The sequence below is a fragment of the Gemmiger formicilis genome (assembly GCF_024462815.1).
In the GTDB taxonomy this organism is placed as follows: domain Bacteria; phylum Bacillota; class Clostridia; order Oscillospirales; family Ruminococcaceae; genus Gemmiger.
In genome coordinates this window covers 1-55,852 of sequence record NZ_JANGCG010000006.1, presented here as the reverse complement: position 1 = coordinate 55,852, position 55,852 = coordinate 1, and the positions used below count along the sequence as shown (strand labels likewise).

At 60.7% G+C, this 55,852-nt stretch carries 54 protein-coding genes and 1 tRNA gene (1 of these 55 cut by a window edge); 15 read left to right on the top strand and 40 right to left on the bottom strand.

Features of this window, described 5'->3' with window-relative positions:
• On the bottom strand, positions 1-171 hold the 5' portion of the coding sequence (gene acpP / locus NE623_RS06860) for an acyl carrier protein (protein WP_078784576.1). Its footprint begins 66 nt before the window's first position; only the first 171 of its 237 coding nucleotides appear in the window; it begins with the start codon at positions 169-171; its stop codon lies beyond the left edge, outside the window.
• 121 nt (positions 172-292) lie between these two features.
• On the opposite strand from acpP, the gene dapF reads away from it, so the two are divergent.
• Positions 293-1,171, top strand: coding sequence for a diaminopimelate epimerase (gene dapF, locus NE623_RS06855; RefSeq protein ID WP_256271535.1), 879 nt, complete (start codon positions 293-295; stop codon positions 1,169-1,171).
• 53 nt (positions 1,172-1,224) lie between these two features.
• Positions 1,225-1,608, top strand: coding sequence for a metal-dependent transcriptional regulator (locus NE623_RS06850; protein ID WP_256271534.1), 384 nt, complete (start codon positions 1,225-1,227; stop codon positions 1,606-1,608).
• Between the two features lie 53 nt (positions 1,609-1,661).
• Here the strand turns inward: NE623_RS06850 and NE623_RS06845 are convergent, their stop codons facing one another.
• Both NE623_RS06845 and gap read right to left on the bottom strand, forming a co-directional pair.
• Entirely contained in the window at positions 1,662-2,849 is a 1,188-nt protein-coding gene (locus NE623_RS06845) for a DUF6709 family protein (RefSeq protein ID WP_256271533.1), read from the bottom strand.
• 209 nt (positions 2,850-3,058) lie between these two features.
• Positions 3,059-4,087 carry a type I glyceraldehyde-3-phosphate dehydrogenase gene (gene gap / locus NE623_RS06840; RefSeq protein ID WP_256271532.1) on the bottom strand — a complete coding sequence of 343 codons (1,029 nt, stop codon included), beginning with the start codon at positions 4,085-4,087 and terminating at the stop codon, positions 3,059-3,061.
• A gap of 231 nt (positions 4,088-4,318) precedes the next feature.
• On the opposite strand from gap, the gene NE623_RS06835 reads away from it, so the two are divergent.
• Entirely contained in the window at positions 4,319-4,891 is a 573-nt protein-coding gene (locus tag NE623_RS06835) for a hypothetical protein (protein WP_256271531.1), read from the top strand.
• Positions 4,892-5,147: 256 nt separating this feature from the next.
• Here the strand turns inward: NE623_RS06835 and NE623_RS06830 are convergent, their stop codons facing one another.
• Complete coding sequence (locus tag NE623_RS06830) at positions 5,148-5,975, bottom strand: hypothetical protein (protein ID WP_256271530.1); 828 nt, start codon at positions 5,973-5,975, stop codon at positions 5,148-5,150.
• A 111-nt stretch (positions 5,976-6,086) separates the two neighbouring features.
• Between NE623_RS06830 and NE623_RS06825 the strand changes: the two genes are divergently transcribed.
• Entirely contained in the window at positions 6,087-7,085 is a 999-nt protein-coding gene (locus tag NE623_RS06825) for a SpoIID/LytB domain-containing protein (RefSeq protein WP_256271529.1), read from the top strand.
• Between the two features lie 180 nt (positions 7,086-7,265).
• Here NE623_RS06825 and NE623_RS06820 read toward each other — a convergent pair whose 3' ends face one another.
• From NE623_RS06820 to NE623_RS06810, 3 genes are read right to left on the bottom strand one after another with little or no spacing between them, the layout of a single operon-like run.
• Complete coding sequence (locus NE623_RS06820; protein WP_256271528.1) at positions 7,266-7,622, bottom strand: DUF6897 domain-containing protein; 357 nt, start codon at positions 7,620-7,622, stop codon at positions 7,266-7,268.
• Between the two features lie 25 nt (positions 7,623-7,647).
• Positions 7,648-8,439: a DUF3169 family protein gene (locus NE623_RS06815; protein WP_256271527.1), complete on the bottom strand. Its 792-nt coding sequence runs from the start codon at positions 8,437-8,439 to the stop codon at positions 7,648-7,650.
• Complete coding sequence (locus NE623_RS06810) at positions 8,429-8,647, bottom strand: helix-turn-helix transcriptional regulator (RefSeq protein WP_046433092.1); 219 nt, start codon at positions 8,645-8,647, stop codon at positions 8,429-8,431. Before NE623_RS06810 ends, NE623_RS06815 begins: the two co-directional genes overlap by 11 nt.
• A gap of 81 nt (positions 8,648-8,728) precedes the next feature.
• Between NE623_RS06810 and NE623_RS14875 the strand changes: the two genes are divergently transcribed.
• Positions 8,729-8,974: a hypothetical protein gene (locus NE623_RS14875; RefSeq protein ID WP_370866709.1), complete on the top strand. Its 246-nt coding sequence runs from the start codon at positions 8,729-8,731 to the stop codon at positions 8,972-8,974.
• Between the two features lie 133 nt (positions 8,975-9,107).
• On the opposite strand, the gene NE623_RS06800 is transcribed toward NE623_RS14875, so the two are convergent.
• From NE623_RS06800 to NE623_RS06785, 4 genes are all read right to left on the bottom strand, one after another.
• Positions 9,108-10,277 (bottom strand): DUF4179 domain-containing protein, encoded by a 1,170-nt coding sequence (locus tag NE623_RS06800; RefSeq protein ID WP_256271526.1) that lies wholly within the window; start codon positions 10,275-10,277, stop codon positions 9,108-9,110.
• Positions 10,270-10,824 carry a sigma-70 family RNA polymerase sigma factor gene (locus NE623_RS06795; RefSeq protein WP_256271525.1) on the bottom strand — a complete coding sequence of 185 codons (555 nt, stop codon included), beginning with the start codon at positions 10,822-10,824 and terminating at the stop codon, positions 10,270-10,272. Before NE623_RS06795 ends, NE623_RS06800 begins: the two co-directional genes overlap by 8 nt.
• Positions 10,825-11,011: 187 nt before the next feature.
• On the bottom strand, positions 11,012-12,445 hold the full coding sequence (locus NE623_RS06790; RefSeq protein WP_256271524.1) for a sensor histidine kinase: 1,434 nt from the start codon (positions 12,443-12,445) through the stop codon (positions 11,012-11,014).
• Positions 12,442-13,131, bottom strand: a complete 690-nt coding sequence (locus NE623_RS06785; protein ID WP_256271523.1) for a response regulator transcription factor — start codon at positions 13,129-13,131, stop codon at positions 12,442-12,444. The genes NE623_RS06790 and NE623_RS06785 overlap by 4 nt, the downstream gene beginning before the upstream one ends.
• Before the next feature lie 238 nt (positions 13,132-13,369).
• Here NE623_RS06785 and ychF point away from each other — a divergent pair, with 238 nt between their 5' ends.
• Both ychF and NE623_RS06775 read left to right on the top strand, forming a co-directional pair.
• On the top strand, positions 13,370-14,500 hold the full coding sequence (gene ychF / locus NE623_RS06780) for a redox-regulated ATPase YchF (protein WP_256271522.1): 1,131 nt from the start codon (positions 13,370-13,372) through the stop codon (positions 14,498-14,500).
• 18 nt (positions 14,501-14,518) lie between these two features.
• Positions 14,519-15,202 (top strand): 5'-methylthioadenosine/adenosylhomocysteine nucleosidase, encoded by a 684-nt coding sequence (locus tag NE623_RS06775; RefSeq protein ID WP_256271521.1) that lies wholly within the window; start codon positions 14,519-14,521, stop codon positions 15,200-15,202.
• Positions 15,203-15,273: 71 nt separating this feature from the next.
• On the opposite strand, the gene NE623_RS06770 is transcribed toward NE623_RS06775, so the two are convergent.
• The 6 genes from NE623_RS06770 to NE623_RS06745 form a co-directional block, all read right to left on the bottom strand.
• The gene (locus NE623_RS06770; protein WP_256271520.1) at positions 15,274-15,993 is read right to left on the bottom strand and encodes an ABC transporter ATP-binding protein; all 720 of its coding nucleotides are present in this window, start codon (positions 15,991-15,993) and stop codon (positions 15,274-15,276) included.
• Positions 15,990-17,405, bottom strand: coding sequence for a hypothetical protein (locus NE623_RS06765; RefSeq protein ID WP_256271519.1), 1,416 nt, complete (start codon positions 17,403-17,405; stop codon positions 15,990-15,992). Before NE623_RS06765 ends, NE623_RS06770 begins: the two co-directional genes overlap by 4 nt.
• Positions 17,406-17,422: 17 nt before the next feature.
• The gene (locus NE623_RS06760; protein ID WP_256271518.1) at positions 17,423-18,193 is read right to left on the bottom strand and encodes a hypothetical protein; all 771 of its coding nucleotides are present in this window, start codon (positions 18,191-18,193) and stop codon (positions 17,423-17,425) included.
• A 73-nt stretch (positions 18,194-18,266) separates the two neighbouring features.
• On the bottom strand, positions 18,267-18,644 hold the full coding sequence (locus NE623_RS06755; RefSeq protein ID WP_256271517.1) for a GntR family transcriptional regulator: 378 nt from the start codon (positions 18,642-18,644) through the stop codon (positions 18,267-18,269).
• 181 nt (positions 18,645-18,825) lie between these two features.
• Complete coding sequence (locus tag NE623_RS06750) at positions 18,826-20,013, bottom strand: DEAD/DEAH box helicase (protein WP_256271516.1); 1,188 nt, start codon at positions 20,011-20,013, stop codon at positions 18,826-18,828.
• Positions 20,014-20,109: 96 nt separating this feature from the next.
• A complete protein-coding gene (locus NE623_RS06745; protein WP_256271515.1) occupies positions 20,110-20,697 on the bottom strand; it encodes an RICIN domain-containing protein in 588 nt (195 codons plus the stop codon).
• Between the two features lie 253 nt (positions 20,698-20,950).
• Here NE623_RS06745 and NE623_RS06740 point away from each other — a divergent pair, with 253 nt between their 5' ends.
• The gene (locus NE623_RS06740; protein WP_256271514.1) at positions 20,951-21,352 is read left to right on the top strand and encodes a methylglyoxal synthase; all 402 of its coding nucleotides are present in this window, start codon (positions 20,951-20,953) and stop codon (positions 21,350-21,352) included.
• Between the two features lie 220 nt (positions 21,353-21,572).
• Here NE623_RS06740 and NE623_RS06735 read toward each other — a convergent pair whose 3' ends face one another.
• From NE623_RS06735 to NE623_RS06725, 3 genes are read right to left on the bottom strand one after another with little or no spacing between them, the layout of a single operon-like run.
• On the bottom strand, positions 21,573-22,127 hold the full coding sequence (locus NE623_RS06735; RefSeq protein WP_256271513.1) for a DJ-1 family glyoxalase III: 555 nt from the start codon (positions 22,125-22,127) through the stop codon (positions 21,573-21,575).
• A 15-nt stretch (positions 22,128-22,142) separates the two neighbouring features.
• Entirely contained in the window at positions 22,143-22,502 is a 360-nt protein-coding gene (locus NE623_RS06730; RefSeq protein ID WP_256271512.1) for a hypothetical protein, read from the bottom strand.
• Between the two features lie 3 nt (positions 22,503-22,505).
• Positions 22,506-23,261 carry an alpha/beta hydrolase gene (locus tag NE623_RS06725; protein WP_256276140.1) on the bottom strand — a complete coding sequence of 252 codons (756 nt, stop codon included), beginning with the start codon at positions 23,259-23,261 and terminating at the stop codon, positions 22,506-22,508.
• A 204-nt stretch (positions 23,262-23,465) separates the two neighbouring features.
• Between NE623_RS06725 and NE623_RS06720 the strand changes: the two genes are divergently transcribed.
• Complete coding sequence (locus tag NE623_RS06720; protein WP_256271510.1) at positions 23,466-24,506, top strand: PTS transporter subunit IIC; 1,041 nt, start codon at positions 23,466-23,468, stop codon at positions 24,504-24,506.
• A 169-nt stretch (positions 24,507-24,675) separates the two neighbouring features.
• Here the strand turns inward: NE623_RS06720 and NE623_RS06715 are convergent, their stop codons facing one another.
• The 4 genes from NE623_RS06715 to NE623_RS06700 form a co-directional block, all read right to left on the bottom strand.
• The gene (locus NE623_RS06715) at positions 24,676-25,107 is read right to left on the bottom strand and encodes a hypothetical protein (RefSeq protein ID WP_256271509.1); all 432 of its coding nucleotides are present in this window, start codon (positions 25,105-25,107) and stop codon (positions 24,676-24,678) included.
• Between the two features lie 72 nt (positions 25,108-25,179).
• Positions 25,180-25,971, bottom strand: a complete 792-nt coding sequence (locus tag NE623_RS06710; RefSeq protein WP_256271508.1) for a GGDEF domain-containing protein — start codon at positions 25,969-25,971, stop codon at positions 25,180-25,182.
• Positions 25,972-26,120: 149 nt separating this feature from the next.
• The gene (malQ, locus tag NE623_RS06705) at positions 26,121-27,638 is read right to left on the bottom strand and encodes a 4-alpha-glucanotransferase (RefSeq protein WP_256271507.1); all 1,518 of its coding nucleotides are present in this window, start codon (positions 27,636-27,638) and stop codon (positions 26,121-26,123) included.
• 52 nt (positions 27,639-27,690) lie between these two features.
• Positions 27,691-28,941 (bottom strand): hypothetical protein, encoded by a 1,251-nt coding sequence (locus NE623_RS06700; protein WP_256271506.1) that lies wholly within the window; start codon positions 28,939-28,941, stop codon positions 27,691-27,693.
• Positions 28,942-29,108: 167 nt separating this feature from the next.
• Here NE623_RS06700 and NE623_RS06695 point away from each other — a divergent pair, with 167 nt between their 5' ends.
• From NE623_RS06695 to NE623_RS06685, 3 genes are all read left to right on the top strand, one after another.
• On the top strand, positions 29,109-30,227 hold the full coding sequence (locus NE623_RS06695; RefSeq protein WP_256271505.1) for an alanyl-tRNA editing protein: 1,119 nt from the start codon (positions 29,109-29,111) through the stop codon (positions 30,225-30,227).
• A gap of 78 nt (positions 30,228-30,305) precedes the next feature.
• On the top strand, positions 30,306-31,040 hold the full coding sequence (trmB, locus tag NE623_RS06690) for a tRNA (guanosine(46)-N7)-methyltransferase TrmB (protein ID WP_256271504.1): 735 nt from the start codon (positions 30,306-30,308) through the stop codon (positions 31,038-31,040).
• On the top strand, positions 31,027-31,971 hold the full coding sequence (locus tag NE623_RS06685; protein ID WP_256271503.1) for a putative ABC transporter permease: 945 nt from the start codon (positions 31,027-31,029) through the stop codon (positions 31,969-31,971). Before trmB ends, NE623_RS06685 begins: the two co-directional genes overlap by 14 nt.
• A 111-nt stretch (positions 31,972-32,082) precedes the next feature.
• Here NE623_RS06685 and NE623_RS06680 read toward each other — a convergent pair whose 3' ends face one another.
• From NE623_RS06680 to NE623_RS06640, 9 genes are all read right to left on the bottom strand, one after another.
• Entirely contained in the window at positions 32,083-32,916 is an 834-nt protein-coding gene (locus NE623_RS06680; protein WP_256271502.1) for an ABC transporter permease, read from the bottom strand.
• Positions 32,904-34,421 carry an FHA domain-containing protein gene (locus NE623_RS06675; RefSeq protein ID WP_256271501.1) on the bottom strand — a complete coding sequence of 506 codons (1,518 nt, stop codon included), beginning with the start codon at positions 34,419-34,421 and terminating at the stop codon, positions 32,904-32,906. Before NE623_RS06675 ends, NE623_RS06680 begins: the two co-directional genes overlap by 13 nt.
• Positions 34,422-34,433: 12 nt before the next feature.
• A complete protein-coding gene (locus tag NE623_RS06670; RefSeq protein ID WP_256271500.1) occupies positions 34,434-34,922 on the bottom strand; it encodes a hypothetical protein in 489 nt (162 codons plus the stop codon).
• A 12-nt stretch (positions 34,923-34,934) separates the two neighbouring features.
• Positions 34,935-36,656, bottom strand: a complete 1,722-nt coding sequence (locus NE623_RS06665; protein WP_256271499.1) for an FHA domain-containing protein — start codon at positions 36,654-36,656, stop codon at positions 34,935-34,937.
• Positions 36,657-36,668: 12 nt separating this feature from the next.
• Positions 36,669-38,012 (bottom strand): hypothetical protein, encoded by a 1,344-nt coding sequence (locus NE623_RS06660; RefSeq protein WP_256271498.1) that lies wholly within the window; start codon positions 38,010-38,012, stop codon positions 36,669-36,671.
• 140 nt (positions 38,013-38,152) lie between these two features.
• Entirely contained in the window at positions 38,153-39,151 is a 999-nt protein-coding gene (locus NE623_RS06655) for a GGGtGRT protein (protein WP_078783606.1), read from the bottom strand.
• Positions 39,152-39,171: 20 nt separating this feature from the next.
• Entirely contained in the window at positions 39,172-39,873 is a 702-nt protein-coding gene (locus NE623_RS06650) for an iron-sulfur cluster assembly scaffold protein (RefSeq protein ID WP_078783638.1), read from the bottom strand.
• A 256-nt stretch (positions 39,874-40,129) separates the two neighbouring features.
• On the bottom strand, positions 40,130-41,794 hold the full coding sequence (locus tag NE623_RS06645; RefSeq protein ID WP_256271497.1) for an O-antigen ligase family protein: 1,665 nt from the start codon (positions 41,792-41,794) through the stop codon (positions 40,130-40,132).
• A gap of 60 nt (positions 41,795-41,854) precedes the next feature.
• Entirely contained in the window at positions 41,855-43,018 is a 1,164-nt protein-coding gene (locus tag NE623_RS06640) for an MFS transporter (protein ID WP_256271496.1), read from the bottom strand.
• Positions 43,019-43,121: 103 nt separating this feature from the next.
• Here NE623_RS06640 and hisS point away from each other — a divergent pair, with 103 nt between their 5' ends.
• Complete coding sequence (hisS, locus tag NE623_RS06635; RefSeq protein ID WP_256271495.1) at positions 43,122-44,369, top strand: histidine--tRNA ligase; 1,248 nt, start codon at positions 43,122-43,124, stop codon at positions 44,367-44,369.
• A 162-nt stretch (positions 44,370-44,531) separates the two neighbouring features.
• Entirely contained in the window at positions 44,532-45,488 is a 957-nt protein-coding gene (locus tag NE623_RS06630) for a DUF4349 domain-containing protein (RefSeq protein WP_256271494.1), read from the top strand.
• 163 nt (positions 45,489-45,651) lie between these two features.
• On the opposite strand, the gene aspS is transcribed toward NE623_RS06630, so the two are convergent.
• Entirely contained in the window at positions 45,652-47,433 is a 1,782-nt protein-coding gene (gene aspS, locus NE623_RS06625; protein ID WP_256271493.1) for an aspartate--tRNA ligase, read from the bottom strand.
• Positions 47,434-47,616: 183 nt separating this feature from the next.
• Between aspS and NE623_RS06620 the strand changes: the two genes are divergently transcribed.
• Positions 47,617-47,692, top strand: a tRNA-Lys gene (locus tag NE623_RS06620).
• Positions 47,693-47,927: 235 nt separating this feature from the next.
• Here the strand turns inward: NE623_RS06620 and NE623_RS06615 are convergent.
• From NE623_RS06615 to NE623_RS06590, 6 genes are all read right to left on the bottom strand, one after another.
• The gene (locus NE623_RS06615) at positions 47,928-48,203 is read right to left on the bottom strand and encodes a hypothetical protein (protein WP_256271492.1); all 276 of its coding nucleotides are present in this window, start codon (positions 48,201-48,203) and stop codon (positions 47,928-47,930) included.
• On the bottom strand, positions 48,200-49,219 hold the full coding sequence (locus tag NE623_RS06610) for an ABC transporter ATP-binding protein (protein WP_256271491.1): 1,020 nt from the start codon (positions 49,217-49,219) through the stop codon (positions 48,200-48,202). The genes NE623_RS06615 and NE623_RS06610 overlap by 4 nt, the downstream gene beginning before the upstream one ends.
• Positions 49,220-49,222: 3 nt before the next feature.
• On the bottom strand, positions 49,223-50,242 hold the full coding sequence (locus NE623_RS06605; protein ID WP_367268944.1) for an ABC transporter ATP-binding protein: 1,020 nt from the start codon (positions 50,240-50,242) through the stop codon (positions 49,223-49,225).
• A gap of 154 nt (positions 50,243-50,396) precedes the next feature.
• Positions 50,397-51,938 (bottom strand): ABC transporter permease, encoded by a 1,542-nt coding sequence (locus NE623_RS06600; protein ID WP_256271489.1) that lies wholly within the window; start codon positions 51,936-51,938, stop codon positions 50,397-50,399.
• A 20-nt stretch (positions 51,939-51,958) separates the two neighbouring features.
• Complete coding sequence (locus NE623_RS06595) at positions 51,959-52,945, bottom strand: ABC transporter permease (RefSeq protein ID WP_256271488.1); 987 nt, start codon at positions 52,943-52,945, stop codon at positions 51,959-51,961.
• Between the two features lie 192 nt (positions 52,946-53,137).
• Complete coding sequence (locus NE623_RS06590; protein WP_256271487.1) at positions 53,138-55,417, bottom strand: ABC transporter substrate-binding protein; 2,280 nt, start codon at positions 55,415-55,417, stop codon at positions 53,138-53,140.
• Positions 55,418-55,852 lie beyond the last annotated feature (435 nt).

The following is a 55,852-nucleotide window of genomic DNA, read 5'->3' as shown; positions in this document are numbered from 1 at the left end:
GGGAATCTCGACGCCGAACTCATCGGAGAGGGTGGTAATCATATCAATAACATCCAGGCTGTCTGCGCCGAAATCGTTGACGATATCGCTGTCTGGGGTGATTTTTTCAGGCTCAACCTCAAGCTGGTCGGCCAGATAGTCACGGATGCGGCTAAAAACTTCGGAATCCATACTTTAACTCCTTTTTATACACAGATATACATTTAATATATAGCGTATCTGCGGCCCAATGTCAAGGGGGTAAGTGTTAATTTTCCTGCAAAGTGCATACAGTGGCTGGGGAGGTGGGCAAGTGAAGCTGAATTTTACCAAAATGCAGGGTGCGGGCAACGATTATATCTACGTGGACTGCCGCGCCAGCGGCCTGCCGCCGGATGCCGCCGCGTGGGCGGTGCAGCTTTCGCGGCGGCACTATTCGGTGGGCGCGGACGGCGTGATTTACCTCTGTCCCCCACTGCTGCCGGGCGGTGACGCGGCCATGCGGATGTTCAACTCGGACGGCAGCGAGGGCGCCATGTGCGGCAACGGCGTGCGCTGCGCGGCGGAATTTCTGTACACGCACGGCCTGCGGCGGGACTGCCTGCATATTGACACAGCCCGCGCCGGGCAGCGCACCGTGCGTCGGGTCGGGGACGGTCTGTGGCAGGTCGAGATGGGCCGCTTTTCCGCCGCCGGGGCGGATGTGGGCGCGGTGGGGCTGGGCGGCGCGCCGCTGCTGGATGTGCCCTTGTGCGCGGGCGGGCGCAGCTGGCGGGTCAACTGTCTGGCCGTCGGCAACCCGCACTGCGTGATTTTTACGCAGGGCGCACCGCCCGCCGGGCCGGAGCTGGCGGCCTATGGCCGTGCGCTGGAGCACCACCCTGCCTTTCCCGGCGGCATCAATGTCGAGTTTGTTCAGCAGGTCAGCCCCACCGGGCTGGCCGTCACCGTGTGGGAGCGCGGCAGCGGGGCCACGCTGGCCTGCGGCACCGGGGCCTGTGCCTGCGCTGCAGCCGCCGTGCTGACCGGGCGCTGCGCCCGCAGCGTGCCGATTCTGGTGCAAATGCCGGGCGGCACGCTGGAGGTGCAGGTGCTGCGGGATGACACCCTGCTGCTGACCGGCGATGCCGCCGCAACATTTAGCGGAACGGCATTGATTCAGCCTTGCAAAGCGCCGCCGGGTGTGGTATGATAGAGGCAATAACAAGTTGAACAAACTTTCAACCCGGAAGGTGGGCTGCATCTATGAACATTCACGAATCCGCAGAGGACTATCTCGAAAAAATCCTGATGCTGCAGGAGCAAAAGGGCTCTGTGCGCTCGATTGACATTGCTGTGGCAATGGGCTTTTCCAAGCCGAGCGTCAGCGTTGCTATGAAAAATCTGCGCGAGAACGGCTATATTTCGATGGACCCGGATGGCTACATCAAGCTGGAGGCCCCCGGCATGGAGATTGCCCAGCGCATCTATGGCCGCCACCGCAAGCTGACCGCGTTTTTTGTGGCCCTCGGCGTTGACCCCGACATTGCCGCCAAAGACGCCTGCAAGGTCGAGCACGATTTGAGCGAGGAGACCTACAGCAAGATGATTGCGTTTGCGGAGAAAGCCGAAAAAAAAGCGCAGAAGTAAATTTTGCCCAAAAATTGCCCGATGGCATCAAGTGCCACCGGGCAATTTTTACTTTAGGTATACAGCGGCTTGCTCTCCGGCTCGCCTGTCACCCCTGCCTGGGCCTCGGCGGGCTGGGCCGGGGCAGCTGGGGCATGGCGGGCAGTGATAACCGCCTGATGGAACGCCGCCGGGTTGGCGTGATACTTGCCCTCAATGTCCTGGTCGTAGCCGATCAGCGCATCTGGGTAGGTGCGGGCCATCTGCTGCAAAATTTCCTGCGCTTCGTCCTCATTACGGACGTAGATATCGTGGCAGGCACTTTTCTCCTTCGCGCCGAAAACGCGCACCATCAGCTCTTTGTTCACGGTCAGGATGCCGTAAGCCTTGTGGCGCACTGTGTACTGGTAGGCCCAGACCACGTCGTCACCGGCCAGCACCCAGGAATCGCCGCCCTTGTCGTACATCAGCCAGCTGCGGCTCATGCGGACCTTGCCATCCTGCATCGTGTCCTCGTAGAAGCGGTCGAGGGCCTGCTCGGTGGCCTGCGGGTCGTCCGAAGCCTTGATGTAGTTGCGAATCTGCTTCTGGAAGCCGCCGGTCAGGGAATGAACCACGAACCAGATTGCCAGCACCACCAGCAGAACGCCGATGACACCCATAAAGCCATACACAAACGTGTCCTGGCCGTCGATTTCGCCGTCGGTCAGCACCAGCGGAAGGGCTGTGCAGTCGTCAAACAGACCGATATCATCATAGCTAAAACCGGCGTCAATGAAGTAATCTTCCCACAGCTGCCGGGTCTCATCATCCATGGGCTGCAGCGTGCCGCGCACCGACACGTAGGAGCCGTCCCACTCATAACTGCCGTCCTCGTCGTCGATAAGCCGCTCGGTATCGGCAACGACCGCCTCGGCGTCGCTGATTTTGGGCTTGGGCACTTCCACACCGATGTAGACAGTGGCGTCGGGGGTGTTGACCGGCATGATGTACTCGCGGGCGCTGACCTTGTCCGTCCCGCCGCTCTCGCTCACGACGGTCTCGGCATAGTAGTCAATCAGGGTGTCAATGTCCGCTTCGAGATACTGTCCTTGCAGGGAAAGGACGTCATGGTCATCCAGCGGTGCGAAATGGGTCGGCCCAGCAATCATTTTTGCAATTCCGGGCCCGAACACCACGCCGATGAAAATGGCCGCCACAGCCAGGACGATGATGGCCCACAGCTTGCCGACCAGAGTTTTCTGCTTCAGGGATTGCAGCATAGATACTTTCCTCCATTCTTTTTGTTAGGGTTCACAATAAGTGTAACAGTTTGTTCATATATTGTCAACCGGTTGCGCACATTTGCTCAAAACTTCTTTGGGTGCTGCTTCCTAAAGCCGGTCATATACGACGCACAAAACCGCCCCTTCCGGTTTGACCCGGAAGGGGCGGTTTCAGCTATTCAATTCGCAATTAAGCTACTCGCAGATTACAGCTCAGCGAAGTACTTAATGGTGCGAACCATCTGAGAGGTGTAGGAGTTCTCGTTGTCGTACCAAGAAACGACCTGAACCTGATAGGTGTCGTCGTCGATCTTAGCGACCATGGTCTGGGTAGCATCGAACAGGGAGCCGTAACGCATACCGATGACATCGGAGGAGACAATGGGATCCTCGTTGTAGCCGAAGCTCTCGGAAGCGGCAGCCTTCATAGCGGCGTTGATGGCCTCCTTGGTGACGTCCTTGCCCTTGACAACGGCAACCAGGATGGTGGTGGAGCCGGTGGGGACGGGAACGCGCTGAGCAGAGCCAATCAGCTTGCCGTTCAGCTCGGGGATGACCAGGCCGATGGCCTTGGCAGCGCCGGTGGAGTTAGGAACGATGTTCTGAGCACCAGCACGAGCGCGGCGCAGGTCGCCCTTACGCTGCGGGCCGTCCAGGATCATCTGGTCGCCGGTGTAAGCATGAACGGTGGTCATGATGCCGGAGACGATGGGGAAAGCCTTGTTCAGGGTGTCGGCCATAGGAGCCAGGCAGTTGGTGGTGCAGGAAGCAGCGGAGATGACCTGATCGTCAGCGGTCAGGGTCTTCTCGTTGACAGAGTAGACGATGGTCTTCAGGTCGTTGCCGGCGGGAGCAGAGATAACGACCTTGCGGGCGCCAGCCTGGATGTGAGCCTCAGCCTTAGCCTTGCTGGTGTAGAAGCCGGTGCACTCCAGAACGACGTCGATGCCCAGCTCGCCCCAGGGGCAATCCTTAGCATCCTTAATAGCGTAGATGGTGATCTTCTTGCCGTCGACGACGATGTAATCCTCGCCAGCCTCAACGGTGTGCTTGTTCTCGCCAATCTTGCCCAGGAAAGAGCCCTGTGCAGTGTCGTACTTCAGCAGATGAGCCAGCATAGCGGGGCTGGTCAGATCGTTGATGGCGACAACTTCGTAGCCGTCAGCCTCAAACATCTGACGGAAAGCCAGACGGCCGATACGGCCAAAACCATTGATAGCAACTTTAACAGCCATAGTGAAATCCTCCCAAGATTTGTCTTTTTCACCTTAGAAGCGGTTGCCCGCTTGTCGGTATGGTACTATTGTACCCCATTTTCCCGGATTCTGCAAGGGGGTCTGTTATTCTTTTAACACTATTTTTGCAAAAATTATATCGGAATCCAACATTTCCGGCATTTACCAGCGCACAAACGCCCCCAAATGGGCAGACTAAGGGCAGATTTGCACAATAAAGGAGAGAGTGCTATGCCGGTTTTTGGCCCGACACGCGCCGCGCTGGCCGCGGCAGCCGCCCGCGGGGCGCAGATTCTGCCCTCGCTGCGGCTGGTGCTGACGGCAGAGGCCCTGACCGCCCCGCCCCCGCCCTGCGCCGTGGAGCTGAACGCCGAGTTGGAGGTTCTCTGCGCCGCCGCGCAGGAGCTGGCCGCACGCCGGGCGGGGTGGCTATATTTCTGCCCCGCGCAGTCTCCGCTGGCCGTCCGGCTGCCGCGCAGGCTTTTGCAGAGCACAGTGCTCACCTTTTTGCGCGGGGTGCTGCGCAGCCGCGGGCAGGGTGTGGTGCGGGTGGTTTCACAGCCGGGCGCGGCGGTTATCGTTCTACAGGGCGGCGCCCCGCGGATGCCCGGCGATTTGCCCGCACTGCTGCACCGGTGCGGGCCCTATGTGACGGCGGACGATGGTGGTGCGGCGGCGGTGCGGCTGGCGCTCTCCCCCACCCTGCCCCTGCGGGAGCCGCCCGCGCTGGCAGAGCTGGTGCAGGACCGCTACAGCGCCGTGCGGGTATATCTGGACGGTTACTGTGTGAAGGATGTGCCATAAAAATAAGCTCCCGATTTTTTCGGGAGCTTCTCGGGGCGTCGGGGACGCCGCGCCCCTACGGCGGCAAGCCGTGAGCGGCATATTGCGGGGTGGTTTCGGCGGGGTGGGGTCACCCCGCCCTACGGTTCTTTATCTGCGGTCAGCGGCAAATGCCGTTCCTCATCCCTTGCTTTGTAGGGGCCGGGCACGCCCGGCCCGGCCGCTTTCCATAAGCGGGAGTTACCGGGTAGCGCGCGGGCAGTAGCTCTGCCCGCCCTTACTCCGTCTCCGCCCCGCACGCCTGCCACGCGCAGACAAGGCCGCACAGGCCAAACAGGCCGATGCCAATTCCGGTCATCAGGTCGGGCAGAGCCAGCATACCGCGGCCCGCCTCAAACAGGGTCTGGGGCAGTTCCAGACCTGTGCAGAGCAAAAACGCACCTGTGCCTGCTGCAAACAGCGTATGGCCGCATGGCAAGCCCGGTACCAGAAAAATCTTAATCAGCACCACCGCCAGCAACAGCGCCGCCGCCGCGCTGATCACCCGCAGGGCGCAGGGCAACCGGTTGACCGAGGCGGGCGTGAACTGGAACCGCCACAGCAGCTTCCACAGGAAAAACAGCGGCACAGCACCGCCCACCAGCGGGCTGCCCAGCTTTTGCCGTTGCATACCAAAGCCGTCCCATGCGCGGACCGAGTACCGCAGCAGCCAAGCGCCGCAAAAAACCGGCAGCAGCAAATCTGCCCACGCGGCCCAGACCGGGGTGCCGCTGCCTGTAAAAACGCCGGGGTCTTGCAGGGCGTACCGCGCTGCGCTGCCGGATGCCACCCCCGCCGTCAGCAGTGCCGCCCCGGCCAGTGCCATACAGACCGCCAGCGGCTTACAGGTATCCTGCAGTCCAGCGGGCTGGGCCGCAGCGCGGCGGGCGGGCAGATACGGCAGCACCAGCGCCGCCAGCCACGGAATATACCGCAGCCAGACCGCCCCCGCCGTGGCAAAGCCTGTGTCCGCATCACACCAGAGCAGCAAATCCGCCAGATGCAGCACCGCCAGCAAAGCGCCCAGTGCAAGCACAAGAACCGCGTTCGGATGTCTGTTTTTCATGGATTTTCCTCATTTCATACAGAGCACGGCCGCCGCATATACTGGGACAAGCCGCGCGGGATATTCCCATTGTACAACCCCGCGCCCCAAATTGCAAGGAGGGCCTGTCCCTTGAAAAAAACATTCCGCCGGGCCGTTGTGCTCGGTTTGCTGGCGCTGGCCGCGCCGTTTGCCGCCCTGCCGCTGGCAAAGCCCGCCGCGCCGCCCATCGAAAGCCCCGATGCCGTCACCGAGCCCGCCGCCACAGCGCCGCCCATCTTCACACCAACGCCCACCCAGCGCAGCTTTGACGCCGATGCGGAGATACTTATAAAGGATGACGGCACCACGCGCACCGTCACAGTGCAGGAGTTCCTGATTGGCACCGCCGCCTGTGAGCTGCCGCCGGACTGGCCCGATGATGCGATTCTGGCCCAGATGGTCGCGGCCCACAGCTACGCCCTGAGCCTTGGCGGCGCGGCCTTTGCCTGCAACAGCGGCCAGTGCGCGGGCTGGACGAGCGCCGAGGTGCTGCAGGCGCGGTGGGGTGATGATTTCAGCCGCTATTATGCCCGGCTGTCCGCGCTGGCCGAGGAAGCTGCCGGGGCAGTGCTCTGCTTTGAGGGCGCACCCGCCGCGGCGTGCTACCACAGCATCAGCGCCGGGCGCACCGAGGCAAGCCAGAATGTCTGGCTGACCGCTGTGCCGTACTTACAGGGCGTAGCCTCCCCCTGGGACGCTGACGCACCGGGGTTTGAGACCACCATCACCTACAGCGCCGAGCAGGTCTACAGCGTGCTGCTCACTCTGGGGCTGGACGCCGAAGAAATTGAAAACACCCCCGCCGGGTGGTTCGGCGAGGGTGTATTGGATGATGCCGGGTATGTCGCGGAGATGTCCATTTGCGGGCAGACCTTTGCAGGGACAAAGCTGCGCAGCGCCTTCAGCCTGCGCAGTGCGGCGTTCAGTGTTGCTTATGACGCCGGGAAGAACGCCTTCCGCTTCACCACCCGCGGCTACGGCCACGGTGTCGGGCTGAGCCAGTACGGTGCCAAGGCCATGGCCAGGCAGGGCAAGAGCTGGCGGGAAATTTTGGCGTGGTACTTCCCGGGGTGCGAGGTGGTGGAGTAAGCAGGCCGCGCCGCTGTTTGCCACCCCGTAGGGGCCGGACACGTCCGGCCCGCAGCAGAAAGGCAGAATCGCACTTATGGGAAGGCCGCTCTTCCCCACAAACAGCGAATGCGTTACCCACAGGCAGCGAAACGCATTTTTCGCGTGCTATACAGTGCTATTTCAGCAGGTTCGTTGATTTTAGTCCAATACGATGTCCTTTTTCTTCCCGTTTTTCTTTCTCGGATACTGCCGAATACGAGTGACGAAATCCAGATTGATAATCTCCAGTTCTCCTGTTTTCTTCTCTATGACCATACCGCCGTCATCAATTTCTTTTATCAATCCCTGTACGCTGTCGTCATTTGAAATAATCGTATAAATAATGCACTCTTCTCCGATAAACCGTTTTGCCAATTCTTTCATTTCAATGTTCTCCTTGTTCCGCATTTTTCGGTTCAAAATATGTCTGATTGCCGCCAATCTCCTTCGCTGCATTATCCGTGGGATAATCACAAGGAGGAACAGGGCAAGCAAAATGAGATAAAGACTGTCCATTTGCGTATTCCTCCCACAATTATATTTAGGAGATTTTATTCCCAGCTTTTGAGTAGCGCAGCGCCTCGCAGCAGTACACCGACAGGTTGACAATCCAGATCAGGCACACGATCAGCGAGGGCAGGAACCCGATGTTAAAGATAGGCGCACAGACTGCAAGCACAGTGGCGCAAACCGCACAGACGATATTGGTGGCAGAGTATGCCTTGTATGCACACTTGCCGATGATGATTTTCTCGGCTTCGTCGCAATCCGCCATCCATTTCTTATGAAACTGCATATCGTACACGGATGCCTTTTTTTCGGGGTTCAACTGCTTGGTGGTGTCCACGCATTTCTGCGGGAAAACCGTTGCCTCCACCATAATGGCGAAAAAGGCTGCAATGTTGATAAAGAAGAAAACGAAGCCGTTGGCGTTGTCAATGTCTTCCATACCCACGGAATAGGTCGCTGTAATCAGAAATAAGGCGAGAATAAAGGCGGCGTTTGCGAGCCAGAGTACCACAGACAGCTTTTGGTCGATCGTGTTGTAGAGATCCTCGTCCTCGCCGTCCCAGACGGCAGCCAGCTTTTTGGCGCTGCGGTACAGCGGAAGGCAGACGACCGGCACAAGGATCGCCAGCGCCAGCATCAGCCACGGGGTAATGCGGATGCCGAAAAACGTCCCGGCGTTCTTCATCATAGGAACCAGGGAATCCGGTTCAACGTCTGCGGAAAAATAGCCGATCACGCCGCCGACCAGCGTACATACAACGGCAAACAACAGGAATTTGGGCAGGGCTTTTCGGTTTGCCTGCTTGATTTCGTCATTTTTCATTTTCAGTTTCCTCCTGTAAATAGAAGACTTCTTCTACCGTAACGCCGCAGACCTTTGCAATCGTCAGAGCAAGGGTGACCGACGGCGAATAATCGCCCCGTTCAATCAGGCTGATCGTTTGCCGTGATACGCCGCATAAGCGTCCCATTTCCTGCTGATTGACATTCAGTGCAGCTCTGCGTTCCTTCAAACGATTTCGCAGTATCATACAGCACCTCCATCCGACAATCTTCTTTGTCTATCTGACAAGCATTATTGTCAAAATGTATTATATTATTGTCATTCTGATTTGTCAAGCGGTTTTGAAAAATCGGAGGATAAAGCTCGTTGCCTTACCCTCCGATTACAGTTTTTACTTATAGATAATCTCTTCGCTTACGACTTCCGCTGCCCGGTTTCTGACATTTTCACCACCCGCGGCTACGGCCACGGTGTCGGGCTGAGCCAGTACGGTGCCAAGGCCATGGCCGGGCAGGGCAAGAGCTGGCGGGAAATTTTGGCGTGGTACTTCCCGGGGTGCCAGGTGGTGGAGTAAGCAGGCCGCGCCGCTGTTTGCCACCCCGTAGGGGCCGGACATGTCCGGCCCGCAGCAGAAAGGCAGAATCGCACTTATGGGAAGGCCGCGGGCCGGGCATGCCCGGCCCCTACAGCCATTCAAGTGGGAAAGCTCACGGCAGCTCCACGGTAAAGGTCGTCAGTTCCGCATCGGTGTCAAAATCGTAGACCTTTACCGTCAGGCTGTGGCAGTTTTCGGGCACGGCATCAAAGTAGTCGTAGCTGGCCTTGGTGCATTGGTCCGGGTTGTCAAAATCCGAAGGGTCTGCCGTCCAGCTGCCGTCGGTCCACCAGCCGCCCTCGCCGCGCTCATGCTTTAGCTCGGTACCGTCTGCCGTGTAGAGCTTCACGTCCACCCAGTGCTGCTCCGGCGGAAAGCTCAGCATAACTTTTGTGGCGGCGGGCGTGGCGGTGACGCTTTGCAGCGTGATGCTGTCCTGCTCCACGGGCGTATTCATCGTGCGGGTGCCCGCGGTGCTGACCTCGGGAATGGTAAAGGTCAGCGTATAGCTGCCGGGCAGCGGGGTCTGGTCTGCGTAGTCATAGTGCCAATAGCTCTGCCCATCGGTTTCTAGGATGCTTTTGTTGCAGACCACCAGATTGGACAGCGTCAGCGTAGCCGTGTGCCCGGCCAAATCATCGGGTGCAAGGAACAGCTCATAATTGATGCCAGTCACAAAGGTGCGGTCATCGCGTTTTTCAAAGGAAACAGCGCCGTTCAATTCTATGCCGTTATCCAGCACCAGCGTGCCGTACTGCCCGCCGCCGTTCTGCAGCGCCTTTTCTGCGGCGTCCTCGCTGGGGCCGATGGCGTTGAACCCGGCCAGACTATCATCCTCAGCAGTCAGCATCAGGCTGATGCGCAGCCAGTCGCCATCGTTAAACACCTGCCCCAGCGTCAGGGTGTAGGGCGTGTCGGCGCTCTCGGCAGTGGCTTCCACCGTCTCGGCGTATTTGTTCAGCTGCTCGCTGTGCAGCGAGGTGTAGTCATCCTGGCCGCCGCGGTTCAGCCAGCTGAACAGGCTGCCCACCACGGGCAGCTGCTCGGCCACGGCGGGAACCGCAAGGTTCACGCTGCCCAGCGCCACCACTGCGCAGGCCGCGGCAGCTGCCGCCGCACGTCCCCAGTGGAAGTGCTTCTTTTTCGCGGGCACAGCCTTGGGCAGCTTATCACAGGCGGCGGCCAGCACGCGGTCAAATTCCGCATCGCTCAGCGGTTTGGCGGGCAGAGGCTGCTCGTCCAGAGTATGCAAAAGGTCGGTATCAAAATAATCTTTACGCATGGGTGTGCACTCCCTTCTCGGTCAGTTCGCGGCGCAGCTTATCACGGCCGCGGCTTAAACGTGTGTTGACGCTTTCCACGCTCATATGCAGCGCGGCGGCAATCTCCTTGCCGGATTGCAGCAAATAATATTTGCGCAGGAAGATGTCGCGGTCCGGCGGCTGCATGGCGGCCACCATCGCGCCGACAAGGTCTGCCGCGTCGGCGGTAGCGCGGTCGAACTCGGCCAGCTCGCCGAGCGTTTCGGCAAGGCCCTCGTCGAGCGTGGTCTCTGCGCGGCGGCGCAGGGTGTTGTAGCAGTCAATGCCACGGTTGCGCGCCGTGACAACCAGCCATGGGCGCAGCGGCGTGCCGGTCTGCTCCAGCTTGGCGGCGTTGCGCCATAGCGAGACAAACACATCTGCCATACATTCCTCGCGGTCGCAGGGGTTCTGGGGCAGGATGCGGTTCAGCACCGCCTTGACCAGCGGCGCATAGTCCAGCATGGCTGCCTCCAGCCCCTCCTCCGGCCGCGTTTGCAGCAATCGGGTCAATTCCCGGTCTTTCATTGAGGGTTCCTCCTTTTTTGCGGTTCTGACAATATAGACCGGGTTGAGAGGGGAAATCTTACAGAAACTCAAAAAATCCCGCAAAAAAAGCGGGCGCGTTCTGCGTCCGCCTATTTTTATAGCTATGCTCTGCCTGCGGGGCGTCGGGGGACGCCGCCCCCTACGTTCCTTCATAAATCGTAATCTCTCACTGTCCGACCGGCAGGGTGAATACAAACCGGCACCATTTGCCTTCCTCGCTCTCGGCGTGAATCTGGCCGCCGGAAAGATTGATGAGGATTTTGCAGATGTGCAGCCCCAGACCGCTGCCGCGGGTGTTCATACCGCGGGAACGATCCTCTTTATAAAAGCGCTCAAAGACAAAGGGCAGGGCCTCGGGGGCGATGCCTGCGCCGGTGTTCTCGATGCGCACCTCCACCATATTGTCGCGGCGCTCGGCAGCAAAGCTGATAGTGCCGCCCGCCGGGGTGAATTTGATGGCGTTGTCCACAATATTGTACACAACCTGATGCACAAAGTCCGGGTCCGCATAAATCAGAAGCGGGTCCCCGCCCAGCCCCTGAATGTCAATCTTGCCGTCCTCAATGCGCTGTTCATCGCTGAGCACCACATCGGTGACGGTTTTCCATAAATCGTAGGTCTGGGCGTGGATGGGCACCTCGCCCGCCTCCAGCTTGGTGATATCCAGCATATTCTGCACCAGCCGCGCCAATCGGCCCGTCTCCTGCGAGACAATGCCAAGGTAGTGCTTTGTCTCCTCGGGCGGGATGGTGCCGTCCAGCATACCATCAATAAAGCCCTTGATGGTGGTCATCGGGGTGCGCAGCTCGTGGGCAATGTTGCCCATAAACTGCCCGCGGGAGTTGTCAATGGTCTGCAGCCGCGCCGCCATATTGTTAAAGGTGGTGGCAAAATCTGCCAGTTCCACACAGCCGTCCACCGGGGCGCGGGCCGTAAAGTCCCCGCTGCCCAGCCGCCGGGCTGCCTCACTGATATCCTCAATGGGGCCGGTGATGCGCCGGGCCAGCACCCAGCACAGGATGCTGCACAGAACCAGAATCACCACAGCCGAAATGCTGAACATGGCCAGCATATCCCGCATATAGCCGCCCAGTGCTGTCATCGGGCTGGCGGCAAACAGGTAGCCTTTCTGCCCGCCCACGGTGATGCACCGCCCGGCCGTATAGTATTTGGCGCTGTAGACGCCGTCCAGTGTGCCGGTGACGAAGATATCGCCCTCGTTCATCCGGTCTATGTACGCAAGGGGGACATTTTCGCCGGTGAAGGCATCATCCCCCGTGTGCAGCAGAATCTGGCCGTTTTCATCGGCGATAAAGACCAGCGCGCCGGACGCCGTGTTGAACAGCTCGTACCCGCTGTGGGCGCGTTCCAGAATGTCGTCCCCCTGTAAGGGCTTTGTGACGATGGACCCCTCGTCGGCAAAACGCTCGCTCAGGGCTGCCGCACCGTTGAGCACATCGGTCAGCGAGCTTCTGCGCTCACTGATGAAGTACGCCGCGGACAGCGCCGTCTGTATCGCGCACATCACGCTGAGCCCCAGCACCAGCACGGCGGCAATCGTGGCAAAAAATTCGCGGCTTATCGTGTTGCGGCGGTTCATTCCTTGACCTCAAACTTATAGCCCACGCCCCAGACGGTTTTCAGGCTCCACTGCTCGGATGCGCCTTCCAGCTTTTCACGCAGGCGCTTGACGTGGACGTCAATCGTGCGGGAATCACCGTAATACTCAAAGCCCCAGACCTCGTCCAGCAGCTGGTCGCGGGTGTAAACGCGGTTGGGGTGACCGGCCAGGCAGGCCAGCAGTTCCAGCTCCTTGGGCGGTGCCTCGACCACCTTGCCCTTGACCTTGAGCTCATAGCGGTTCATATCCAGATGCAGGTTGTCAAAGTCATATACGCCCTTGTTTTCCTCCTCCTTGGCGGAGGAACGGCGCAGCACGGCCTTGATGCGGGCCGTGACCTCCTTGGCGTCAAAAGGCTTGACGATGTAGTCATCCGCACCCAGTTCAAGGCCCAGCACCTTGTCATAGGTCTCACCCTTTGCGGTCAGCATAATGATGGGGGTGTTGTCCTTGCTGCGGATTTTGCGGCAGGCCTCCCAGCCGTCCATCACCGGCATCATAACGTCCAGCAGCACCAGATCCGGGTGCAGCTTGTCAAACTCCGTCAGCGCCGCCGCGCCGTCGTGAACCATCGTCACATTGTAGCCTTCCTTTACCAGATACAGGCGGAGCAGTTCGCAGATATTTTTATCGTCATCGACGACCAGAATCTTCTCGTTTGCCATCTTGTTTTTCCTCCCTACGCCGCAAGGCGGCATTATTTATAGATATTATAGCGCATAATTGTGGACAAAAAAAGAACAGATGCCGCCGTTTGCACAAAAATTTCTGCCGTGGCGCCCTCCGCCCCGGCTTCTCCGCAGCAGGCTTGAAAATCTGCACGAAATATGGTATATTGATTTTATATTGGGTTATTATGCCGGAACAGGCACAGAGCCATAAAATGTAAGGAGTCCTGTCAAGATGAAACTTGGTATCGTAGGTCTGCCCAACGTGGGAAAATCGACCTTATTCAATGCGCTGACCAGCACGCAGAACGCGCAGGCGGCGAACTACCCCTTCTGCACCATTGAGCCGAACTCCGGCATTGTGCCGGTGCCTGATGCGCGGCTGGACAAGCTGGCTGAAATCTGGCAGACGGACAAGAAAACGCCTGCTATCGTAGAGTTTGTGGACATTGCCGGTCTGGTCAAGGGTGCCAGCCAGGGTGCGGGTTTGGGCAACAAATTCCTTGGTCACATCCGCGAGTGCGACGCCATCGTCCACGTGGTGCGCTGCTTTGACGATGACAACATCATCCATGTGGTCGAGGACGTCAACAAGCCGGAGAGTGTTGACCCCATCCGCGACATTGACGCCATTGATCTGGAGTTGATTCTGGCCGATCTGGAGGTTGTCAGCAACCGTCTGGGCCGCCAGCAGAAGGCCGCCAAGACCGGCAACAAGGTCGCCGCAGCCGAGGCCGTATGGCTGGCTGACCTTGCCGCGTGGCTGGAGGGCGGCAAGCCCGCCCGCAGCTTTGCCTTTGACGAGAGCGATGACGCCGTGAAGGCCACCCGCAAGGAACTGGGTCTGCTCTCCGCCAAGCCGGTGATTTACGCCTGCAATGTGGGCGAAGATGACCTACTGGGCGGTCTGGACGAGAACCCCTACTACCCGCTGGTTGCCGCCCGCGCCAAGGAGGAAAACGCGCAGGCTATCCCCATCTGCGCCAAAACCGAGGAGGACATTGCCGGTTCCACGCAGGAGGAAAAAATCGCGTTCCTGCAGGAAATGGGCATTGAGTCCACCGGTCTGGACAAGCTCATCAAGGCCAGCTATGAGCTGCTGGGCCTCATCAGCTTCCTGACGGACGGCAAGAAGGAATGCCGCGCATGGACCATCAAGCGCGGCACCAAGGCCCCGCAGGCCGCCGGTAAGATTCACAGCGACTTTGAGCGCGGCTTCATCCGTGCGCAGGTCATTGCCTACAAGGATCTGGAGGACGCCGACTTCAACTATGCCGCCGTCAAGGCCAAGGGCCTGCAGCGCACCGAGGGCAAGGAGTACATTGTCAACGACGGCGATGTGATTGAGTTCCTCTTCAACGTTTGATTTTTAGGGAGAATTGCTATGATTATTGGTATCATGGGCGCTATGCCCGATGAAGTGGACCAGCTGTGTGCGCGGCTGGAAAACGTGACCAAGGAGGCCTACGCCGGGGTGGAGTACCACTGCGGCACGCTGAACGGCAAACAGGTGGTTGTCTGCTGTGCGGGCATGGGCAAGGCCAACGCCGCCTCCACCGTACAGGTGCTGTGCACAAAATACAACATTGACAAGCTGATTTTTAGCGGCATTGCCGGCAATATGACCAGCAAGATCGGCATTGGTGATGTCTGTGTGGGCGAGACGGTGGTCTACCACGACGCAGAACTGAGCATGATTGCCCAGAGTGCACCGTTCCAGACCGAGTACCACGGTGACCCCGCCTTGGTCGCCGCCGCGCTGGACGCCTGCACCGCCTGCGGCGTGAAGGCTATCGCCGGTAAGATTGCCACTGGCGACACCTTTGTGGGTGACGCCGAGACAAAGAAGGCCATTGAGGAAAAGTGCCATCCCGACTGTGTTGAGATGGAGGGTGCAGCGGTCAGCCAGATTGCGGGCCGCAACGGCGTGCCCTGCGTCATTCTGCGCGCCATGAGCGACAACGCCGACGAAAGCGGCTATGAGGTGCTTGTGGTCAAACAGTTCAGCATTGCGGAGTACGTCAAAACCGCCACCGAAATCGTGGCGCATATGATTGAGAGCGTATAACGCCGGGGCAATTCCGCTTTACACAAAAAACCTGCAGCTGTATGGGCTGCAGGCTTTTTTATTGTTATCTGTTATTCATCCTCAAATTGCAGATAGCGCTGGGGGTCCCAGTGGCAGGCGGTGGCCATATGGGCCAGCAGGCTGTCGCCCGCGGGCAGGGTGTCGAGCGACAAATCCTCCGCAATGCGCCCCTCGTGCAGAATCAGGGCGCGGTCGAGGAAATGCTCCACATCCTCGATGTAATGGGTCGAGAGCAGCAGCGTTTCCTCACCGGTCAGGGTGGCACTCATCAGCTTGAGGAAGTCCCGCCGCGTGAAGGGGTCCTTGCCGAGGAACGGCTCGTCCATCAGGTAATAGGGCACCCGCTTGGCAAAGCCTGCGGCCAGCTCCACCCGGGCGCGCTGGCCGGTGGAAAGGCGGCCAATCACATCGCTGCCGTGCAGGGAGAAGAACTCCAGAAATTTTGCATACCGCGCCGGGTCAAATGCCGGGTGCAGGTCGGCCAGCAGCTGGCCGTAGGCGGCAACAGTCAGCGCAGGGTAATAGCTGCCCTCGCCGGTGATGTAGCTGATGCGCTCATACTGGGCGCTCGCGGGCTTACCGTCCAGCAATGCCGTGCCCTTGTGGGGCAAAAGCTCAGCAATACAGCGCAGCAGCGTGGTTTTACCGGCACCATTCTCGCCCAGGATACCTACAATCTGACCGCTGGGCACGGTGAAATCCACCCCCAGCAGGCCCACGGTCTGGCCATGGCTGCGGTAGGTTTTTTGCAGATTTTTTACCTCGATCATAGCCGTTTCTCCCTGTCCTTCTCGTAAAGTTCGTAGTTCATATAGTGGTGCGCGGGCCAGCTGTAATAGCTTTCGCCCAGCTGCCCGCCCCAGTCGCGGTCGACGCCGTTGTCCAGGCGACCGCGGTAGCGCGGGGCGCTGCCGTCCAGCGGGTAGACGACCAGCAGCGTGCCGGTTTGGTAGATGTTGAAAGAGTCGTCGGCGTTGGCCTCGCCCACGGTGGTGTATTCGGGCGTGGCGATGAGCAGCGCGTCACCGGCGGTGTTCAGCACGGCGTCCTCGGCGTTGCGCAGGTAGATGTCACCCTCGGCGGAGAGGGTTTGATGCAGGCTGAACTTGCCGTCCTGCACGCGCAGGGCTACAAAGAGATTGCGGAAGTCCACCTTCAGCACGGCGTCGCGGTCGGTGGTGCGGGGCAGCGCGGTCACCGAAAAATCACCGTTGCCGCCCTCGATGCCCAGCTCGATATGATCCACCTGCTCCCCCGCCGCGTTGACGAGGTCGGCGCAGGCCTTGTTCAGCGGGTCAAGGTAAACGCAGAGCGTCAGGCCGTCATCCATTGGCAGGCCGCAAACCACCTGTCGGGCGTTTTCGGGGCAGTAGAACGGTTCCAGCGTGCCGAACTCGGTGGTGGCGCAAAGCACGTCGCGGTCGCCGACTTTGCCGTCGGCAGGCAGAGCGGCGAGGTCGTCATAGCTGATGGGCGTGGCCTTGTACAGCCCGGCCTTGCGGTCGGCAACGGTGTACCGCCAGGCAAGGCCCTGGCCGTCGCCCAGCGAGAAAATTTGCCCGGCAATGTAGTGGTAATCGGTGTTGGTATCCTCCACTTCGTCGGAGAAATCGGCCGTGTAATCATAGCTGACGCGGGTGCGGTCCAGATAGGTGGGCACCTCGGCGTTGGCGCTTACCGAGATGGGCGCATCCAGCACCACCTCCCGCAGGGCGATGCGGAGAACATCGCTGCCCATGCTGATTTCGGCCATCACGCGGAAGTGGGACGCGGTGCTTTGCATCTGCCAGTTGTCGTCATACACCTGTACGCGCTGGGCGGCGGCGTTTACTTCGTCGCGCGTTTCCGGCGTTACAGCGTAAAAAGTCGTGTGAGATGCCCCCCACGCGCTGTAGTGGTACTGGTTGTCGCTCTCGTCAGGGTCAAGGGCAAAGCTGGTGTCCAGGTAGCCGTCGTGCAGGTCCCAGTAGGTGTGGGCGGTGTCAAAATAGCTCTGGCCGCGCATCGTGAAGCCGCGCAGGGCGGCGGGGTCGCCTGCCAGGTCGGTGAGGGTGATGTCCAGCGCGCTGCGCCAGCCCAGCAGCACCCACAGGGCACCGGCGGCGAGGATGGCCGCCGATAGGGTGACAGCAATGATAAAGTTACGCAGATAAGTAGATTTTTTGGTTTTCGTTTCTTTCATAGCAGGTCACTCCCCTTTCAGCAGGTTTCGCCGCGGCGGATGCTGCGCACTGCCCACCACACGGTGAGGGTGGCCAGCACGGCGGCGAGGGCCATGATAACGTTGCGGCTTGCAGAGGTGAACATCCACTCGGGGTGCTGCTCAACGGTCACCAGGTAGAAGCACTGCCAGGCGCACAGCCCGCCGACGGCGAACACAGGCAGCTTGCGCCAGCCGCGCACGGTGTCCAGCGCGGCCAGCAGCAGGGCGGACAGGGCCAGGATGCCCAGCAAGATCACCAGCTGCAAGGGGCGGCGCGGCAGCAGGCGGGAAAACAGGTTGTTGGCGACGACCTGCTCGTACAGGTTGGCGGGCGGCAGGGCCGCGCCGTACAGCTTGCGGGCCAGGTGGACTTCCAGCGCGGTGACGGGGTAAAATTCAACGATGTACCACACAAACTGCCAGGCGGCAAAGACGACCTCGGCGGCGGCGATGGTGATGGCCTTGGCCCCGAACTTTTGCCCCGGGGTGCCGGGCAGCGTGGCCCAGGTGTACCCGCTGCGGGCGCGGCGGCTGTTGTGGGTGGCCAGCCCCGCCGCCAAACCGGTAAGCAGATAAAACCCAAGATAGGCAAAAATTTGCATGGTAACGTAATAATGGGACGCCAGCCCCATGCCGGCAGCGCCCTGCCAGCAGATGCGAAAGACTACCAGCGCCAGCTGCTGGGCGGCAAAAACGCCCCACACCAGCATCAGGCTGCGCCGCGCCAGACGGATATTCCACGCGGCAAGGGTAAGTGTGTGTTTCATAGGGTGCTCCTTCCATGTTCTCCGGCACGTTGCCTGTGTACCATCTCAGTAATACACACAGGGTACAAAAAAATCATTCATCGCCCCAAAGCTCACTGATCAAATCCAGCACTTTCTTGTAGCTGAGGCGGTTTGCCTTGGCCTGATTGACAAACGCCTGTACAAGGCCGCGGGTCAGCTGGGCGGAGATTTGCTCATGCAGCTCCGGGGTCAGGTGCACAAAGCTGCCGCTGTTGCCGTCGGTGACAACATAGCCCTCCTCGGTCATAAGGCGGTAGGCCTTTTGGGCGGTGTTGGGGTTGATGCCGGTTTGCGCGGCCAGCTCCCGGCGGCTGGGCATAGGGTCGCCGTCCTGCACGGTGCCCAACAGAATCTGCCGCTTCAGATACTCGGCAATCTGCTGGTAAACCGGGGCGCTGTCATCAAACTGCAGGCCACTGAAATCAACCAAGCTGCTGCCTCCTTTCTGTTGAATGTCTGTGCTATATGCGTATTATAGCCGTAATACGCTTATCTGTCAAGAGGGGCATACAGAATTTTTCTATGGGCATAGCAAAGCCCCCGCCAGCCTGTTGAAGCTGGCGGGGGCGAAACATACTACTTTAGCTATCTACTCTTAAAAAACGCCTTACTTAAAAATACGCCTTGATTTGGAACTTATCCGCCGGGGCGGTGTCCTCGATTTTCAGGTGTTCGTGGTTGAAATCAAACTTGACGGCCTTGCAGTCGTCGGTGTTGCGGGTCAGGCGCAGCAGCTGGTCAACGCGCTTAGCTTCCTCCTTGGTGTAGAACAGGTAGCTGGCACCCTGCTTGCGGGCTCGGCCCGTGCGGCCGATGCGGTGGGTGTAGTGCTCGTTTTCCTCGGGCACATCGTAGTTGATAACAGCATCCACATCGGAAACATCAATACCACGGGCCGCCACATCGGTGGCCACCAGCACATCAATCTCGCCCGCCTTAAAGCGCGTCATAATGCGGTTGCGCTCCGCCTGCGACAAATCGCCGTGCAGGCAATCCACGTTGAAGTTCAGCCGGGCCAGTTGGTTGGCCAGCATACCGGTGTTGTACTTGGTGTTGCAGAAAATCATAACCCGCTTGTAGCCCTCGTCAATGATAATCTGCGCGGCGTCCGCCAGCTTGTCGCGGCCGGTGGTCAGCAGCTTGTACTGGGCAATCTTCGGGCTGGAATCCTCGACCGGCTGGACGCTGACCTCGGCGGCGTTGTGCTGGTACAGCCAGCCGATGTCCAGCACCTCGCGGCTGATGGTGGCCGAGAACATCGACAGGCTCTCGCGGTGCTTCATCAGGTCGATGATGTACTTCACATCCTTGTAGAAGCCCATATTCAGCATTTCATCGGCCTCGTCCAGCACCACGGTCTTTACCGCGGAGACGTCAATGGCGTGGTGGCGGTAGTGGTCCATCAGGCGGCCGGGCGTGGCCACCACAATCTGGCAGCCTTGCTTGAGCTGGCGCTGTTGCTTGTCCATCCCCGCACCGCCGTAGACGCAAACGATTTTGATTTCCGGCAGGAACTGCGCCAGATTCTGCAAATCCTGCGCAATCTGCTGGGCCAGCTCCCGCGTGGGGCTGAGCACAACGGCCTGCGGCTGCAGGCTGGCAGGGTCAACCTTGGACAGAATCGGAATGCCGAACGCCACCGTCTTGCCGGTACCCGTGGGGGCCTTGGCAATCATATCATGCCCGCCCAGCATCAGCGGGATGGCCTTTTCCTGAATTTCGGTCATATCGGTAAAGCCCATCGCCTGCGTAGCGCGGATGATCTCGGGCGAAACATTGGTAAGCTCGGTAAACTGCATGGTCGCACTGCCTTTCGGTTTTTTCTCTATTATAACAACATTCGTCTTTTCCCGCAACCCGCAAAAACGGCCCCCGCCGCAGCGGGAGCCGATGCGTTACTTGTTCTTGCTGGTGCGTCGCGCCGCCTTGCCGGAGGTTTTCTTTTCCGTCTGGGTGCGGGTGGCCTTGGCGGGCTTTTTGGCGGCTGCACGCGGCTTCGGGGCCGGGGGCTCCTTGTCCAGCAGACGCACGGGCACAGGGTCAATTTTCCAAAGCTGGTTCTCGCCAAAAACGTCCTGCCAGATTTGCGCCTGCGTGCCGTTGTCCACACGCATTCCTACAAGGTCGATGACCTTATCCGCCAGAACGTTGCGCAGCTTGACTTTTCCGCCGCCTGCGTCCACAAGCTCCCACCGCTGGCCTGCGCCGGCGGTCTGGCTCCACTGGTGCACCCACGTGCCGTTGCAGACGCCGGACATCGCCAAATCCATAACCTTGCCGGTAAAGCGGTTCTTGATGCGGTACTCGCCCTCACCTGCTTCCACAAATTGCCACTGCTGCCACGGCTGGCCCTCGTAGCTCCACAGGCGGACGGACGCGCCGTTCTCGGTGTTGAAATCGGCCACTTCCAGCACGCGGCCATTGGCTGCTGCGATGGTGTAATAGGTATCTGGACGGATGACGGTCTGGGCAGATTTCTTCATGGTTGAGCCTCCTTTTAGACAGATTCATCTACAGTGTCTGTCTGTTTTCTTCATTATAGCACAACTGCGCCGCGCTGTTTTACCAAAATTTTGCGGCGCGCTTTGGCAAATACGCCAATGTGTACCCGGCCAAGCGCATTTTTTGACGATTTTTGCGGCCGCGGCACTTGCTTTTTTTGTACATATGGTATATCATTAAATATATGCTTGTTTTGTGGCCGCGCGGCGGCCCTGTTGGGGGAGAGTTTCAGTTATGCGGATTGCCTTGATTGCCCACGATTCCCGCAAGGAATTGATGGCTCAATTCTGCACGGCCTACGTGCGCATTTTGTCCGAGCACGATCTGGTTACCACCGGCGTGACCGGCAAAATTGTCCATGACGCAACCGGCCTGCCGGTGCGCTGCCTGTATCCGGGCGGCCGCGGCGGTGCCGAGCAGATTTCCGCCATGATTGGCTGCGGCGAGGTCGATATGCTGCTCTTCTTCCGCAACCCTGTCGGCGCCAAGCCCGGCGAGCCCAATGATGTAACGCTGCTGCGCCTGTGTGATATGCACACCATCCCGGTGGCCACCAACATTGCCACCGCCGAGGTGCTCATCCACGGTCTGGAGCGCGGCGATTTAGCGTGGATTGAACTCCAGCGCGGGCGATAATTCAGTTGTAAAAACAGCACCCTGCCTTGTGACAAAGGCAGGGTGTTTTTTGTATGGCCGGTTGCGGGCCGTTTTTATCGGTGGAACGCAGGGCGTGCGGCCCCGCGCCTTCACCCTCCGGGAGAAGGCGGCCCCGCAGGGCCGGATGAGGGGGCTGCTTCCCGCCGCCCTCTTTCCGGCACCCTTGCGGGCGGGCAATGCCCGCCCCTACGGCATTGGCTTACTGGTACACAATCGCGCTCTTGACCTTGTTGGCGGCTTCGGCACCAGCCAGGATGCGGGCCAGTGCAAGAGCAAAGGGAATCGCCGCGCCCAGCGCCTCGCCGGTGACAATGTTGCCGTCAATCGTCAGCGGCAGGCCGGTGTAGCTGGCCCCCGCCGCGGTGAGGGCCGCGTCCATACCGGGATAGACCGTGGCCTTTTTGCCGTTCAGCACGCCAAACTCTGCCAAGGCGGTGGGCGCAGCGCAGATGGCCGCCACCAGCTTGCCCTGCGCGGCAAAGTCACGGCAGACGCTGCGCACCGTGGCATCCGCCTTCAGGTTCGGCACGCCGGGAATACCGCCGGGCAGGATGCAGGCGTCAAATGCCGCGTAGTCCAGCTCCTCCGCAAGGGCATCCGCCACAACGTTGACCTGCCGGGCACTTTTGACGATTTTCTCCCCGCCGACGGCGGCAATCGTCACCTCCACACCGGCGCGGCGTAGAATGTCCACGCACAGCAGCCCCTCGCACTCCTCCAGACCGGGGGCAAAAAAGATAACAGCCTTTGCCATAATAAGCATCTCCTTTTACTCAAATGGATGAAACGCACGGTTGATGCGCCAGATGACCGGCAGCGGGGTTTTCAGCCCGCGCAGGGTCTGCACCAGTCCGACAAGGGACAGCACGTCCACAAACATCGTCAATGTCAGCCCCATCTCACTGCCGTGGGGCAGAAAGCCCACACAGGCGCAGACGGTGGCCATCGCCAGCACCACAAGGCCCTGATTCAGGTGGAATTTCACAAATTCATCATGCCGCCATTTAGTGCAGGCGGGAATCAGTATCAGCACGTTCAGATAGCACAGCGCGGCCAGCAGGCGGGTGCGGCGGGGCGGCAGTTCCAGCGCGGGTGCGGGCGCGGGGCGCTTTTTCTTTTTGTCTGCCATGGCTTACCTCCACCCGAACAGGAACTTGAAGCACCGCGCCAGCTGGCAGTTCCAGTCGGCCTCGCAGTGCTTTCCGTCCAGCTGGCAGTAGGGGTAGACCACCGCGCCGCGCTCGGTCAGCAGGTTGGCGGTCTCCAGCGCCTTGGCGGTGTACTGTGCCAGCGCGTGTCGGCCCTTGCCCTCGCGCTCGCCCCAGCTGATATACACCCGCGTGCCGGGAGCGATTTTTGCCTTGCGCAGGTCGGCCTTGACCTCGGTAAAGCTGAACCGCACCGACGGCGACAGGCAGGCCGCACGGCTGAACACATCGTTGTACGCCGCCACGCCGTACAGGCTCATCAGGCCGCCCATGCTGGACCCGCCGATGGCGGTATGCTCCCGGTCGGGCAGGGTCGGGTATTTCGCGTCAACCAGCGGCTTGAGCTCGTTCACCATCCAGTCCATATAGGTCTTGCCGCGGCCGTGGATGGCGTTTTCCTGCCACGTGAAGTCATAGGGGCTGTACTCCTCCAACCGGGCGTTTCCCTCGTGGTTGCACTCGGGTGCAACGATGATGGCATCGCCGTGGGCGTCCATGTACTCCTTCATGCCCCAGCAGGTGCCAAAGGTGGCGGTGGAATCAAAGAACAGATTGTGCCCGTCAAACATATAGATGACCGGGTACCGTCTGCCGGAGGTCTGCCAGTCATCGGGCAGATAGACAAAGGTTGTGCGGTCCAGCCCGAAGGGTGTAATATGGGCAGTAAAGGTTTCGACCATTGGGCCTCTCTCCCCTCTTGGTTTTTTAGGCAACACCGCACAATTCCCGCCTGACGGCTTAAGCACCGCTGCGGCGCTTAGAATTATGCGGTGTTTTTATAATTGTAGCGCATTTTGTTCACTTTTTCAATCAATCGGGTTGTATTCCCGGTCACAAAATGTTAAAATTTTGGTATTCTATAGGAAAAGAGGAATCGTTATACGATGGAAGCTGTTCAATCATTTTTCCGGCGCAAGGATGTCGTCATCTCTGCGCACCGCTACGGCATCGACGCTATGGGCGCGATGGCACAGGGGTTGTTTGCCAGCCTGCTGATTGGCACCATCATCAAGACGCTGGGCCAGCAGCTCGGCCTTGCGTTTCTGGTCACGGCGGGCGGGTACGCTGCCGCGGTGGCCGGCCCTGCAATGGCTGCCTCGATTGGCTACGCGCTGCACGCACCGCAGTTGGTGCTGTTCAGCCTGATTGCCGTGGGCGGTGCCGCCAATGAGCTGGGCGGCGCGGGCGGACCTCTGGCCGTTTACCTGATTGCCATTATCGCCGCCGAGACCGGCAAGCTGGTCAGCAAGGAAACCAAGATCGACATTCTTGTCACCCCCGCCGTCACCATTCTGGTCGGCGTCAGCCTGAGCGCCCTGTTTGCACCGTCCATCGGCGCGGTGGCGTCCGCGGTGGGCAGCCTGATTATGTGGGCCACCGAGCTACAGCCGCTGCTGATGGGCGTTGTGGTTTCCGTGCTGGTGGGCATGGCACTGACGCTGCCCATTTCCAGTGCGGCCATCTGCGCAGCGCTGGGTCTGACCGGTCTGGCGGGCGGCGCTGCCGTGGCAGGCTGCTGCGCCCAGATGGTGGGCTTTGCGGTTATGAGCTATAAGGAGAACGGCGTCGGCGGGCTGGTCAGCCAGGGTCTGGGCACAAGTATGCTACAGATGCCCAACATCCTGCGCAACCCTCGCACCTGGATTCCCCCGACGCTGGCGGCGGCCATCACTGGCCCCCTTGCCACCTGCGTGTTCCATCTGGAGATGAATGGCCCGGCGGTTTCCAGCGGTATGGGCACCTGCGGTCTGGTCGGCCAGATTGGCGTCTACACCGGCTGGGTGGAAAGCGGTATGACCATCACCGCCTTTGACTGGGCGGGTCTTGTTCTGATTTGCTTTGTTCTGCCCGCCGTGCTGAGCACCCTTTTCTGCGAACTGCTGCGCAAAAAGGGCTGGATCAAAGAGGGCGATCTGAAGCTGTAAGCTGTACTGTATAGTAAGTAAAGCAGGGATGCTGGGATGCATCCCTGCTTTTCGTTATAGGGCACTGGGCGAATGGCTTCCCCCGCGGGGGAAGCTGTCAGCGGCCCCGTCCGCTGACTGATGAGGGCCAAAGCGTGCGCGGCCACCCTTTTACGGTTTGCCCGCCCTCTCACACAAACCCGCGCCAGGTTTCCTCGGCCTTGCTCTGGAAGGCGCCCAGCTCATGGCAGAGCTTGTACGCGCCGGGGCTGGCGGCGGGGTAGTCCTTCTCGGCGCGCTTGCAGTCCAGCACACCCTGCCCGCTGCCCTCGGCCAGCATGGTGGCAAGGTTGCGGGTCGATTTGTCCATCATCGTCCGGGTGCGGATGCCCATGCTCACGCTCATGCGGGCGGCGGCGCTCTGGCCATGGGCCTCGGCCCCGATGGCGTCCAGCGCGGTGTGGGCGGCCTGATTGATGCGGCGGTACTCCCGCTTCTGGCGCATCATCTCGTCCTTCAGCCGCTGGTCATGGGTCAGACCCATCAGCTCGTCCAGCGTGTTCTTGCCCATCTCGGTGTTCTGCACAATCTCCTGCAGCATTTTTTCGTTGTCACTCTGCATACAAAAATCCCCCTTGTGTACGTTTGGCGGTCAATGCCAGTATGCACACAGGGGGGCTGTTTTATGCAGGGGTTACAGGCGCTGCTGCGCCAGCGAAAGGGTCATATCCCAGGAGGCGGTCTCGCCCCATTCGGCGGAGGCAATCTCCACCGTGAAGCTGCCGCGGCGGGAGAGCGAGATGTTAAATTCCCGGCGGGAATCGTTCATCGCCTCGCGCACGGTCTGTGCCATAGCGGCGGCAGGCGTGCCCGCCGTGACAATGGCAAAGAAGCCATCATTCAAGCGGGCCAGCACGGCCTTTTCGTGATCTGGGCCTACGGTCAGCTGCAGAATACCTGCGGCCATATTCAGGCAGCAGTTTGCGGCGGACTCGCTCTCGTTCTCACGCAGCTGCCAGTACTCGTTCACGCGGACCATCACCACGCCCATCGGCTGGCCGTTCAGCGCGGCCTGCTCGGCCTTGGGGCGGAACTCCTCGTTTAGATAGACGGCGTTGTAGACGCCGGTCACGTGGTCGCGGCGCAAATCATCCTGCATCTGGCTCAGTGCGCGGGTGAAGGCGTCCTCTGCGCCATCGGCCTGCAGGCGGCGGGGCAGCGGCATAGCCAGCATCAGCACACAGGGCGTACCCGCAACGCTGATGCCCTGCGCAATCACCGCTTCCAAACCGTTTTTGGCCTTTACAATGCGCATACCGCGGCCGTCGGCGTCCAGCACCGGAACCGCCGCCACCTTGTTCAGCGGTTGCAGCGTAGCCGGGTCCAGCAGGCCCATGCGGGGGTCCGCCAGCGTAACGCTGTCAAAAAGCTGCGCCAAAGCGTCCATTTCCGTTTGCAGCTCGGCAAGGGTGTATTCCTGTTTCATGTTGTTTCCTTCTGCCGCTTTGCGGCATAGTGTGTAAGGGCTTTTCACAAAATACAGCAATATTTTACCACAAGGCCGTAATTTTTCCAAGGCGTGCGTTGCACAAATATTCTTCGGGAAACGCGGAAATATCCAACGAAGTCAACAAATTATTTTCCCAGACGGAAGTACCTTGCCGCCATGGCTCGGATTTCCTTGGCCAGCGCGGGGGTCAGCTTTTTGGCATCGGTGCGCCACTGCCAGTTGCCCTGTGCCTGGCCCGGGGTATTCAGTCGGCTTCCGGCAGGCTCCTCCAGCCAGTCGGCCAGCGGGATGATGGCCAGCGCCGCCGTGCTGGCCATAACGCCGCGCAGCATACCGCGCACCGTGCCCTCCTGCTTGGTCAGGGCAAAGTATTCCTCGGCCTGCTTGCGCTGGGCGGGGGTCAGCTCCTCACGGAACCAGCCCGCCAGCGTGTTGTTGTCATGGGTGCCGGGGTAGGCCACGCAGTTGCGCGGATAATTGTGGGGCAGGTCCACGCTGTCCTCACCGGTGAAGGCGAACTGCAGCACCTTCATGCCGGGGAAGCCGCTTTCCGCCAGCAGCTGGCGGACCGAGTCGAACATCTCGCCCAGATCCTCGGCCACGATGGGCAGGCTGCCCAATGCGTTGTGCACGGCGCGGAAAAGCTCCATCCGGGGGCCCTGCTCCCAGCGGCCGTTGCGGGCCGTGGTCTCCCCTGCCGGGATGGCCCAGTAGGTGTCAAAGCCGCGGAAGTGGTCAATACGCAGGATGTCATAGATGGACAGCGCGTGGCGCAGGCGCAGAATCCACCACGCGTAGCCGGTGCGGCGGTGGTAGTCCCAGTCATACAGCGGGTTGCCCCACAGCTGACCATCCGCCGCAAAGTAGTCCGGCGGGCAGCCCGCCACGCGGCGCGGCTTGCCCTCGGCATCGGTCTCAAACAGCTCGCGGCCCGCCCATGCGTCGGCGGAATCCGCGGCAACGTAAATCGGAATATCGCCCATAATGGCTACGTCCTTGGCCTTTGCGTAGGCGTGCAGGGCGCGCCACTGGCGGTCGAACTCATACTGCAAAAAGGCCCAGAATTCAATCTCCTCGGCATGCTCCTCCCGGAACTGTGCCAGTGCCTCGGGCTCCCGCACGCGCAGGGCGCGGGGCCACTTCTGCCAGTCCACCATGCCGTTGCTGACCTTGATGGCCATATACAGGCAGTAGTCGGGCAGCCAGTCGCTGCTCAGGAACTGGAAACGGTACCAGTCATCGGGGTAGGGCGTCTCATAGCCGGGCACCGGGCGCTGCTTGAGGAAGTTTTGGTACGCCTTGCGCAACACGGTAAAACGCTGGTCGTACAGCGTGCCGTAGTCGACCTTTGCGGCATCGCTGCCCCAGTTGATGCCGGTATAGTCCTTTTTGGTCAGCAGGCCGTCCGCGGCCAGCTGGTCAAGGTCGATGAAGTAGGGGTTGCCCGCAAAGGCAGAGCAGCTCTGGTAGGGGCTGTCGGCGTAGCCGGTGGGGCCAACCGGCAGAATCTGCCAGATGGTCTGGCCCGCCGCGGCCAGAAAGTCCACAAAGTCATAGGCCGGCTTGCCCATACTGCCAATGCCGTACCCGCCGGGCAGGCTGGAAATCGGCATCAAAATTCCGCTGCAACGATTGAACTCCATGATATTTTTCTTCTCCTTATGTAGAGGTATGCCCGCTTGGGCGGGCAGTGGTTCATTTTTCCGGCACGCCCATGGCGCTCATCGCCGCCTGCACAAAGGCGGTACGTTCTGCCCTTGTGCGCTTTTCGGTGCCCTGCAGGGCCAGCTCGTTGGCGGTCAGGGCCTCGGCTGCGGCGGTATCAAACGCCGTGCCGGGCAGGATGCCCGTCCCCGCCTGCTCTACCTGCATAGCCCCCAGTGTGGTGGCGTCCGATGCCGTATTCCACGGCGTGATAGCCCCCAGCGTCTCGGTCAGGGTGTCCTCGCCCTCGCCGTTGGAGTAGAGCCACAGCGCGGCGCTCTTGGCGGCCTTCAGCCCCTCAGGGCTGGTGTCGGCGTTGATGGCAATGCAGCCCACGTCAGCCAGCACCGGGTAGTTCAGCAGACCATCCAGATTGTACTCCTCGGTGGTCAGGTCGCTCTCGTCCAGATTGCACTTGAACGGTATCAGCGTCAGCCCCTGGCAGGCGTCCGCACCGTAGTCGGCCAGTAAATCGGTCAGCTTGGCGCGGCGGAACACGGCGTTCTGGTCGCTGTCGGCCATATGGTCCCATTCCAGCGCCACAGCGTAATAAACACCGTTCAGCGGTCCCTCCAGCGCATCGGCCGTGTAGGTTCCGTCCGCGGCCAGAATGGCGGCGCTGTAGCCGGAGACCCGGTCCGCCGGGGCGGCAAAGACGCCGGTGGCGGTCACGCCGTCCGGCTTCGTCTCGGGCAGGGTGTAGTCCTTGCCGTTCAGCGTCACAGTCGCGGCCTTCGGCTTAGCCAGCCAGTCAGAGAGCGTCTCCACAAAGTCGCTCCACTCCTCCCAGCTGGCGCTCTGCAGGGCGGCGGCGCCATCCGCGCCCAGCAGGGCGGTAAGCACCTGCTCATTGGCCCAGTAGCCGTACAGGCTGCGGCCCAGCGGCAGAGCGGTGGCGTTTTCGGTAATGTCGGCCCGCGCTGCTGCGGCGGCCAGCAGGGTATCGCTGGTCACGTCCAGCAGGCTGCCGCCCGGTGCGTGGTCGGTCAGCAGCAAATCCGCCGCGGCGGCGTCCTTGGTCAGGGTCAGGGTCACGCCCTGCGCGGCGGCGTAGGCCTGCACCGCCGGGGCCAGCGACGCGGACGCATACACGGTCAGCGACTGGGGCGCGGGGGTGGGGGCTGTCTCAATGGTTGCGGTATTTTCGGCGGGGATAACGGCGGTTTTTACATCCGCCAGAGAACACCCCGCCAGCAGCAGCGCGGGCAGTACCAGCGCCGCCGCAGCTTTCCTGTTCTGCATGGAGCAGTTTTCCTCCATAAATGGTTGTAAAAATTCAGTCTATCCTTTATTATATAGGATAAGAAGGTTTTTTTCTACACCTGTTTTATGTTATAATAAGAAAAAATCACAAAAAATGAAAGGATTTCGTTTCCGTGACGCAAAAAATATACGAAACAGACCCATATGTGCAAAATTTTACCGCACAGGTTCTGTCCTGCACCCCGGCGCAGGGTGGGTTCGCCGTGGTGCTGGACCGCACGGCCTTCTTCCCGGAGGGCGGCGGCCAGCCCTGTGACACCGGCACGCTGGGCGCGGCGCGGGTACTGGCCGTACATACGGACGGTGTAACCATCACCCACACCACCGATGCCCCGCTGACGCCGGGTGACACGGTGGAGGGCTGCCTCCACTGGCCCGCACGGCTGGACGCCATGCAGCAGCACACCGGTGAGCACATCCTGAGTGGGGCGCTCCACCGGCTGTTCGGGGCGGAGAATGTCGGCTTCCACATCGGCACGCCCTATGTGCGGATGGACACCAGCATCCCCCTGACCCCCGCCCAGCTGGCACAGGCGGAGGCCGAGGCCAACGCCGCCGTGCGGGCGGACACCCCGGTGCACTGCTGGGTACCCGACCCCGAGACGCTGGCGCGGACCGAATACCGCAGCAAAAAGGAACTGACCGGCGATGTGCGGCTGGTGGAGGCGGGCGGCGACTGCTGTGCCTGCTGCGGCACCCATCTGGCCCGCACCGGCGAGGTCGGGCTGATTAAAATCATCTCCTACGCCCATTACAAAACCGGAATGCGGCTGGCCGTGGCCTGCGGGCAGCGCGCCTATGAAGCCGTGGCGGGCATCTGGGCGGACACCGAGGCTGCCGGGCGGCTGCTGTCCGCCCCGGTCGGCGCGCTGACCCCGGCGCTGGAGCGCCTGCAGGGCGGCGAGGCAGCCCTGAAGGCACGGCTGGCTGCGCTGCAGAACACACTGGCCGATGCCTGCGCGGCCAATGCCGCGCCCGGTGTGCCCGCCGTGCTCTGGGCGGACGGTGCCGATGGGGACGGCCTGCGCCGTATGGCCATGGCCATCACCGCAAAAACCAACGCCCCCTGCTGCACGCTGGCCTCCGGCGGGCAGGGCCTTGCCTACGCGCTGTCCGCTGCCCCCGGCGGTGATGTGCGCGAGGTCTGCAAGGCGCTGAACGCCGCTTTTGCGGGCCGCGGCGGCGGCAAGCCCGGTTTCTGCCAAGGCAGCCTTGCGGCGGCGGATTTCGATGCAGTCAAAGCGCTTTTACTGGAAAGCCTATAACAACACCGCACCATTCTCGCCTGACGGCGTAAGCACTCAGAATTATGCGGCATTGCCCAATCATAAGGAGAACACACTATGCGCATGCGTTTTAAGCCCTACGCACGGCCGGAGCTGCTGGCCTGCGATTTCCACGTACATGAGCCGCTGACCCACGGCGGCCACTGGCACGAGCTGTACGCCCGGCCCGCCCAGCCCTGGCATCTGGAGCTGGGCTGCGGCAAGGGCGGCTTTCTGGCACAGATTGCCCCCGCCCACCCCGACATCAACTATCTGGGCATCGACATCACCGACAAGGTGCTGATTCTGGCCAAGCGCAAGGTCGAGGCCGCCTACGCCGAGCGCGGTCTGCCCGCCGACAATGTGAAGATTGCCAGCCTTGACATTGAGCGTCTGGGCAACGCCTTCACGCCGGAGGATCGCGTCTCCCGCATCTATATCAACTTCTGCAATCCGTGGAGCAAGAACGCGGGCAGCAACAAGCACCGCCTGACCCACCCGCGCCAGCTGCTGCAGTACCGCAATCTGATGGACGAGGGCGCGGAAATCTGGTTCAAGACCGATGACGATGACCTCTTCCGGGACAGCCTTTCCTACTTCCCCGCCGCCGGGTTTGAAATCACATGGCAGACTTTTGACCTGCACAAGAACGAGCCGGACTGGAACCTGCGCACCGAGCATGAGGGTATGTTCAGCGAGCAGGGCATCCCCATCAAGGCGCTGATTGCCCGCAAGGGCCCCGACAGCACCGTGACCTGGGTGGAGCCCAAAGCCCTTGCCAAGCAGCAGGAGGCGGAAGATGAATCTGACTGAGTTTGCCGTAAAGACCGTCTACTGGTTTTTCCTGTACGGCTGCATCGGCTGGTGCGTGGAGGTTGTCTACGCTGCTGTCAAGGAGCACAAGCTCGTCAACCGCGGCTTCCTCTGCGGGCCCATCTGCCCGATTTACGGCTTTGGCATGGTGGGGCTGGTCTACAGCGTCCAGCTCATTCCCCTGCCGGACAGCGGCAGCATGAGCGCCGTCTCGATTTTCTTCATCGGTATGGTGTTGACCACCGCCATTGAGCTGGTGGGCGGCTGGGTGCTGTACAAGCTCTACCACATCCGCTGGTGGGACTATTCCAAGATGAAGTACAATCTGGGCGGCTACATCTGCCCGCAGTTTTCCCTGTTGTGGGGTCTGGGCAGCGTGCTGATGATTAAGGTGGTTCACCCGCTGCTGGCACGCGGCTCCAACCCGATGCCATTCCGCGTTATGCTGATTCTGGACATCGTGCTGCTCATCCTCTTTGTGGTGGACGTTATTGTCTCCACCGCCGCGGCCATCGGCCTGAACAAATATCTGAGCGAGATTGACGAGCTGCGCGCCCGCCTGCGTGTGACCAGCGACAAGCTGACCACCGTGCTGGGCACCGGCGCCATGACCGCCGACACCGTGCTGGACGAGCAGAAGCTGCAGCTGGCGCTGGCCAAGCTGGAGGGCCGCGAGAACGCCACCGAGCTGCGGGCAGAGGCCACCGCCCGCGTGGCCGAACTGCGCGAAAAGCTGGCTGCTGTTGACCGGCACCCCCTCAGCACACGCCGCCTGCTGCGCGCCTTCCCCGATATGAAGAGCCTGAACTACGCCGAGACGCTGGCCGCCACCCGCACCGCCGTCATCCGCCTGCGGGAGCTGGCCGCTGCCGCCAAGGAGACCGCCCGCGAGACCGCCGCCAACGCCGCGGAGAAAATCAAAAAGGTATAATTTTCAACAAACAAGCCCTGGACTGTTTAAAAGTCCAGGGCTTGTGGTTTATTTATGCTATGAATGATAAACGACATATCTGGCACGGTTGGCCGCTGCCCGCGGGAAACCTCACGCCTTTTTCCTGTCAAAGGCAATCTGCAGCACCAGCCACGCGGCTACAAGGCAGACCACCGAAATCAGGCCCAGCATCTGCCAGGAATGGGTCAGGTTTTCCACCGTAGCATCGTACATCGGGCCGTCCAGCCCTGCCTGCAGCCACGCCATACGGCTGTTCAAATCCGTGGAGGCGCCCAGCGCGCCCATACCCCAGCGGCAGACGATGATGTTGGAGATGGTTGCCGCCGCGCCGGTCACGGTGAACATCACGTTGCTGAACACAACCTGACCAATCATCAGCACCAGCACCGCCAGTATCGCGCTTTCGCCACTTGTGAAGAGCGCCGAAATCAACAGCCCGACACAGCTGGAGGAGAACATGGTGAGCAGAAGCGTGATGAAAATTTCCGCATCCGTCTCCAGCAGCAGATGGTTCTGGGGTACGTGCACAATCGACACAAAGCCGACCGCCAGCACCACCGCCTGCAGTACCTCGACCAGCAGCAGCACAAATGCCTTGCTGAGCACCACCGCGGGCAGCCCGACGCCGACAGACGCCTCCCGCAGGATGATTTCACGGTCCTTGCAGATTTCCCGGTAGGAGTTCAGCGTACCCATAAACGTGGCCATGGCGGCCAGAATAAAGAGCGCCGTGCGGCTGCCGATGTTGACAAGGTTGGAGGTAAAGCAGTTGGGATCCGCCGTCAGCTTGACCACCAGCACCATAAAAGGCGACTGCAGGGCAAGGCTGGCCAGCAGCAGCTTATCGTTCCAAATCAGCTGCAGATTGCGCTGCACCAGCACAGCAAACTGGCGCAGGAACCTTAAAAACTTTATTGGGCGCATCGCTTCTCCGCCTCCTGTGCTGCCTCCGGGCAGGCCGCCAGCAGGCGGTTGAACTCGGGGGTGGTAAAGTATTTCTCGCGGTACTGTTCAATCTGCACCGGGTCGCGCAGCTTTTCAAAAATATCGCTGGTCAGCTCCACATCAAAGTATTCGTTCAGCTTTTCGGGCGCACCGTAGTAGCACAGCACGCCGCCCACGCCCAGAAAGGCGATTTTATCACACAGGTTGATGTTGGACATATTGTGGGTGACCATCAGCACCGTACAGTTCTGGTGGCTCAGGCGGCGGCAAAGCTCCATCATACTGCGGTCAAGGTCAGGCGAAAGCCCGCTGGTCGGCTCGTCCAGAATCAGCAGCCGCGGGTTGGCCAGCAGCTCCATTGCAATCGAGACGCGCTTCTTCTGCCCGCCGGACAGCTTGGAGATATAGGTCTTTTCGCGCCCCTGCAGGTCGACCGCCTCAATGGCGTGGGCCACCGCCGCGGCAATCTCTGCGCGGGTAGCATCGTGGGCAATGCGCAGCTTGGCCGTGTAGGTCAGGCTCTGCTCCACCGTCAGGTTATCGTGCATAATGTCCTTCTGCGGCACGTAGCCCAGCGCCGCCTCAAAGGCGTTGCGGTTGGAGCGCGTGTCCAGCCCGTCAAACTGCACGCTGCCCGCCGTGCAGGGCGCGGTGCCGGTTATGCAGGTCAGCAGGCTGGATTTGCCTGTGCCGGAGCCGCCCACCAGCACCACAAAGCTGTTGGGCTCCACCTGCATACTGGTGCCGTCCACAATGTTCAGCGGCTTGCCGGTGTTGGCATTTTTAACCGTTTTGTACACATTTACAAGTTGGATACTAATGCCGCTCTGGTGGGCGTGGTAGTGCAGCATTCCGCCCGTGAAGGCAAAAACCTGCGCAGGCACGTTAATGACTGCACCGTTGCGCAGCACCGTGCGGCTTACGCGGACGCCGTCCACATAGGTGCCGTTGGTGGAGCCGAGGTCATGCAGCTCATAGTGGCCGTCCTTGTAGAGAATCTCGCAATGGTGGCGGGACACGCGGTCGCTGACCAGCTTGATGTCGCAGTCATCGCCGCGGCCAATCAGCACCCGCTTTTTGCGGCGGATATCCACCTCGCGCAGGACAGCGTCAGTGGTCTGCTCCTTGCGTGGGGCGGCCTCATCGCTCTGCACGTTGGTAATCTCTTCCACGCGGAAGGTGATTTCCTGCGTGTCGGCGTTGCCATCGGTGTTCAGGCCGATGACATCCCCGCTTTGCAGCACGCTCGTCTCCCCGGCGTCCAGATAGCGGTTGTTGAGCCATGTGCGGTAGTCGCTGCCATCGTCGGTGACCACCCACCGCCCCTGCTCAAAGGAGACGGTAAACTGGTTATCGCCGATGCTGTTGCGGCGCAGCACATACTCACACTGGGCACTGCGGCCAAAACGGTAGCTGCCCGCGGGCAGGGTAATGCGCTGCTTGTTGCGCAGCTCGGTAATCAGGATTACGATTTCACTCGTCATGGCGCAGCCCCCTTACCAGTGGAAATCCGCGCCGCAGAGGGGCACAAACTTCAGCGCCGCACCCCCAAGGCGCAGGGTCTCGCCCCCGGCCAGCGGCATTGCCTCCAGCACAGCTGCATCATCCAGATAGCACAGCTCCTGCGAGGAACCGGGCAGCAGCGTGAAGGCGTTTTTCTCCGCATCGTAGACCACCGCCGCCTGCCGGGCGCTCAGGGGGGCGTCGGCGCTCAGGGTCACCGGCGTGCCGTCCCCATCCAGCCCCAGAAAGCTGCGCCCCACGCCAAGGCGCAGGTCGCGCCCTCTGGCCGGGCCGTCCAGCACCACAAGCCAGCCTGCCACCGGACCCGCCGGGGCGGCTGCCTGTGCTGCGGGGGTCGGCTGCTCCGCCGCGCCCGCATGGACGATGGAATGGTCCTTCAGCAGCTCGGTGTTGCAGTAGGGACATTCGGGGTACTTGTCACCGTCATAGAAATGGCCGTTTTCACATTTTGTCAGCTTCATAGGTCGGGCTCCTTACAAAACCAGCCGCACCGTTGTTTTGCCGATGCGCAGGGTATCATTGTTCTGCAGGCGGTGCTCGCCGTCAATGCGCTCACCGTTGACATAGACTCTTGTACGGTCCGACAGCGGCTGCACCAGCAGCGAATCTCCCTGCGCGGCCAGCACACAGTGCTGCGGGGCAATCCTCTTATCCGGCAGGCAAAGGTCGCACTGCGCGGCATCGCTGCCGATGATGAGGCTGCTCTCCACCATGCCGGCCCAGCGGCTCTCGGCAATGGAGGAGCGCTGGCTCCAGAACAGGGTGACCCAGCGGCGTGGCAGCGTGTCCGGCTCCCCCGCCCCGGCCAGCAGGTGCTCGGCCTCGGCCTCCTTCTCGGCGGCGCGGTCACGGCGGCGCACAGTCTGCCAGCTGACAATCAGCACCAGCAGCAAAACCGCCGCCAGCAGCAACGGCACGCGGAACCGCGCCAGATAGAAGCCCCTGTCACGCGGCCAGACCAGCACCTTGAACAGCGCGGTCTGGCGGCTGCTGCTGACGTTGGCGGCGCTCATCCTGCTGGACACCCGGTTCAGCGCCACGGTGTATTCGCCCTTATACAGCGGCTCAATTTCCAGCTCCGCCGTGCGGCCGTCCTCGGCAATCGTTACCGACTTGACTTGCACGCGCCAGTTCCAGATATCCTTGCTGCGCACCTCATAGAGCTGCGGCTTGTCGGCGTTTTCGTTGATGGGCTGGTTGAAGGTCAGGCGCAGCTTGTCGCGGCGCAGTGTCTCCACCTTTGTCACCTGCGGCTTGGTCAGCCGGTAGCCCATATAGACGGTCTGGCTGTTCCGGATGGCACTGCCCAGGCTCGGCATGGCCAGCGTCAGCGTTTCCAGCCGTTCGCCGTACAGGCTTTCCGGCACCTCGGTGCGGATTTCCAGCGCTGTGGCGAAATATTCCTGCTTCCTTTTCAGTTCATCGCCCAGGGTGGCGGCCTCACACAGCACCAGCTTACCGGCAGCGGCCTGCTCCAGCGTTTCAAACATATCCGGCTTGTCGGTCATCAGGTAGACGTAGGCCGCCATACCGATCTGGTCCCCCACATCGGAGGCCAGCGTGCCGAACAGCGCCATATTGGTCATAACCTGTCCGGCATCGGTGATAATCATTGCCGTCTTGCGCGGGGCCAGCGCCTGATAGTCGCTCTGTATCCCGCTGTACACCGCCGTGACCAGCTGCTTTGTGTCCATCCGGCCCTCGGTCTGGGCAATGTTGCCCAGCGCCTTGTACATCTGGTCCTTGTCCGACGTTGCAGGCAGCACGCACTCGGTGGTGCCAGCCGTTGTGTAGAGCATGAGCTGGTCGCCCTCATTCATCGACGCCACCAGCTTGCGCAAACCGCCCAGCATCGTGTAAAAATCTGCGGGCGCAATGAGGTCGCTGTTGTCCAGCGCAATGATATAGCAGATGGGGTCGCTGGCCATGGCGACACTGCGCACCTCCAGCTTGCGGTCCCCCAGCGTCAGCTCCGGGCCCGCCGCCTGCACCTTTACAGGGGAATAGGGGTTGCCGTCCCCATCCAGCGCATAGAAGTAAACATCCAGCTCCGGCACATTGACGTAGGTCTGCTCCATTTTAAAGGTGCCCGCGCCGGTCACGCCGACGGTAGTATCTGCCGCCGCGCCAAACGCGCCGAGCACGGCCAGTACCAACACGGTCAGTGCGCACACCCAGAGCTTATGCCGTTTCATTGGGTCTTCCTCCTATCGGTCGAGCTTCTTGCGCAGTGCGCGCAGGGCCAGCACAGCCTTGCGGCGGCGCTTGGACTGGGGCTTGGCGGGCTGGGGCGCGGGCGCGGCCGGAGTGGGCTGCGGCTCGTCCTCCTCATCGTCCGCCAGCGTAAAGCTGGGCATTACCGGCTTGTGCGGCACCGGCTGGGGCGGCGTTTCCTCGTCCAGAATCGGCTCCCCCTGCTGGCGCAGAATCGGGTAGGAGAAAATTGCGCCGGGTATCTCGATTTCCTCTTTTTTATCGTCCGGGTCCCCGGGCTGGGGCTGCGGCTCGGTGTCAAAGTAGTCGGGCGAGGGCGTCACAACCGTGTTCGTACGCGGCTCGTCCTCGTCCATACCGGGGGCCACCACGCGGTTTGTGGCGGCTGCGGGCTGCGGCTCGGCCGGGGTATTGTCCGGCTCCTGCTCATTGCCGCGCAGGGCGCTGGCTGCGGCGTCCACCTTGTTGGCGGACAAATCCAGCTTCGGCTCAGTGTCAGCCTCTGCCAGCTCCTCCTCATGGGGCATCAGCGGCGCGGTGCGGCTGGCGTAGTCCTGCGTCTTTTGCAGTTCCTCAATCATCTGGGCCAGATAGTCCATCATCTGGCCGCGGGCCTTCTCCATCTCGGTGATGCGGCTCTTCAGATCCTGCAGGCGCAGGCGGTGGGCGTTCTGGATTTCCCGCGTCTCATCGGTGGCGGATTTCACCATCTTGCGCGCCTGCGCAATGGCCTGTTCCCGCGCCAGCTGGTCGATGGCTTCTGCCTTGAGGTTCGTGTCCTTCAGAATCCGGTCGGCGTCATCCTTGGCCTGCTGGCGGATGCGGGCAGCCTCGGCCTCGGCGTCCGCAATGACCTTATCGCGGTCGGCCATAACCTGCTGGCGGGCCTGATCGTGGGCGCGCCCTTTGACGCGCAGTGCGGCGTTTGCCTCCTCGCACTGCTCGGCCAGTTCCTTGTTTTCCCGCGTCAGGTCGCTGTTTTTCAGGCGCAGCACATCCAGCTGGTTCGTCAGCGAGTGGTTGCGCTCCTTCGCGGTGGAATACTGCGTCTCCAGGCTGGCGCGGTAGCTCTGCAGCTTGTCCACCTGCCCGGCCAGTGTGGCGTTCTGGGTCGAGAGCGTCTGGTTCTGCATAACCAGATTCTGGGCATGGCGGCGCAGGGCGTCATTCTCCTGCCGGGCGGCGCGGGCCTCGCTGGTGGCCGCCGCAAGGTTCTGCTCATACTCGGCGCACAAATCCTGCAGTGCCTGCCGCACATCCTCCGGCTCATAGCCGCCGAACCGCGCCTTGCGCATACCGCAGTGTTCTATGTAGGTATCAACATCAATCTTGGGCATTGGTGATTTCTCCCATAAAAAGTTTACATATACTCGATTTTATTATAGAACACGGCGGCGCGTAAAGCAAGCAAAAAGCAACAAAAAACCGCCCTTTCCCTGCGGAAAAGGCGGTGAAAAAGCTATTTAAGCTGTTTTTATCAGGCGTTGGCCTGAGAAGCAGCAACAGCGCAGGCGACAGTCATACCGACCATCGGGTTGTTGCCGGCGCCGATCAGACCCATCATCTCGACGTGAGCCGGAACGGAGGAGGAACCAGCGAACTGGGCATCACCGTGCATACGGCCCATAGAGTCGGTCAGACCGTAGGAAGCGGGGCCTGCAGCGACGTTGTCCGGGTGCAGGGTACGGCCCGTGCCGCCGCCGGAAGCGACGGAGAAGTACTTTTTGCCGTTCTCGATAGCCCACTTCTTGTAGGTACCGGCAACCAGATGCTGGAAGCGGGTGGGGTTGGTGGAGTTACCGGTGATGGAAACCTCAACACCCTCAGCCTTCATGATGGCGACACCCTCCAGAACGTCGTTGGCGCCGTAGCACTTGACTGCTGCGCGCTCGCCGTCGGAGTAAGGAATGGTCTCGACGACCTTCAGCTCGCCGGTGGCGAAGTCGTAGTCGGTCTTGACGTAGGTGAAGCCGTTGATACGGCTGATGATCTGGGCAGCGTCCTTGCCCAGGCCGTTCAGGATGACGCGCAGGGGCTCCTTGCGGACCTTGTTGGCGGTACGGGCAATGCCGATAGCGCCCTCAGCGGCGGCGAAGGACTCGTGGCCGGCGAGGAAGGCGAAGCAATGGGTATCCTCATGCAGCAGCATAGCGCCGAGGTTGCCGTGGCCCAGACCGACCTTGCGCTGCTCAGCGACAGAGCCGGGGATGGTGAAAGCCTCGAGGCCCTCGCCGATGGCGGCGGCGCAGTCAGCAGCGCTCTTCAGGCCGCGCTTGACGGCGATGGCGGTGCCGAGGGTGTAAGCCCAGACAGCGTTGTCGAAGCAGATGGGCTGAATGCCGCGGATAATCTTATCGCAGTCGATGCCCTTGGCCAGCAGCATCTCGTTGCAGGCGTCAAGGCTCTCCAGACCGTTGGCCTTCAGGCAAGCCTCAATCTTGGGCATACGGCGATTCTGGGATTCAAAAGTTGCCATAATCTATGTTCCTCCCTCTCTTATTCTTCACGCGGGTCGATGTACTTGACAGCGCCCTGCTCGGCAGAGAAGCGGCCGTAGGTGCCGATGTTCTTCTCGTAGGCTTCCTTCGGGTCCTTGCCGTGACGGATGTCCTCCATCATCTTGCCCAGACGGACGAACTGATAGCCGATGACCTGGTTGTCCTTGTCCAGAGCGGTCTTGAGGATGTAGCCCTCGGTCAGCTCCAGGTAACGGACGCCCTTGGCCTTGGTGGAGAAGATGGTACCGGTCATGGAGCGCAGGCCCTTGCCCAGGTCATCCAGACCAGCGCCGACAGGCAGACCGTTCTCAGAGAAGGCAGTCTGGCTGCGGCCGTAGACAATCTGCAGGAACAGCTCACGCATAGCAACGTTGATAGCATCGCAGACGAGGTCGGTGTTCAGAGCCTCCAGAATGGTCTTGCCGGGCAGGATCTCGCCAGCCATAGCGGCAGAATGGGTCATGCCGGAGCAGCCGATGGTCTCAACCAGAGCTTCCTCGATGATGCCGTTCTTGATGTTCAGGCTCAGCTTGCAGGTGCCCTGCTGGGGAGCACACCAGCCCACACCGTGGGTGTAGCCGCTGATATCCTCAATTTTATACGCCTTGACCCACTGGCCCTCTTCGGGGATGGGCGCGGGACCGTGCTTGGGTCCTTTTGTGATCGGGCACATAGCGTTGACCTGTGCGGAGTATTCGATCATAATTTTCTCTCCTTTGCATATTGTTAGGCTTTTCACAGCTATCTTTATTATAAAGGGTCGAATTGTGTTTTTCAAGATGTTAGTTTTATCTAACCCTTTATTTTTTGGCATTTTGCCTGGCCGCCCTGCACAAAGGCCAGCGGGGCGGCATTGCGGGGCGGGGTGCACGCGGGCGGAGCAGAGCCCCCGCCCGCACCCCTGCCATTACCCGCCGGTTATCTTTCAGCACCCGTTCCCGGTTTTGCACCATCCTTCAATACAAAAATCCGAAAATCACCCTTGACGCACCGCCGCAGACGGCCATCATCACCACGGCGCTGACAATCACCGGCCCCCACAGGCGCACAAGGCCCGGCTGGGGTTCGGCCTGTAGCTGCTTTGTCTTTTTGTCGCGCTTTTTCGGTGCGGGCTCGGGCTGAGCCTCCTCTGGCGGCAGGCAGAACACCTGCAGCAGCGCAAACAACAGCATAATCTCCGGAAAAATCATCGACACACGGATAGAAATTGCCGCGTGGGCCAGATAGCTGACCAGCGCCAGCGTGACCGGGGCCACGCCGGGGCGCAGCCAATTCTTCGCGGCTTTGCGCAGATGCACCGCCACAAACCACAGCCACGCCGCCAGCCCGGCCACGCCGGTGGTCAGCAGCAGCTCCAGATACTCGTTGTGGGCGGCGTAGAAGGTTTTCATACGGGCCGTGATGTCCGCGCCTGCCCACGCCGCCACGGCGGTGTGCATCATACCGGGGCCGACGCCGAACAGCTTGCGCCACAGCGGCTGTGCCAGCCATGTCTCGGCCGTAATGCGCCACGCTATGCCGCGGTAGGTGCCCCAGTCATCGTTGAAAATCAGTACATCATCCAGCCGTCCCAGGCTCGGAAAGCCCGGCCAGAAGTTAGCCAGCAGCGCCAGCACCACCGCGCCGAGGAGCATCACCCCCGCCACGGCGCGGCCCGCCTTGTACAGCGGGATTTCCCGCCCGCGCAGGCCGAAATACAGCACCGCCCAGACAGCCAGACAGACGAAAAAGCCAGTCCACCCCACGTGGCCCAGCGCCGCCAGCATCGGCTTGCCGCCCTGCGTGTAGACGTGGGTGCGCATATACTGCATCCACCCGGCGTTAAAAAAGAAAAATGAGCCAATCACCGCCACACGCCGCAGCGTGCGGGTGGTGAAGTCCTTCTGGCAGAGCAGCACCAGCACCGCCGCGCCGATGCCCAGCGCCAGACCCTCGGCGTCCACCACGGCCAGCGCCAGCCCGCCGAAGAAGGCCGGGATACCGTACAGCACCGTGTGGCGCACGCCGCGTGCCGCCAAAAACGCATAGAACACCAGCGGCAGCGCAAACGCCATAAAGCCGGAGCAGAAGTTTTTCTGCCCCAGTGTCGAGAAAAACTGTGCACGCTCGACCACCGCCGTGTCCGCATAGGTACCGATGAGGTCAATGTTGAATATGTTCAGCACGTACAGCACCGTGACCAGCGCCGTGGTGATGCCAAGGCAGAAGGCCAGGCCGTTGAGGATTTTCTGCGGGGCAAAGGCGCGGGCGGCCAGATACACCGCCGCCGTGAACAGCACCATCATACAGCCGCCGTAGTAGCCGCCCAGCCCCCAGAAGGACGCCTGCGGCGAGAGGGAGAGCACGGTGGACACCACGCCGCTGACCACCACCGCCCCCAGCGCCCGGAGGGCATGGTCACTGCGCCACGGCAGACGCCCCGGCAGGGGCCTTGCCCCCACCGCGGCCAGCGCCCCCACCCAGAGGGTGAACGCCCAGCACAGGGTGCAGATGGCGGTGAACTTGACAACGCCGAGATTGGAAAATTTATCAATATACAGCGGAAACACGCAGAGCGCCGCCACAAGAAGCACCGCGGCGGAGCGCTCTGCCAGCCGCCGCAGCTGCTGGGTCTGATTCATACAAAAGCCTCCGGAAATTGGATTTGCAACACCATATTGTACCTTGCAGCACGCAGAATTTCAACCGTTTTCCACAGGTTTTACAAGACTGACACAAATCAGCCCCGCGGCGGCGCACACCCCCGCCAGCCAGTGGCGCGCCGCCAGCGGCAGGGCCTGTGCGCCGATATAGCTCAGAATACTGCCGCCACTCATGCCCAGCGCGATGAAGCCATAGTTCACCCCCGCATGGGGCAGGCCGAACAGATCCGTATTGAAGGACGGCTGCACCGCCGCGCCGCCGGAGTAGAAAAAGGTCAGCACCGCGTAGGCCGCCAGCACCCACCACGCCTGTGCAAAGGCAAACCAGCCGCTGCCCGCGGCAAGCCCCAGATAGACCGCATACAGCACCGGCTTGCGGCCCAGCTTGTCGCTGAGGGCGGGCAGCAGCATCCGGCCCGCCGCGCTGGCCGCCGAGCCCAGCACAATGCTGTAGGGCGCGGCGGATTCCGGCAGACCGCGCTCTGTGGCAATCTGAAAAATTTCCGGGCTGAAGAGCAGCACCGGCGGGGCTGACAGCGCCACCGCCGCCGCGCACAGCTTATACTGCGGCGTGCGCAGCATCTGCTTATAGTCATAGTCCAGCCCCGGGCGTGGCTTTCCATTCTGCGCTTTGGGCGGCGGGTCCTGCAGAATCAACGCCCCCGCGCCGCAGACTACCAGCATAACCGCGCCCAGCGCCGCAAAGCAGACGCGGATGCCCCACAGCCCGCCGACGCCCTTGACGAACACCGTAAAAAAAGCGCCGGAAAGCCCCATCGCCACCCCCGCCACGCCGGTGGCCCAGCCCTTTTTGTCCTGATACCATTTCTGCGCACAGGCCAACACCGCCGGGGCCAGAAAGGCACTGCCCAGCCCCGCGGGCAGGCTGTAGACCAGCAGAAACAGTGCCGCCTGCGCGGGTGGAACCAGCGCGGCAGCAAAAAAGCCGCCCGCCAGCAGCGCCGTACCCCACAGCCCGGCAAAGCGCGGGCCGTGCGCGTCCTGCAAAAGGCCACCCACCGCGCAGCCCACACCGTAGGCAGCCACCAGCACCGCAAAGCCCAGCATTGCCTGCCCACGTGAAAAGCCGTACCCCTGCATCACCGGCTGCTGAAAAACGCCCCACGCCGCCGGGATGCCGGTGAGCAGCTGCGCCGCCGCCCCCGCCGCCAGAATGTACGGCCCGCGATTTTGTTTCGGCACACGCATCCCCCTCCCCTTTTCGGGATAGTATGCCCGGTTTGGATTGACAAAATGCGGCGGGGGCGATATGATTATTACAAGTATATATGTAAGGAGAACCATCATGAAAACACAGCCTTTGAAAGGTATGCGTGACCTGCTCCCGCGGGAGCAGGCGCTGCGCGATTATATCCAGGGCCAGATTCTGGCCACCTACCGTGCCGCAGGCTTCCAGCGCATCTCCACCCCCATTCTGGAGGATATGGAAAATCTGGACAAGAGTGACGGCGGCGACAACCTGAACCTGATTTTCAAGGTTCTGAAGCGCGGTGACAAGCTCGAGCACGCGCTGGCCTCCGGCGATGAAAAGCAGCTGTCCGATATGGGCCTGCGCTACGACCTGACCTTGCCGCTGTCCCGCTACTATGCCGCCAACCGCAACGAGCTGCCCACTCCCTTCAAGGTCATCCAGACCGACCGCGTCTACCGTGCCGAGCGCCCCCAGAAGGGCCGCCTGCGCGAGTTTGTCCAGTGTGACATCGACATTCTGGGCGATTCCTCCCCGAACGCCGAGGTCGAGCTGATTGACGTGACGGCCCGCGCCCTGCTGAAAATCGGCTTCACCGGCTTTACCGTCAACATCAACGACCGCCGCATCCTGCGCGCCATGCTGGAAAAGATGGGCTTTGCCGCTGACCAGCTGGATTCCGTCTGCATCAGCTTTGACAAGATGGACAAAATCGGTGCGGACGGCGTCAAGGCCGAGCTGACCGAGAAGGGCTTTGCTGCCGATGCCATCCAGGCGCTGGATGACTTCCTGTGCGCCGGGGATTTCAGCCTGGACACCGTTGCCGCCAAGGTGGATGACGAGGCACTGACCGCCGACCTGCGCTATGTCATTGCCGCCAGCGAGAAGGTGGCCAACGGCCGCTACGGCATTGCCTATGCACCCAGTCTGGTACGCGGCCAGGGTTACTACACCGGCATGGTGTTTGAGGTCACCTGCCCGCAGTTCAGCGGCGCGGTGGCCGGCGGTGGCCGTTATGACAATATGGTGGGCAAGTTCATCGGCCAGCAGGTGCCCGCCGTGGGCTTCTCCATCGGCTTTGAGCGCGTCTGCGGGATTCTGCTGGAGCAGGGCTACCAGATTCCCGGCGCCAAGCCGAAGATGGCGCTGCTCTACCTCAAGGATGCCGCCTTTGCCGCCGTGCTGGCCAAGGCCGAGACCCTGCGCGCCGACTATGACGTGACCGTGCTGCCGCAGGCCAAAAAGCTGGGCAAGCAGTTCGGCACGCTGGAGGCTGCCGGTTTCAACGCCGTTGCCTTTGCCGACAATGAGGATGTCAAGCTGCTTGGGCAGAAAGCCGAATAATCTGTAAAAAAATTGTGGGATGTGCCAAATTTGCGGCACATCCCACTTTTTTGTAGTTTATTTGTAACGCACAGCGGGCGTTTTCCGTGTTATATTGGTGAAAAGGGAAATACAAAGTGCCTCCCCTTGGGGGAAGCCTTTACAAAGGAAAGGAGCATCCACATGAAAAATCGCATCACCCGTATCGCCGCTGCGCTGGCCGCCGCCGCACTGCTGGCGGGCTGCGGCAGCATCGGCAGCAAAGACGGCGGTTACTACGCCACCGAGGCCGCCGCGAAGGAAAGCGGCATTTACGACAGCGTCGCAGGCGGGGCGGACAGCAGCCTGATGCCCGCCAACGCCGCCGAGGCTGCCACCGATGAGACCGCGCAGAAAATCATCTACAACGCCAGCCTGTCGATGGAGTCCACCGATTTTGACGCTGCCCGCGAAACCCTGATGGCTGCGGTCGAGGCCAACGATGCATGGATGGAGTCTGCCAGCGTTTACGGCACCGAAAAGGATCATGACCGCAGCGCCGACTACACCGTGCGGGTGCCGGTGGACAACTACCGTGCGTTTCTGGCCGCCGTTGGCGAGGCAGGCAGCGTGCGCAATGTCAGCGAGAACGCCGAGAACATCACAAGCAGCTACATTGATGTACAGGCCCGGCTTACCGCGCTGGAGGCCCAGCGCACCCGCCTGAACGAGTTGGCCGATCAGGCCGAGACAACGGCAGATCTGCTGGAAATCGAGAGTCAGCTTTCCGATGTGCAGTACCAGCTGGAGAACTACACCGGCCAGCTGCGCAACATGGACCAGCAGGTCAGCTACTCGACTGTAGACATCTATCTGCAGGAGGTCGTTACCCTGACCCCGACCGGCGTAACCTTCACCGAGCGCATTGCCGATGCGTTCGGCGGCGGCTGGGACGCCTTCGTTGGATTCGTGCAGGGGCTGGTCATTGCGCTGGTCTACCTGTGGCCGGTGGTGCTGATCGCCATTGCGGTCCTTGCGGCCCTGCGCTTCTGGCGCAAGCGCCATCCGAAAGCCCCCAAGGCACCCAAGCCCATCCAGACCCCGCCGCCCGCTGCGGAGTACCCGGTAAAGCAGGACGAGGAACCGAAGCCGAAATATTGAGATAACATAAAAACGCCCGACCGCACAAATACGGTCGGGCGTATATTTTTGCTGCCATGTAGGGGCGAGGCATGCCTCGCCCTGCACCTACCCGCAAAAGGGAATCCTGCGGGCAGGCTGCGGGCCGGACATGTCCGGCCCCTACAGCGCAATTACTTCTGACTTAGTCCTTCAGCGTCAGTGCGATGCTCAGATCCTTGAGCTGCTGCTCGTCAACCACGTCAGGGGCGCCGCTCATCGGTTCGCCGGCGTTCTGCACCTTCGGGAAGGCGATGACGTCGCGGATGGAATCCTTCTTCAGCATCAGCATAACCATACGGTCCAGACCGTAGGCCATACCGCCGTGCGGAGGTGCGCCGAACTTGTAGGCGTCCATCAGGAAGCCGAAGCTCTCGCGTGCCTTCTCCTCGGTGAAGCCCAGTGCATGGAACATACGGTCCTGCAGGGCCGGGTCGTTGATACGCATGGAGCCGCCGCCCATCTCGACACCGTTCAAAACGATGTCGTAGGCTACGGCGTGGCAGGCACCGGGGTCGCTCTCGACCTTGTCGAGGTCCTCGGCCTTGGGCAGGGTGAACGGATGGTGCATGGCCATCCAGCGGCCCTCCTGCTCGCTGTACTCAAACAGCGGGAAGTCCACGACCCACAGGAAGTTGAACTTATCGGGGTCAATCAGGCCATGCTTGCGGGCAATGTCCAGACGGACCTGACCCAGCGCGGTGCAGGCCTTGACCCAGTCGGTATCGCTGACCAGCAGCAGCACGTCGCCGGTCTCTGCGTTCAGGGCGGCGTACAGAGCCGCCTTCTCGGCATCGGTCAGGAACTTCTCAAAGCTGGAGGAGGTACCCTCGGCGGTCAGGCGGCTGTATGCCAGACCCTTGGCACCATAGGTCTTGGCAACCTCGCCCAGCTTGTCAATGTTCTTGCGGCTCAGCTTGTCGGCCAGACCCTTGGCATTGATGGCACGGATGGTGCCGCCCGCGGCCAGCACGGCTGCAAAGGGCTTGAACTCGGTGCCCTTGAACACCTCCGTCACATCCTGAATCTCAAGGCCGAAGCGGGTGTCGGGCTTATCGGAGCCGAAGCGGCCCATCGCCTCATCCCACGGCATACGGTAGAACGGCGTCTCGACATCGACGTTCAGCATTTCCTTCCACAGGCGCTTAATCAGGCCCTCGTTCAGGGTCATGATATCGTCCTCAGAGACGAAGCTCATCTCCTCGTCCACCTGGGTGAACTCCGGCTGGCGGTCGGCGCGCAGATCCTCGTCACGGTAGCAGTGGGCCAGCTGGAAGTAGCGGTCAAAGCCGGACAGCATCAGAATCTGCTTGTAGAGCTGCGGGCTCTGCGGCAGGGCGTAGAAATGGCCCGGCTGCACACGGCTGGGCACCAGATAGTCGCGGGCACCCTCCGGCGTGGACTTAATCAAGGTCGGGGTCTCAATCTCGGTGAAGTGGTTCTCGCAGAAGTAGTTGCGGATAATCTGCATAATCTTGCTGCGCAGGACAATCGGTTCGTGCATGGACGGGCGGCGCAGATCCAGATAGCGGTAACGCAGACGCAGATCATCGTTGACGTTGATTTCATCGCGCAGCTCAAACGGCGTGGTCTGGGCCTCGCTCAGGATGCGCAGTTCGCTGACGTAAAGCTCCACATCGCCGGTGGCAATCTTGTCGGTCTTGGCGGCACGCTCACGCAGCTTGCCGCGGCAGATGACAACATACTCGCTTTTCAGACTCTCGGCCTTGGCGAAAACATCCTTCGGCGTATCCTCATCGAACACCAGCTGCAAGATACCGGTGGTATCGCGCAAATCGGCAAAGATAATGCCGCCCTTGTCGCGGGCGCGGGCGATTGAACCGCAGACGGTCATTTCCTGACCGGCCATAGAAAGACTGACCTCACCGCAATAGTTGGTGCGGCGCAGGCTGCCCAAAGTTTCCATATTTCCTGTCCCCTTTACGGTTTTATCTTTTCTAAAACAATATTATACCGCGCTGTGCTGTATTTGGCAAGAGGGCAGCGCCCGCCGGGGCGAATTTCGCCGTAAAATCTTTAAAAAAGTATATTGACAATTTTTACATCGGCTGGTATAATAGTAAAGCTGTAAATAACACAGCGCATAGATGTGCCTGTAGCTCAGTTGGTAGAGCATCTGACTTTTAATCAGAGGGCCCAGGATTCGAGTTCCTGCAGGCGCACCAAGACCGGTTAAAGCCGTTTGGCTTTGACCGGTTTTTTGTTTTTGGGCGGGCTGGAATATCGCGCACGGAGGAATCGTAAACGGCAGTTGGCGGGATGCTTTGCGGGGTGTAGGGGACGCCGCCCCCTACAGATATACCGAGGGCGGCAGTTGTCCACAGACTTTTGGCAGACGTTATAACAAAAAAGGGTATGTACGGTTTACCATCATACATACCCTTTTTGGCTATTCTTATTTCAGTACCGCCACAGCAGGAAAAGCGCGGCAAGCAGCACGCCCAGACCTACAAGGTAGGCCCCGGCAATCAGCAGCGTGGCCTTCATCACGCCCAGAACGGCCCAGAGCTTTTCCTTCGGGGTCCATTCAGGGGGCTGCTCCCACGGGCGGTCGGTGCCCGGCTCCGGCGGCGCAGCCGCCTTGCGGGGGTGGGGGCGCAGCGTTGGCGCGGGGGCAATGTCGCTCATATCGGCGATGGTACGCCCATCGTCCTCAAAATCATCGTGCCTTCTCATTTGTCATACAGGTGGCAGACCACGTAATGGCCCGGCTCGGCCTCACGCTGCTTGGGTGCTTCGGTCTTGCAGCGCTCGGTGGCGTAGGGGCAGCGGGTGTGGAACTTGCAGCCGGACGGCGGATTGGCCGGGGACGGAATGGAGCCCTGCAGCACAATTCGCTCACGCTTGACCGTGGGGTCCGGAATGGGAATGGCCGAGAACAGCGCCTTGGTGTAGGGGTGCAGCGGGTGGGCAAAAATGTCATCCGTCTCGCCGTATTCGACCAGATTGCCTAGATACATAACGCCGACCGTATCGGAGATATGCTCAACAACCGACAAATCATGGGAGATGAACAGATAGGTCAGGTTGCGCTTTTCCTGCAGGTTTTTGAGCAGATTGATAATCTGCGCCTGAATCGAAACGTCCAGCGCGGAGACCGGCTCGTCGCAGACAACGAACTCCGGGTTCAGTGCCAGTGCGCGGGCAATGCAGATACGCTGGCGCTGGCCGCCGGAAAATTCATGCGGGTAGCGGGTCTTGTGGTAGGGCTGCAGGCCGCAGTCATCCATGACCTGGTCAATATAGTCATTGAACTCGTTCTTCGGCACCAGATTGTGCTCGCGCACGGCCTCGCCGATAATCTCGCCGACCGGCAGACGCGGGGACAGGCTGGAGAACGGGTCCTGGAAGATAATCTGCATCTTGGTGCGCAGCTCACGCATCTCGGCGGGGGTCATATCATAGACCTCCTTGCCGTTGAACAGCACCTGACCGCCGGTTTTCTCACCGCCCAGACGCAGAATCGTGCGGCCGGTGGTGGACTTACCGCAGCCGGACTCGCCCACAAGGCCCATCGTGCAGCCGCGGCGCAGATTGAAGGTAACGCCGTCCACTGCCTTGACGTGCCCCACCGTCTGAGAGAGCAGGCCGCCCTTGATGGGGAAATATTTCTTGAGGTGGTTGACCATCAGGATGTACTGAGGGTCATAGGTGACGGGCGTAAAATCGTTTTCAATCAGTTTCTTTGCCATGCGTCACTCACCCGCCTTTCTGTTTTCTTCATAGTAGCGGTAGCAGCTGACCTTGTGCGTCGGGGACAGGCTGATTTCGCAGGGGTACTCGCCGCTGCAGCAGGGCAGCTGCTGCTCGCAGCGGTCCTTGAAGTAGCAGTAGTCCGGCATATTGACCGGGTTAGGCACCTTGCCGGGGATGGAGTACAGGCGGTCGACCTTTTTGCCAACCACCGGCTTGGAGGCCATCAGGCCAATCGTGTAGGGGTGGCTGGGGTGGGCGAAGATTTCCTCCACCGTGCCCTTCTCCACCACGCGGCCCGCGTACATAACCACCACGTAGTCCGCCATCTCTGCAATAACGCCCAAATCATGGGTAATCAGCATGATGGAGGAGTTGATGCGGTCCTTTAGGTTGCGCAGCAAATCCAGAATCTGCGCCTGAATGGTCACATCCAGCGCGGTTGTCGGCTCGTCCGCAATGATGATCTTCGGGTTGCAGGCCAGCGCCATGGCGATCATAACGCGCTGGCGCATACCGCCGGACAGCTCGTGCGGGTACATCGCATAGACGCCCTCGCTGTTGGCAATGCCGACCATCTCAAGCATCTCGACGGTGCGCTTCTTGATGTCCTCCTTGGTTTTGCCCTCGCCCTCATGCAGGGCAATGACCTCGTCGATCTGGGCACCGATGCGGAACACCGGGTTCAGACTGGTCATAGGCTCCTGGAAAATCATCGAGATATAGTTGCCGCGCAGACCCTGCATCTTCTCAGCCGGGGTCTGGGCAATGTCATAGGCCTTGCCGTTGCCCAGATTCAGGCGGATGGCACCGTCCACAATCTGGCCCTGCGGGCGCTGCAGCAGCTGCATCAGGGAAAGGCTGGTCACGGACTTGCCGCAGCCGGACTCGCCCACAACGCCCACGGTCTTGCCGATGGGCACCTCGAACGAGACGCCGTCCACGCTCTTGACCACGCCGGTATCGGTGAAGAAGTAGCTGTGCAGGTTGTCAAACTCGACCGCGTTGTTTGCATCGTGCATCTGGGTGACGTACTCACTCTCCGGCACGTTGCGGCGCTTGCGCTTCTTCTCATATTGGTCGGTGATGCGGCGGTTTTCCTTGGAGATACGCCGCGATTCCTTGGCGGAAAGATATCCGTCCTGATTTTTTGCCATCGTGTGTTTCTCCTTCCAATCAGCGTTTCATCTTGGGGTCAAACGCATCGCGCAGACCATCGCCCACAAAGTTGAAGCCCAGAACAGTGAGCAGCAGGCAGACACCGGCGGGAATCCAGATGAACAGATAGTTCGTCATAACGTAGGCGTTGTTGACATCGTTGATGATGTTGCCCCAGGAGGCGAACGGATACTTGACGCCCAGACCCAGGAAGGACAGGGTGGCTTCGGTCAGGATGGTGGAGCCGAGGCCCATCGTGCAGGTGACGATGAGCTGCGGGATAACGTTGGGAATCAGGTGGCGGAAGATACGGTGCCAGATCTTGATACCGCAGGCCTCGGTGGCCAGCATAAACTCCTGCTCACGCAGGGAGAGAATCTGGCCGCGGACAAGGCGGGCAATGCTGGGCCAGCCCAGGAAGCCGAGAATCAGCATCAGGTACATCATACGCGTCCAGGAATCAATGCGCATGGCATCCATCGCCGCGCCGATGATGATGATGACCGGCATCGAGGGGATGCAGTAGAAAACATCGACAACACGCATAATGATGTTGTCCACCCAGCCGCCGAAGTAGCCGGAGATACCGCCCATCAGGATGCCGAGGGATGCCTCGATGATGACAACGATGAAGCCGATAATCAAGGATACGCGGCCGCCGTACATCAGGCGGGTCAGCATATCCATACCGTTGGTGTCGGTGCCCAGCCAGTGCTCCTTGCTGGGAGCGGCGTAGCGGTCATAGACGTAGGTCTCGGTCATCTGCTTGACGCTCCAGACCTTGGTGGAGGCATCGTACACGATGTCATACTCGGCCTCGTTGCCGTCTGCATCGGTGTAGTTGAACTTCTCGGCGTTGTCGTCGATGGCTTCCTCAAGGCGCTCCTTGAAGTCGCGGGTGACAACCACGCTGGCATCTGCGGCGGAGACAACAAAGCGGCTGACATAGCCCAGCTCCTCACCGCCTGCGGTGATGTTGCCGTCCTTGTCAAGGGCGTACTCTGCGCCGTCCGCGGTGAAGGTCTCCTCCCCCGCCGTCATGGCGGTCAGGGCGGCCAGCTTTGCATCAAAGCTGAACTTGGGTGCGCCGTCCGCCTCGTTGACGAGGTCGCGGCTGGCGTAGCCCATCACATCGCGGCCCTGATAGACCACATAGAAATCGTCGCTCAGGATGTCGACCGTGTAGTCCACATCCTTGTAGTTGAACTCGGTCTCGCCCTTCTTGACAGCCTCCAGCGCCTTGCTCTGGGCGATGGAGCCGAAATTCTGGCCGTCCGCCACCACAAAGCGCATCGTGTCATTGCGGGTAACGCCGACAAACTCCTTGGACATCTGGGTGTAGGTGAAGAACTGCTCGTCCTGACCGTAGGGGCTGACAAGGCCGCCGACGAAGGAGAACAGGAACATGGCCACCAGAATGGAGAGGCCGACCACGGCCAGACGGTTGCGGAAGAACCGCTTGGCAACCAGCGCGCCGGGGGACAAAACCTTGACGCGGCGGTCATCGTTCAGGGAGTACTGCTCCTGCTTGGGGTTCTGGTTCTGCGTGTTTTCACTCATGGGTGTGCAGTCTCCTTTCGTTAAGAAATGCGCACGCGCGGGTCAACCACGCCGTACAGAATATCGGTCAGCAGGTTGCTGGCCAGCGTCAGCACTGCCATAAAGGACAGGTAGAACATCGTGAACGGAATATCGCCCGCAACCATGGACTGGTAGGAGATATAGCCGATGCCGGGGATGGAGAAGAGCGTCTCGGTGATGAGTGCGCCGCTGAACAGGCCGGGCAGGCTGCCGCCGATGATGGTGACCAGCGGAATCAGCGTGTTGCGGAAGGCGTGCTTGTAGATAACCGTGCGCTCCGACAGGCCCTTGGCACGGGCGGTGCGGATGTAGTCTGCGTTGAGCACCTCCAGCATATTGGTGCGGGTGTAGCGCATATAGCCGCCGATGGAGACAATGACCAGCGTGACGATGGGCAGCACCAGGTGGTTTGCCTTGTCCAGGAGCTGGCCCATGGCATCCAGCTGGGCATAGTCACGGCCGACCAGACCATACAGGTCGAACCAGCCCAGCTTGACCGAGAAGAACAGCTTGAGCAGCGTGGCAAAGAAGAAGGTGGGCAGCGAAATGCCGACCAGTGCCGCCGCGGTGATGACGTAGTCTGCACGGCTGTACTGCTTGGTGGCGGCCAGCACGCCCAGAGGCACCGCAATCAGCAGGGACAGCACAAAGGAGATGCCGCCCATAATGACAGACAGGCCGACAACCTCCTGGAACTTCTGCACAGCGGGAACGTTCCACTTCCAGCTGTCGCCGAAGTTGCCGACGATAGCCTTGGACAGCCAGGTGAAGAAACCGGGCACAATGTCCAAATCCAGACCGTAGGCAGCATTGAGCTGGGCCAGCCACTCCTCATAGGGCTTGGCGCCGGGGGCCTGCGCAAGCTGCATGGCCATGGTCTCGGCAAAGGAGCTGGGCAGGCAGCGAATCAGCGCGTAGATAATGAACATAACACAGAACAAAATCAGCACCGACTGCGCAATACGCTTGATGATGTAGTTTCGCAAGAGTTTTCTTTCCTTCCTTGCACGGTTTGATACCGCGTTAATTTTGCAGGGAAATGCCGTAATGTGGGCATCCCCATCCCACGCAGGGTGCACCCTGCGTGGGAGTGGGACAACCATATTAGGGTCGCCGCAGACAGCAAGCAACCGCCCTTATCGGGCGGTCACCTGCTTTAACCGCATTGGGGCTGTAAATCAGTTCAGCTCCATGGTGTTCAGCTCAGCCATATAGGTCCAGTACGGGGTCATGTCCTTCGCGATGGTGTCGATGTTGACACGCTCGGTGGAGAAGATGGTGGCCTCGCTGCGCTGGTAGACAGGCAGCTCAACGCCCCAATCCAGAATAATCTCCATGGCCTCCTTGTACATGGCCTTACGAGCCTCCTGGTCGGTGGTCTGGCGGGCAGCCATAATCAGCTCATCCAGGTCGGGATCATCAATGTTGTAGTAGTTGGTGGAACCCTTGCTGTGGTACAGCTGGTACATATCGGGGTCATTGGTGGACTGCCATGCAGCAACCCAGCCCTCGGCAGCGCCGGACTGATAGGAAGCGTACAGGTCAGAGGCGTTGGCCATATCGTTGACCGTCAGGGTGAAGCCGATGGTCTTGAGGGCGGCAGCCGCATTGGTCAGGGTCTGGAAGGAGGGGTGGTCACCGTTGCCGTCGGCACCGATGTTGACCTGATACTCCATCTTGGCACCGGCGGGAGCAGCGGTCACCTGGCCGTTCTCGACGGTGTAGCCGGCAGCCTCGAAGTAGCCCAGAGCAGCCTGCAGGGCAGCAGCGTACTTGTCCTCGCTCTTCATATCGGAGGTGTAGATGTCATTGCCGTCCACGTCGGTGGAGTAGGCAATCTTATAGCCGTCATCGGTGACGGAGGGAGCAGCCCAGGAGGTGTTGGAAACGGGGTAGTTGATGACGCTGGCGGTATCGCCGTAGTAGGAGTCGATGCCCTCATCGCGGTAAGCGGCGATGACGGTCATAATGGCCTTGCGCAGGTCCTTGGAAGCCTCAGAGGAGGGGTCACCGCCGACGTTGACGTTCTTGGCGCTCAGGGCGATGTAGCCATAGCCGCGGAAGTCCTTCAGGCGGGTGGTGATGACGGGGCCGTCATTGCCCTCGGCACCGTTGATGTCAGCAATCTGGCTGGCAACCTCCAGAGAGTAGGAGGGGTCGGCAATGTCGATGGTGCCGGCCTGCACGCCGGTGACCTTATCGGCCTCCTGGGTCTCCTTCATGTTGACGTGGGCAATCTTGGGTGCGCCGTCAAAGTAGGTGGGGTTGGCATCCAGATAGACAACACCGTCGCTGTACTTGTTGAAGGTGTACATGCCGGAGCCCATCGGGGCGCTGGTCTTGGCGCGGACGCCGCTCAGGTCGCCCTTGGGGAAGCCGAAGGAGTTGTTGTCATAGTCATACAGGCTGGGGTCACCATAGTAGCTCAGGGGCGCAACGGCCATCTGCAGCTGGTAAATCATGGTGGTGGACAGCTCGCTGGTGGTGAGGGTCATGCTGTAGTCACCGGTCTTGACGATGCCGGCAACGCTGGGAACGTCGGCACCAACGGCAACACCGGTGGTGGAGTAAGCGTAGACGTCCTCGGGGATCAGGTCAGACAGGGCAGAACCGGCAGTCTCGGCCTCCATAGCGGAGAAACTCCAGTCGTACTGCTCGCCGATAGCCAAGAAGAAGTCCTTGGCGGTGGCATCGGCAGCCAGACCATCGAAGCCCCAGCCGGCAGCAGCGGAGGCAACATCGGTAGCGCCATTGGCCAGCATAGTGTCAACGATCTCCTGGGCAAACTTCACGCCGCCGTCGTTGACAGCATCCCAGAAGGCCTTCTGCTGCTCTTCGGTGAAGTTGGTGTAGTCGGTGTTGTCCTCACCGGCCTCAGCAATCAGCTTGGACAGGGTGGACATGGAGTTGCGGTACTCCTCCAGACCGACGATGGGGGTGGAGTAGATGGTGGCAGAGCCATCATAGGTGGGGTCCAGATAGACGTACAGAGAGAAGATGACGTCATCAATGGTCATCGGGGTGCCGTCAGAGAAGGTGATGTCATCGCGCAGGGTGATGTCATAGTCAACGGTGCCGTCGGCGTTCTCGGTGACAACACAGTCAGCGGGTCCGCGGTAGGTGTAATCGGTGCCGTTGTACTCACGGGTCTCACCCTCAATACCGTTCAGAATCATCTCGCCCTTGCGGTCTGCACCCAGCAGGGCGCCGAAGGTCAGGTCGATGACGTGCTGGTCGGCACTGGATGCGGCAAAGAAGGGGTTGAACTTGCCCTCAAAGCCAGTGTCGGACAGGACGAGTGTACCGTCACTGCCGGTGGAAGTGGTTGCCTCGGCGGTGGCCGTGCTGGCAGCCTCGCTGGTTACAGCGGAGGAAGCAGCACCGCCGCAGCCAGCCAGCACGCTGACGCTGAGCGCGGCAGCAGATGCCAGTGCAATGACTTGCTTGGTGTTTTTCATGTGTGTAAAACCTCCTATAATTTGCCCTCACCCACAAATCATTATTACGCTCCCCAAGAGCGTAATACGAGAAAGGGGTACCCCTTTCCGCACGCTGTGTTTTTTTACAGTGTACACTTGTCGATAATGACTTAATTTCTAAGATACCGTAAATTGCCCCAAAAGTCAACCAGAAATCACACTTTTTCCTGTTTTTGTACCCTTTTTACAAAATTTGGCCGCTTTTTTTAGACGGTGTTTTGCGTGCCGGCAGGCTTCCCCTGCCTTCCCCCACCGGGGGGAAGGTGGCCCCGCATGGCTGCAATTACGCGCTGTATCGTCTGCCCGGGCATATTGCCTGCGGCGCGCCGCAAACAAAAAGCGTGCCCCGCCTTGCGGCGCCACCTTCCCCCCGGGGGGGGGAGGCCGGGGCAGCCTGCCGCCCCGCAAAACACC

What these genes read in the sequence shown, in the direction of transcription:
- NE623_RS06850 (WP_256271534.1), top strand. Translation starts at nt 1,225, where the DNA reads ATGAACATTCACGAATCCGCAGAGGACTATCTCGAAAAAATCCTGATG.
- NE623_RS06845 (WP_256271533.1), bottom strand. Translation starts at nt 2,849, where the DNA reads ATGCTGCAATCCCTGAAGCAGAAAACTCTGGTCGGCAAGCTGTGGGCC.
- gap (WP_256271532.1), bottom strand. Translation starts at nt 4,087, where the DNA reads ATGGCTGTTAAAGTTGCTATCAATGGTTTTGGCCGTATCGGCCGTCTG.
- NE623_RS06835 (WP_256271531.1), top strand. Translation starts at nt 4,319, where the DNA reads ATGCCGGTTTTTGGCCCGACACGCGCCGCGCTGGCCGCGGCAGCCGCC.
- NE623_RS06830 (WP_256271530.1), bottom strand. Translation starts at nt 5,975, where the DNA reads ATGAAAAACAGACATCCGAACGCGGTTCTTGTGCTTGCACTGGGCGCT.
- NE623_RS06820 (WP_256271528.1), bottom strand. Translation starts at nt 7,622, where the DNA reads ATGGACAGTCTTTATCTCATTTTGCTTGCCCTGTTCCTCCTTGTGATT.
- NE623_RS06815 (WP_256271527.1), bottom strand. Translation starts at nt 8,439, where the DNA reads ATGAAAAATGACGAAATCAAGCAGGCAAACCGAAAAGCCCTGCCCAAA.
- NE623_RS06810 (WP_046433092.1), bottom strand. Translation starts at nt 8,647, where the DNA reads ATGATACTGCGAAATCGTTTGAAGGAACGCAGAGCTGCACTGAATGTC.
- NE623_RS06800 (WP_256271526.1), bottom strand. Translation starts at nt 10,277, where the DNA reads ATGCGTAAAGATTATTTTGATACCGACCTTTTGCATACTCTGGACGAG.
- NE623_RS06795 (WP_256271525.1), bottom strand. Translation starts at nt 10,824, where the DNA reads ATGAAAGACCGGGAATTGACCCGATTGCTGCAAACGCGGCCGGAGGAG.
- NE623_RS06790 (WP_256271524.1), bottom strand. Translation starts at nt 12,445, where the DNA reads ATGAACCGCCGCAACACGATAAGCCGCGAATTTTTTGCCACGATTGCC.
- NE623_RS06785 (WP_256271523.1), bottom strand. Translation starts at nt 13,131, where the DNA reads ATGGCAAACGAGAAGATTCTGGTCGTCGATGACGATAAAAATATCTGC.
- ychF (WP_256271522.1), top strand. Translation starts at nt 13,370, where the DNA reads ATGAAACTTGGTATCGTAGGTCTGCCCAACGTGGGAAAATCGACCTTA.
- NE623_RS06775 (WP_256271521.1), top strand. Translation starts at nt 14,519, where the DNA reads ATGATTATTGGTATCATGGGCGCTATGCCCGATGAAGTGGACCAGCTG.
- NE623_RS06770 (WP_256271520.1), bottom strand. Translation starts at nt 15,993, where the DNA reads ATGATCGAGGTAAAAAATCTGCAAAAAACCTACCGCAGCCATGGCCAG.
- NE623_RS06765 (WP_256271519.1), bottom strand. Translation starts at nt 17,405, where the DNA reads ATGAAAGAAACGAAAACCAAAAAATCTACTTATCTGCGTAACTTTATC.
- NE623_RS06760 (WP_256271518.1), bottom strand. Translation starts at nt 18,193, where the DNA reads ATGAAACACACACTTACCCTTGCCGCGTGGAATATCCGTCTGGCGCGG.
- NE623_RS06750 (WP_256271516.1), bottom strand. Translation starts at nt 20,013, where the DNA reads ATGCAGTTTACCGAGCTTACCAATGTTTCGCCCGAGATCATCCGCGCT.
- NE623_RS06745 (WP_256271515.1), bottom strand. Translation starts at nt 20,697, where the DNA reads ATGAAGAAATCTGCCCAGACCGTCATCCGTCCAGATACCTATTACACC.
- NE623_RS06740 (WP_256271514.1), top strand. Translation starts at nt 20,951, where the DNA reads ATGCGGATTGCCTTGATTGCCCACGATTCCCGCAAGGAATTGATGGCT.
- NE623_RS06735 (WP_256271513.1), bottom strand. Translation starts at nt 22,127, where the DNA reads ATGGCAAAGGCTGTTATCTTTTTTGCCCCCGGTCTGGAGGAGTGCGAG.
- NE623_RS06730 (WP_256271512.1), bottom strand. Translation starts at nt 22,502, where the DNA reads ATGGCAGACAAAAAGAAAAAGCGCCCCGCGCCCGCACCCGCGCTGGAA.
- NE623_RS06725 (WP_256276140.1), bottom strand. Translation starts at nt 23,261, where the DNA reads ATGGTCGAAACCTTTACTGCCCATATTACACCCTTCGGGCTGGACCGC.
- NE623_RS06720 (WP_256271510.1), top strand. Translation starts at nt 23,466, where the DNA reads ATGGAAGCTGTTCAATCATTTTTCCGGCGCAAGGATGTCGTCATCTCT.
- NE623_RS06715 (WP_256271509.1), bottom strand. Translation starts at nt 25,107, where the DNA reads ATGCAGAGTGACAACGAAAAAATGCTGCAGGAGATTGTGCAGAACACC.
- NE623_RS06710 (WP_256271508.1), bottom strand. Translation starts at nt 25,971, where the DNA reads ATGAAACAGGAATACACCCTTGCCGAGCTGCAAACGGAAATGGACGCT.
- malQ (WP_256271507.1), bottom strand. Translation starts at nt 27,638, where the DNA reads ATGGAGTTCAATCGTTGCAGCGGAATTTTGATGCCGATTTCCAGCCTG.
- NE623_RS06700 (WP_256271506.1), bottom strand. Translation starts at nt 28,941, where the DNA reads ATGCAGAACAGGAAAGCTGCGGCGGCGCTGGTACTGCCCGCGCTGCTG.
- trmB (WP_256271504.1), top strand. Translation starts at nt 30,306, where the DNA reads ATGCGCATGCGTTTTAAGCCCTACGCACGGCCGGAGCTGCTGGCCTGC.
- NE623_RS06685 (WP_256271503.1), top strand. Translation starts at nt 31,027, where the DNA reads ATGAATCTGACTGAGTTTGCCGTAAAGACCGTCTACTGGTTTTTCCTG.
- NE623_RS06680 (WP_256271502.1), bottom strand. Translation starts at nt 32,916, where the DNA reads ATGCGCCCAATAAAGTTTTTAAGGTTCCTGCGCCAGTTTGCTGTGCTG.
- NE623_RS06675 (WP_256271501.1), bottom strand. Translation starts at nt 34,421, where the DNA reads ATGACGAGTGAAATCGTAATCCTGATTACCGAGCTGCGCAACAAGCAG.
- NE623_RS06670 (WP_256271500.1), bottom strand. Translation starts at nt 34,922, where the DNA reads ATGAAGCTGACAAAATGTGAAAACGGCCATTTCTATGACGGTGACAAG.
- NE623_RS06665 (WP_256271499.1), bottom strand. Translation starts at nt 36,656, where the DNA reads ATGAAACGGCATAAGCTCTGGGTGTGCGCACTGACCGTGTTGGTACTG.
- NE623_RS06660 (WP_256271498.1), bottom strand. Translation starts at nt 38,012, where the DNA reads ATGCCCAAGATTGATGTTGATACCTACATAGAACACTGCGGTATGCGC.
- NE623_RS06655 (WP_078783606.1), bottom strand. Translation starts at nt 39,151, where the DNA reads ATGGCAACTTTTGAATCCCAGAATCGCCGTATGCCCAAGATTGAGGCT.
- NE623_RS06645 (WP_256271497.1), bottom strand. Translation starts at nt 41,794, where the DNA reads ATGAATCAGACCCAGCAGCTGCGGCGGCTGGCAGAGCGCTCCGCCGCG.
- hisS (WP_256271495.1), top strand. Translation starts at nt 43,122, where the DNA reads ATGAAAACACAGCCTTTGAAAGGTATGCGTGACCTGCTCCCGCGGGAG.
- NE623_RS06630 (WP_256271494.1), top strand. Translation starts at nt 44,532, where the DNA reads ATGAAAAATCGCATCACCCGTATCGCCGCTGCGCTGGCCGCCGCCGCA.
- aspS (WP_256271493.1), bottom strand. Translation starts at nt 47,433, where the DNA reads ATGGAAACTTTGGGCAGCCTGCGCCGCACCAACTATTGCGGTGAGGTC.
- NE623_RS06615 (WP_256271492.1), bottom strand. Translation starts at nt 48,203, where the DNA reads ATGAGAAGGCACGATGATTTTGAGGACGATGGGCGTACCATCGCCGAT.
- NE623_RS06610 (WP_256271491.1), bottom strand. Translation starts at nt 49,219, where the DNA reads ATGGCAAAGAAACTGATTGAAAACGATTTTACGCCCGTCACCTATGAC.
- NE623_RS06605 (WP_367268944.1), bottom strand. Translation starts at nt 50,242, where the DNA reads ATGCACGATGCAAACAACGCGGTCGAGTTTGACAACCTGCACAGCTAC.
- NE623_RS06600 (WP_256271489.1), bottom strand. Translation starts at nt 51,938, where the DNA reads ATGAGTGAAAACACGCAGAACCAGAACCCCAAGCAGGAGCAGTACTCC.
- NE623_RS06590 (WP_256271487.1), bottom strand. Translation starts at nt 55,417, where the DNA reads ATGAAAAACACCAAGCAAGTCATTGCACTGGCATCTGCTGCCGCGCTC.